Origin of the sequence: Aequitasia blattaphilus (genome assembly GCF_024721305.1) — a bacterium.
GTDB classification, from domain to species: domain Bacteria; phylum Bacillota; class Clostridia; order Lachnospirales; family Lachnospiraceae; genus Aequitasia; species Aequitasia blattaphila.
Genome location: NZ_JAMXOD010000020.1, coordinates 1 through 47159 on the forward strand (window position 1 = coordinate 1; position 47159 = coordinate 47159).

At 40.8% G+C, this 47159-nt stretch carries 45 protein-coding genes and 4 pseudogenes; 37 read left to right on the forward strand and 12 right to left on the reverse strand.

Translation table 11 applies throughout. From position 1 onward, the window contains the following. Window positions 1–441 precede the first annotated feature (441 nt). The 9 genes and pseudogenes from NHH15_RS12330 to NHH15_RS12370 all read left to right on the forward strand — a co-directional run bounded on the left by NHH15_RS12330 (window position 442) and on the right by NHH15_RS12370 (window position 5539). On the forward strand, window positions 442–828 hold the full coding sequence (locus NHH15_RS12330; protein WP_262066972.1) for a VOC family protein: 387 nt from the start codon (window positions 442–444) through the stop codon (window positions 826–828). A gap of 24 nt (window positions 829–852) precedes the next feature. Beyond that, window positions 853–1304, forward strand: a pseudogene (locus tag NHH15_RS15790) (YdeI/OmpD-associated family protein); the annotation flags it as partial. 77 nt (window positions 1305–1381) lie between these two features. Next, a complete protein-coding gene (locus tag NHH15_RS12340) occupies window positions 1382–1618 on the forward strand; it encodes a pyridoxamine 5'-phosphate oxidase family protein (RefSeq protein WP_262066973.1) in 237 nt (78 codons plus the stop codon). Further along, entirely contained in the window at window positions 1602–2204 is a 603-nt protein-coding gene (locus NHH15_RS12345; protein WP_262066974.1) for a hypothetical protein, read from the forward strand. Before NHH15_RS12340 ends, NHH15_RS12345 begins: the two co-directional genes overlap by 17 nt. A gap of 27 nt (window positions 2205–2231) precedes the next feature. After that, window positions 2232–2645 (forward strand): DUF3788 domain-containing protein, encoded by a 414-nt coding sequence (locus NHH15_RS12350; RefSeq protein WP_262066975.1) that lies wholly within the window; start codon window positions 2232–2234, stop codon window positions 2643–2645. Window positions 2646–2802: 157 nt separating this feature from the next. Beyond that, window positions 2803–3648: a PhzF family phenazine biosynthesis protein gene (locus NHH15_RS12355; protein WP_262066976.1), complete on the forward strand. Its 846-nt coding sequence runs from the start codon at window positions 2803–2805 to the stop codon at window positions 3646–3648. An 85-nt stretch (window positions 3649–3733) separates the two neighbouring features. After that, a complete protein-coding gene (locus NHH15_RS12360) occupies window positions 3734–3958 on the forward strand; it encodes a hypothetical protein (protein WP_262066977.1) in 225 nt (74 codons plus the stop codon). Window positions 3959–4073: 115 nt separating this feature from the next. Beyond that, window positions 4074–4757: a DUF2461 domain-containing protein gene (locus NHH15_RS12365; protein WP_262066978.1), complete on the forward strand. Its 684-nt coding sequence runs from the start codon at window positions 4074–4076 to the stop codon at window positions 4755–4757. Between the two features lie 299 nt (window positions 4758–5056). Beyond that, window positions 5057–5539, forward strand: a complete 483-nt coding sequence (locus NHH15_RS12370; RefSeq protein WP_262066979.1) for an HD domain-containing protein — start codon at window positions 5057–5059, stop codon at window positions 5537–5539. Window positions 5540–5835: 296 nt separating this feature from the next. Here NHH15_RS12370 and NHH15_RS12380 read toward each other — a convergent pair whose 3' ends face one another. The 8 genes from NHH15_RS12380 to NHH15_RS12415 all read right to left on the reverse strand — a co-directional run bounded on the left by NHH15_RS12380 (window position 5836) and on the right by NHH15_RS12415 (window position 12523). Beyond that, window positions 5836–6540 (reverse strand): ABC transporter permease, encoded by a 705-nt coding sequence (locus NHH15_RS12380; protein WP_262066980.1) that lies wholly within the window; start codon window positions 6538–6540, stop codon window positions 5836–5838. Next, a complete protein-coding gene (locus NHH15_RS12385) occupies window positions 6533–7267 on the reverse strand; it encodes an ABC transporter ATP-binding protein (RefSeq protein WP_262066981.1) in 735 nt (244 codons plus the stop codon). The genes NHH15_RS12380 and NHH15_RS12385 overlap by 8 nt, the downstream gene beginning before the upstream one ends. Window positions 7268–7270: 3 nt before the next feature. After that, window positions 7271–8257, reverse strand: coding sequence for an ABC transporter permease (locus NHH15_RS12390; protein ID WP_262066982.1), 987 nt, complete (start codon window positions 8255–8257; stop codon window positions 7271–7273). Beyond that, the gene (locus NHH15_RS12395) at window positions 8254–9000 is read right to left on the reverse strand and encodes an ABC transporter permease (RefSeq protein WP_262066983.1); all 747 of its coding nucleotides are present in this window, start codon (window positions 8998–9000) and stop codon (window positions 8254–8256) included. Before NHH15_RS12395 ends, NHH15_RS12390 begins: the two co-directional genes overlap by 4 nt. A 10-nt stretch (window positions 9001–9010) precedes the next feature. Continuing rightward, a complete protein-coding gene (locus NHH15_RS12400) occupies window positions 9011–9949 on the reverse strand; it encodes an ABC transporter ATP-binding protein (RefSeq protein ID WP_262066984.1) in 939 nt (312 codons plus the stop codon). Between the two features lie 124 nt (window positions 9950–10073). Continuing rightward, window positions 10074–10631 carry a MarR family winged helix-turn-helix transcriptional regulator gene (locus NHH15_RS12405; protein ID WP_262066985.1) on the reverse strand — a complete coding sequence of 186 codons (558 nt, stop codon included), beginning with the start codon at window positions 10629–10631 and terminating at the stop codon, window positions 10074–10076. A gap of 136 nt (window positions 10632–10767) precedes the next feature. After that, complete coding sequence (locus tag NHH15_RS12410; RefSeq protein ID WP_262066986.1) at window positions 10768–12135, reverse strand: M56 family metallopeptidase; 1368 nt, start codon at window positions 12133–12135, stop codon at window positions 10768–10770. Continuing rightward, a complete protein-coding gene (locus NHH15_RS12415) occupies window positions 12128–12523 on the reverse strand; it encodes a BlaI/MecI/CopY family transcriptional regulator (protein WP_262066987.1) in 396 nt (131 codons plus the stop codon). Before NHH15_RS12415 ends, NHH15_RS12410 begins: the two co-directional genes overlap by 8 nt. A 158-nt stretch (window positions 12524–12681) precedes the next feature. Between NHH15_RS12415 and NHH15_RS12420 the strand changes: the two genes are divergently transcribed. The 5 genes from NHH15_RS12420 (at window position 12682) to NHH15_RS15535 (ending at window position 16257) form a co-directional block, all read left to right on the forward strand. Further along, window positions 12682–13296 carry a TetR/AcrR family transcriptional regulator gene (locus tag NHH15_RS12420; RefSeq protein ID WP_262066988.1) on the forward strand — a complete coding sequence of 205 codons (615 nt, stop codon included), beginning with the start codon at window positions 12682–12684 and terminating at the stop codon, window positions 13294–13296. Between the two features lie 61 nt (window positions 13297–13357). Beyond that, on the forward strand, window positions 13358–13585 hold the full coding sequence (locus NHH15_RS12425) for a FeoA family protein (RefSeq protein WP_262066989.1): 228 nt from the start codon (window positions 13358–13360) through the stop codon (window positions 13583–13585). Further along, window positions 13582–15621 (forward strand): ferrous iron transport protein B, encoded by a 2040-nt coding sequence (feoB, locus tag NHH15_RS12430; RefSeq protein WP_262066990.1) that lies wholly within the window; start codon window positions 13582–13584, stop codon window positions 15619–15621. The genes NHH15_RS12425 and feoB overlap by 4 nt, the downstream gene beginning before the upstream one ends. Before the next feature lie 19 nt (window positions 15622–15640). Continuing rightward, on the forward strand, window positions 15641–15892 hold the full coding sequence (locus NHH15_RS12435) for an Lrp/AsnC family transcriptional regulator (RefSeq protein ID WP_262066991.1): 252 nt from the start codon (window positions 15641–15643) through the stop codon (window positions 15890–15892). Continuing rightward, window positions 15889–16257: a heavy-metal-associated domain-containing protein gene (locus tag NHH15_RS15535; RefSeq protein WP_276009009.1), complete on the forward strand. Its 369-nt coding sequence runs from the start codon at window positions 15889–15891 to the stop codon at window positions 16255–16257. The genes NHH15_RS12435 and NHH15_RS15535 overlap by 4 nt, the downstream gene beginning before the upstream one ends. A gap of 73 nt (window positions 16258–16330) precedes the next feature. On the opposite strand, the gene NHH15_RS12445 is transcribed toward NHH15_RS15535, so the two are convergent. Beyond that, window positions 16331–16537, reverse strand: a complete 207-nt coding sequence (locus tag NHH15_RS12445; protein ID WP_316044076.1) for a response regulator — start codon at window positions 16535–16537, stop codon at window positions 16331–16333. 72 nt (window positions 16538–16609) lie between these two features. On the opposite strand from NHH15_RS12445, the gene NHH15_RS12450 reads away from it, so the two are divergent. The 12 genes and pseudogenes from NHH15_RS12450 to NHH15_RS12505 all read left to right on the forward strand — a co-directional run bounded on the left by NHH15_RS12450 (window position 16610) and on the right by NHH15_RS12505 (window position 27556). After that, window positions 16610–16984 carry a TnpV protein gene (locus tag NHH15_RS12450; RefSeq protein WP_001129922.1) on the forward strand — a complete coding sequence of 125 codons (375 nt, stop codon included), beginning with the start codon at window positions 16610–16612 and terminating at the stop codon, window positions 16982–16984. Window positions 16985–17350: 366 nt separating this feature from the next. Next, window positions 17351–19270 carry a tetracycline resistance ribosomal protection protein Tet(O) gene (tet(O), locus tag NHH15_RS12455; RefSeq protein ID WP_000691758.1) on the forward strand — a complete coding sequence of 640 codons (1920 nt, stop codon included), beginning with the start codon at window positions 17351–17353 and terminating at the stop codon, window positions 19268–19270. 54 nt (window positions 19271–19324) lie between these two features. Continuing rightward, window positions 19325–19495: a cysteine-rich KTR domain-containing protein gene (locus NHH15_RS12460; RefSeq protein ID WP_004614788.1), complete on the forward strand. Its 171-nt coding sequence runs from the start codon at window positions 19325–19327 to the stop codon at window positions 19493–19495. Window positions 19496–19985: 490 nt separating this feature from the next. Continuing rightward, complete coding sequence (locus tag NHH15_RS12465) at window positions 19986–20495, forward strand: sigma-70 family RNA polymerase sigma factor (protein WP_105116765.1); 510 nt, start codon at window positions 19986–19988, stop codon at window positions 20493–20495. 94 nt (window positions 20496–20589) lie between these two features. Continuing rightward, a complete protein-coding gene (locus NHH15_RS12470; RefSeq protein ID WP_000323895.1) occupies window positions 20590–21015 on the forward strand; it encodes an RNA polymerase sigma factor in 426 nt (141 codons plus the stop codon). Between the two features lie 83 nt (window positions 21016–21098). Further along, window positions 21099–21573: pseudogene (locus NHH15_RS12475) on the forward strand (RNA polymerase sigma factor). Window positions 21574–21727: 154 nt separating this feature from the next. Beyond that, window positions 21728–22760: pseudogene (locus tag NHH15_RS12480) on the forward strand (AAA family ATPase). 517 nt (window positions 22761–23277) lie between these two features. Continuing rightward, window positions 23278–24243 carry a MobV family relaxase gene (gene mobV / locus NHH15_RS12485; protein WP_001820668.1) on the forward strand — a complete coding sequence of 322 codons (966 nt, stop codon included), beginning with the start codon at window positions 23278–23280 and terminating at the stop codon, window positions 24241–24243. Between the two features lie 8 nt (window positions 24244–24251). Beyond that, on the forward strand, window positions 24252–25106 hold the full coding sequence (locus NHH15_RS12490) for a ParB/RepB/Spo0J family partition protein (protein ID WP_000743700.1): 855 nt from the start codon (window positions 24252–24254) through the stop codon (window positions 25104–25106). A 45-nt stretch (window positions 25107–25151) separates the two neighbouring features. Then, complete coding sequence (locus NHH15_RS12495) at window positions 25152–25382, forward strand: YdbC family protein (protein ID WP_001206986.1); 231 nt, start codon at window positions 25152–25154, stop codon at window positions 25380–25382. A gap of 71 nt (window positions 25383–25453) precedes the next feature. Further along, a complete protein-coding gene (locus tag NHH15_RS12500; protein ID WP_001820669.1) occupies window positions 25454–25645 on the forward strand; it encodes a hypothetical protein in 192 nt (63 codons plus the stop codon). Between the two features lie 54 nt (window positions 25646–25699). Continuing rightward, window positions 25700–27556, forward strand: a complete 1857-nt coding sequence (locus NHH15_RS12505) for a recombinase family protein (protein WP_001820670.1) — start codon at window positions 25700–25702, stop codon at window positions 27554–27556. 236 nt (window positions 27557–27792) lie between these two features. Here the strand turns inward: NHH15_RS12505 and NHH15_RS12510 are convergent. Beyond that, a pseudogene (locus tag NHH15_RS12510) lies at window positions 27793–30216 on the reverse strand (hybrid sensor histidine kinase/response regulator); the annotation flags it as partial. 261 nt (window positions 30217–30477) lie between these two features. On the opposite strand from NHH15_RS12510, the gene NHH15_RS12515 reads away from it, so the two are divergent. From NHH15_RS12515 to NHH15_RS12545, 7 genes are all read left to right on the forward strand, one after another. Continuing rightward, window positions 30478–32817, forward strand: a complete 2340-nt coding sequence (locus NHH15_RS12515; RefSeq protein WP_262066992.1) for a glycoside hydrolase family 2 TIM barrel-domain containing protein — start codon at window positions 30478–30480, stop codon at window positions 32815–32817. Window positions 32818–32854: 37 nt separating this feature from the next. Next, on the forward strand, window positions 32855–35437 hold the full coding sequence (locus tag NHH15_RS12520; protein WP_262066993.1) for an alpha-L-rhamnosidase: 2583 nt from the start codon (window positions 32855–32857) through the stop codon (window positions 35435–35437). Continuing rightward, window positions 35421–36980: an MFS transporter gene (locus NHH15_RS12525; RefSeq protein WP_262066994.1), complete on the forward strand. Its 1560-nt coding sequence runs from the start codon at window positions 35421–35423 to the stop codon at window positions 36978–36980. The genes NHH15_RS12520 and NHH15_RS12525 overlap by 17 nt, the downstream gene beginning before the upstream one ends. A gap of 38 nt (window positions 36981–37018) precedes the next feature. Continuing rightward, complete coding sequence (locus NHH15_RS12530; protein ID WP_262066995.1) at window positions 37019–40099, forward strand: glycoside hydrolase family 3 C-terminal domain-containing protein; 3081 nt, start codon at window positions 37019–37021, stop codon at window positions 40097–40099. Window positions 40100–40101: 2 nt separating this feature from the next. Continuing rightward, on the forward strand, window positions 40102–40536 hold the full coding sequence (locus NHH15_RS12535; RefSeq protein WP_262066996.1) for a hypothetical protein: 435 nt from the start codon (window positions 40102–40104) through the stop codon (window positions 40534–40536). Window positions 40537–40647: 111 nt separating this feature from the next. Continuing rightward, a complete protein-coding gene (locus NHH15_RS12540) occupies window positions 40648–41361 on the forward strand; it encodes a LytR/AlgR family response regulator transcription factor (protein WP_330639233.1) in 714 nt (237 codons plus the stop codon). After that, on the forward strand, window positions 41358–42683 hold the full coding sequence (locus NHH15_RS12545; protein ID WP_262066997.1) for an ATP-binding protein: 1326 nt from the start codon (window positions 41358–41360) through the stop codon (window positions 42681–42683). The genes NHH15_RS12540 and NHH15_RS12545 overlap by 4 nt, the downstream gene beginning before the upstream one ends. A gap of 79 nt (window positions 42684–42762) precedes the next feature. Here the strand turns inward: NHH15_RS12545 and NHH15_RS12550 are convergent, their stop codons facing one another. Next, complete coding sequence (locus NHH15_RS12550; RefSeq protein ID WP_262066998.1) at window positions 42763–43272, reverse strand: hypothetical protein; 510 nt, start codon at window positions 43270–43272, stop codon at window positions 42763–42765. Continuing rightward, complete coding sequence (locus NHH15_RS12555) at window positions 43260–43865, reverse strand: TetR/AcrR family transcriptional regulator (protein ID WP_262066999.1); 606 nt, start codon at window positions 43863–43865, stop codon at window positions 43260–43262. Before NHH15_RS12555 ends, NHH15_RS12550 begins: the two co-directional genes overlap by 13 nt. Window positions 43866–43948: 83 nt before the next feature. Between NHH15_RS12555 and NHH15_RS12560 the strand changes: the two genes are divergently transcribed. The 4 genes from NHH15_RS12560 (at window position 43949) to NHH15_RS15950 (ending at window position 46855) form a co-directional block, all read left to right on the forward strand. Continuing rightward, entirely contained in the window at window positions 43949–44191 is a 243-nt protein-coding gene (locus NHH15_RS12560; RefSeq protein WP_416386584.1) for an ATP-binding domain-containing protein, read from the forward strand. A 132-nt stretch (window positions 44192–44323) separates the two neighbouring features. Next, entirely contained in the window at window positions 44324–45523 is a 1200-nt protein-coding gene (locus NHH15_RS12565) for an ATP-binding protein (RefSeq protein ID WP_262067000.1), read from the forward strand. Between the two features lies 1 nt (window position 45524). Beyond that, a complete protein-coding gene (locus NHH15_RS12570) occupies window positions 45525–45977 on the forward strand; it encodes a YaiI/YqxD family protein (protein WP_262067001.1) in 453 nt (150 codons plus the stop codon). 257 nt (window positions 45978–46234) lie between these two features. After that, a complete protein-coding gene (locus NHH15_RS15950; protein ID WP_330639235.1) occupies window positions 46235–46855 on the forward strand; it encodes a DUF1905 domain-containing protein in 621 nt (206 codons plus the stop codon). The last annotated feature ends 304 nt before the right edge of the window (window positions 46856–47159 follow it).

A 47159-nucleotide genomic window follows, 5' to 3' on the forward strand; every position in this document is an offset into this window, starting at 1 on the left:
TCCCCTCATGAATGAGGGGTCAGGGGAGTTGAAGTGTCGCAGACACTATTTTTATAGTATTTCACGTCTATTATAAATCTTGATGATTATATTCAATATAACTGTATGATAAGGAAAAATGTATATTATTTCTTATTGACTTACTGCTCGAATGGTCTGATCCCGCTTCTGAAAATAAGTACGGTAATGGTGACATTATCATAAGTTAATAATACAAGAAAAACAATTGTAGTTGATGGTGCGGCAAAATTGTGTTAAAATAACAAAAAACATGCGTAGTCATTGCGAGTGGCGACTCTCCTCAAAAAAACGGTTTGCCTCTCTTGCCTTTAATGGTGTTTATCTGACAGACCTTCTTTTACAGATAGCGATCTCTCATTATCTGGCACAGATAGCAAGAAATGACTTAAATCAATACACAATATTTATGGAGGATCAAAAATGGATGACTTAACTATCGACCTGCGTACTGTCGTGCTGGACTGCACCGATGTAAATGCGCTGGCTGACTTCTACATCAATATGCTTGGCTGGGTAAAGGAGTATGAGATACCCAATCAATGGCTCTGCATTCAAGCCCCGTCGGGCGGCGTGAGATTGGCCTTTCAAAGCAATCCCGACTATGTTCCCCCTACTTGGCCGGAGAAGCCTGAAAAACAGCAGCAAATGCTACACATTGATTTCTGTGTGTCCAGCAATGACCAAATGAAAAAAGCCATAGAATACGCCATTACTTGTGGGGCAACTAAGGCGAATAAGCAGTATTCAGAAGAATGGACTGTAATGCTCGACCCGGCAGGGCATCCCTTCTGCTTTGTGGTTCATTGATAACGATATAATAAGGATAGGTGGTGGATATTATTCGGAAAAAAGGACGGGCCGAAAACACTCTCTGCCAATGACGCACTGGAAGAAGCTTTGTGCTACGGCTGGATTGACGGTCAAATGCAGAGTCTCGATGATCGGTCATATATCAAGTATTTCGCACAGCGCCGGGAAAACAGCAAATGGTCTGATAAAAGCAAGGGTTTATGACTGATTATGGCAGAGCTAAAATCGAAGAAGCCAAAAAGAATGGGCAATGGGATAAGCCCAAAGCAGCACCCATTACGGAAGAACAGATTTTGAAGTTGGACGATTTATTAAAGGAATACGAGCCTGCTTATACAAATTTTCAGGCGATGCCGCCATCCGTAAAAAAGACTTATACCAAAGCATATCTGGATGCAAAAACGGACGCAGGCAGGGCAAGCCGCATTGCATGGATGGTTGAGCGGTTGAATAAAAACCTCAAGCCCATGTAATCGGCAATAGAGGTCTAAAACAGATCGGTTTGGCGCAGGAACTAAATATATTATCTTGCAGGAAGGATGTAATGAATATGGAAGCGATGAAACGGGCACTTGAAATTGCAAATAGTAACAAAGTCGGAATGCTTGGCACTGTTGACGAAAATGGGAATCCTTATATTAAAGCGATGCTGTACATAAAACATGATGGGCTTCGAGAATTTTGGTTTTGCTCAAACACCTCGTCCAAACGAGCGAAGCATATTACCAAGAATCCAAATACATGCCTGTACTTTTATGAGGGAGATTGCAATGAAAGATATTATTGATTTTCTTGAAACAAACGTGAATGGGAAAACTTTGCACACAAAAGAGTTGCTCTATGAACTTGAAGGTGGTGCTTTGGAAGGTGTCTATTCAGACCAAATCTCTTTTTCCAACCTAAAGTATTCGGGGAGCGCCTTCCAGTTGGATATGTTTATTGTGTCTAACGAAAAAATATGGATTGTGAAAAATAAGCAGCGCGAAGCGCTTCGAAAAGATTTTAGCAGCGTTTCTTTATTTCGCTTTGAACTTGCCAAACGCAAAAGTGTCAATGCCATAACAGGCTTCTTTCGCTTCATTTCTGCTTCCGTGAAGGATGTGCCAGCAGAAGCTATCGTAAGCAGCATCTATGATGTGCGGCTTGATAACGGTGTGTTGACACTGAAAGAAGAACAGGCATTATATCGTGACCAGCCTGTTCAAGATGGTTGCTTCAAGCCGGTTGCATTTCAATCAAACCAACGCTTTTTTATTGAAGATGGCAAGCTGCATTATGAATATGACGGCAACAGTTTTGATGTAGAGCCAGCGACAATGCAGCGTAAAGCATCTTTGGACAACATTCCCCCATTTGTTTCGGTTGAAAAATAGGCTCACTTGATAGAAAGGGTGTACAAGATGAAGAAAGAAATTCCCTCACAAAGCGAATTGCAAAGATTGTTCGGTAAAGAGAGATTGGAAGCATGGAACGCGGTATGCAATGCCGTTGATTCCGCCTACGAAATGGAGAAGCTCTGGAACGATGGTGGGAAGAAATGGGACTACGAATACAAATATCGCCGGGGCGGGAAAACACTGTGCGCCCTGTATGCCCGCGAAAATTGTTTTGGTGTGCTCATCATTTTCGGCAAGGATGAAAGAGCCAAGTTTGAAGCGTACCGCAGCCAGTATTCCGATGCAATTCAGCGCATTTATGATGATGCAGAAACCTACCACGATGGCAAATGGATGATGGCCTACATGGACGACAGTTCATTGCTTGATGAAGTGATGCATCTATTGGCAATCAAGAGAAAACCTAACAGGAAGTAAGCATAGGCGTGGTCGGCTTTTGAGTGGGAAAACGAACCACTTGGAACCTATATTGTGCAGACAATATGCCAATACGCAATCACGCAAGCAAGCCCCTCGAAGAATTTAAAGTTGAGCTGTCTAATGAGCATTAGTCAAATTAGTTTGGAGGATATCTATGAAGTATTATCATGTTGATGTGTTTAGCAAAACACCCATGAGCGGGAATGGCCTAACCGTTGTGCTCCTTGACGAGCCGCTGCCCGATCAGGACTTGTTAAGCATCACTAAGGAGTTTAACCAGTTTGAGAGTATTTTTCTTTATCCGATGGAAAATGGGATGTTCCAAGCAAGGATATTTACCGTACAAGAGGAATTGCCGTTCGCAGGCCATCCAATTTTAGGAGCTGGCGCGGTTATCCATAAGTTGTTTTACGCTGATAACAGCACCATTGACATTCCGTTTTCTTTGGCTGAACGCAATATTTTGATTCATTCCGAAAAGGCGGAGCAACATTTTAAAGTCAAAATGAATCAGGGCGCAGCTGCATTTGTATCCACTATTGGTAGCGCAGAGCACTGCAGGATAGCTGGGGCTCTTAGCTTGTCTCTTGATGATATTGACAAGGACTACCCGATTGAAACTGTTTCTACGGGATTACCTTACCTGCTTGTCCCAGTAAATAAAAACATTGAAAAATGCAGAATCAGCTGCTCGGACTTTGAGCTGTTTCTGTCCGGTTATGGTGCGAAATTCGTTTATGTGTTCGACACATCCACGCTACAATGCCGCACTTGGGATAATGGCGGAGCGGTAGAGGATATTGCTACCGGGAGCGCAGCAGACCCCTTATGTGCTTATCTGGTGAAGAATGGTCGGGCTGCTCAAGGCGATATAATCACGCTCCATCAAGGTAGTTATGTTGGACGGCCGAGCGTGATTAAGGGTTGTGTAGACAGCCGGAATGAAGTTATCATCATGGGTGATGTGGCTTTCTTTGCGACGGGTACAATATCCATTTAGCATTAAGTATCTAAGGATAAACAGGTTGTTTTTTGCGAAGGAAGTAAATAATGGAAAGTAGTCTAAACGAGGAGGTCTTACAAATATGAAGGTGCGTATACTCTATACGGTTATGGTTACGATATTCACGGTCACTTTTGCTGTAGGGGTATTTATGAACCCCAACTTTAACATATATGATTTCTGCATGAATCTTGCGTCAGAGATTCTTGGTCTTGCTATTGCGTTAGTTATTGTGGAAACCTATATAAAGGAAAAAGCGAAAAGGGACGATTCCCAAAAGGATTTGAACTGTGATGAAAAACTATAAGCTCGGTTAAGATGGGTGCATCGGTAGCTGATTTAGAAAAACTGCTCAATGGCTGAGATAGTGAGTGTTTTCCTTCATATCGTTTTCAGCAAATAATAACCGTTAGGAGAAGAATATGGACACAAATATAATATTAAAGTATCTTTCAGAATTGGATAAGAACAATAATCGTGACTGGTTTCACGAGCACAAAGACCAAAGACTGGTGGCACAAAAGGAGTTCGAGGAGCTGATTCAAGCACTCATTTTTGAGATTGGAAAGTTTGATGCCTCAATACTTCTCCACAACCCGAAAGACCTCACCTTCAAGATGGTGAGAGATACACGCTTCAGCCATGACAAAACGCCATATAACCCTGCTTTCCGTTGCCATATTTCGTCCAAAGGGAAGCTTCCTGTACCTGTGGGATATTTCTTAATGATAAAGCCCGGCAACCAATCCTTTTTAGGCGGTGGTCTTTTTGCGGATATGTTTAAAGATGCTACTGCTTTAATTCGAGACTATATCTACGAAAATTCGGCTGAGTTTTTGAGCATCATAGAACATCCTCTATTTGCAGAAAATTTCAAAGTCTCAGGAACTTCTTTGAAAAACGTCCCAAAAGAATTTTCTACCGAATGTCCAGCTGCTGAATATTTAAAATATAAAAGCTGGTACATTGAATACCCAATTGACGATACAGCGCTCTGTGACGCTTCATCCTTTGTTGATTTTGCCAGTGAAAAGTTTTTGCAAATGCGCCCATTCAATGATTTCCTGAATAAAGCATTAGAAGGGTTTGTTATGCCTACAAGATAAACACGGTATATTTTTCTTCGAATCTTTTACATAGTTTTGAATCGCCTTATTTTTTGCTATTATTCGCCCGTCTGTATATAATATTAGTTAAGATTTTGAGGAATAGGGAGGGAATATAAGAATGAAAAAGATTTTCTACACAAAAACAGCTTAAGATGCCGGAATATGCAGCAATCGAAAATGCGCTCATCTGGTATCTGGAAAAAAATCAAACGACTCTAAGCAATCAGCTTGAAGGACGCATTATAATAGAATAAGAGAAGAATGATTTGAAATTGATACTATGAAAGGAAAAACATATGGAACGAGTATTTTTTGAAATGGTGAAATATTATTCTGGTGACCCACATCAGATACAGCATTTCACAAAGGTGCATGATTATGCACGTATGATAGGAGTTGGGGAAAAGGTTGATTGTAATACAATGGAAATACTGGAAATTGCTGCTATTATGCACGATATTGGCATTAAGCCGGCAATGGAAAAGTATGGAATAGGAAACGGGAAACTTCAGGAATCAGAAGGACCACCAGTTGCAAGAAGGATGCTAGAAAACCTTGAGTTCTCTCAGGAAATCATAGAAAGAGTATGCTATTTGATTGGACACCATCATACCTATAAAAATATAGACGAGATAGATTACCAAATATTGGTAGAGGCAGATTTTTTAGTAAATATACATGAGGATAAAATGAATGAAACATCAATTAAGTCGGTGTTGGAGAAAGTATTTCGAACCAATACAGGTAAGGAATATTGTCGCGCGATGTTCGGTGTTTAGAAAAGGAATTAAGAAGATGCAGGAACATCGCCAACGACAGTGCAACTTTTTACGTCTTTGGTAACAACTGCATCAGCTTCAATAATGGTATTATCCCCAATTGTGACACCAGCAAGAATTGTTGCTGTTTATTTCTTACTTACATATGGTATTCATTAGTATAATCATAATTGCGCTATCAATTACTACTGCCACCAAAAAAAAGACCGTAATAACTAACATTCCAATGCCTGCCACTCTCGATAGTTTTTCCCTTTAGAAATTCTAATTTTATGATCCCGTCTCAACTAATTCGTCTATATCTCCATTTTGTTTACTGCATTTGATAAATCGAACAATGCCAAAACGCCTGCAACTGCGCTGATTACAGCCAATCCGACACTTGCAATCGGATAAGAGGTTCCCAATACTATAAAATTTGCGGGAGCAATGCTGATAATAACCGCAGCTATAATTGTTGTTTGCACGGATTTTTTTCGAAAGCCTATCCATACAGATACAAGACCGATGCCCACAGAAATAACCGCCATACAAAGAGCATCACGAATTACATTAGCAACTAATAGAATGCTAATGCTATCATCAACCAATGGGAAAATACTTTCAGTCAGTCCCCAAACCGAGCAAATCGCAAAGGTTGTAGCCAGTAGGGATATAGTGGTAAAAGTCGTCACAAGTATCACCTTTGCAAACAAGGTTGATTTCCGTTTCACTGGATAGGAAAACAGCATAATTGCATTTTTGCCAGAGTAATCTTTGATCACAAAGGCAGTGAACATCACTGCAGCAAGGATACTAAATGCGAACATAATCAAAGCATTTGTCAAAACCATTATGTTGTAATAGCTCGAAAATTCGGCGGCATCAGCTTCACTGCCCATATATGACACAGCGGAAAAGGTATACAACATGCCTAGCATACATAGAGCAATAATGGCACTCGCCCATACGTATGGGCGTATGCGGGTTTTACGAAGTTCTAATTTTATTAAATTATACATATTGTTCACCTGCTTTCATCAAGTTGAAAAAATAATCCTCTAAACCAGTCGGGGTTTTTGCCTTTACTTCTGAAATAGTAACTTCTTTTTTAATTCGTCCATTTGTGATTACACCGATGGTATCGGCCATTTGCTCTATTTCACTTAAAATGTGGCTTGAAATAATGATGGTCATATTTTTTTCTTTTACCAGGGTTAAGAATAGCTCTCTCATCTGTCGTATTCCCATAGGGTCAAGTCCGTTAATTGGTTCGTCTAGCAGTAATAATGTAGGACAATGGACGATAGATCGTGCGATTCCAAGTCGTTGCTTCATGCCAAGAGAAAATTCTGAAACAGGCTGCTGCCCTGCCTGATGCAGTCCCACAAGCTGTAAGGATTCTTCGATGTTGCGTTTAGGCAGTTGCATGTAAGACAGATGAAGAGCCAAATTCTCAGTTGCGGTAAGGTGTTCATAGAATATGGGGGTCTCAATTATGCTGCCTATTTTTTTTAATATAGAAGGGTAGCTTTCCCTTAGGTCACCTCCTCCAATCTCTATTTTTCCAGAGGTAGGAGTGAGAAGACCCATCAGCATTTTTAAGACCGTGGTTTTGCCGGCTCCATTTTCTCCAAGAAACCCGTAAATGGTTCCTTTCTTAACACACATATCACAGTGGCTGATAACCTCTCGCCCATGAAATGTTTTTACTAAATCTTTTGCTTGAACTAGAATGTTAGAATTCATTTTTTAGTATGCTCCTTTCGATGTTTTTGTTGCTACGACGGATATTGTAATTGTGTAGAATAACATGGAGAGAGCAAAGAGATAAAATAACTCTCCACCATAGTCAGAAAAATGTCCACCAAATTCCACACCATGAACAATATCCATGTATACTTTTTGTGGCAATGCATTACAAATAGTCATTAAGATTACGTTGTCTGATGATATGGATAAAAAGCACCCAGACAAAACGCAAGTAATGATGGTAACCCCACTGGTTACTAAATTGATATTCCTATCTAGTACAGTAGAAATGAAAATTGCAAAAGCGGTTGCAAATAGTGTAATAATCAGCAAAAGTACTGCCAACAAGTCAATGGAATACCCCAGTTCTGCACCGAAACAACGCTTTGCAAGTATAATTGCAACGTATGTTGGGAGATACAGGCTTATAAATGTAAATATAATTTGTGCGAACAAGTAGGAATATATATTTGCCGAAGAAGACATAATCCGTCGCAATGTCCTCAAGTTTCGGTCTTCTGGATACATTGTTGTGAGTGCTACACCTTGGATGATAATAAGCATTGTGATAAAACCAAGTATATTTGTACCAGTGCCTCGCTCCTTGCGTTTGGCATCATCGCCTTTATAATTGCTGGGAAGTTGACCAGTGGTGAATAAAGTTTCAATTGCTGCGCTATCGGTATCGCTTTTAAGTGTTGTTACAGTATATTTGTTATGATTGTCTTTCGATACCACGGCAGCATACATACCCTCAGCCATTTGAGAAAGTTTTGGCATTTCGGAAATGGGGACAACGGTGTATTGATCACATTTTGGCAAATTGGTTATGTCAGTTCCTAAATAGCCAATTTGTTCCTTTATTGATGAATGCCCCGAAAAAAATATTGCCAATACAATCATAAGTGGCATAATAATGAGAGCGAGAACCAGGATTGCTTTTTTTTGTAGAATACGCTCGAATTTGTTTTGCAAAAGATTTCTCATATATATTCCTCCGGCTTGAATCGCAACCCACATATCAGTAAGCAAATAAGAGAAAGAATCGCTAAACTGATGATGATAGATAGTAGTAAATGCAAATCATTATCGTAAATAATTTGATAGCTGCACCTTACAATCCATTTTACTGGCGAGATATAGGAAATCTCGTTTACGATCTTACCCAAACGGTGAATGGAAACGAGAACACCACCTAAGAAGATAAAGATAAAAAGCGGAATCTGCATAATGGAGTTTGCTTGCTCTTCACTTCGAAAAATGCAGCAGAACATAGCTCCAAAGCAGCACTCGAAAAATGAGAATGCATTTAAAAGCAGTGCAAACCATAGGCACCTGTTTCCACCCATATTAACCCCCAATATATATTGACAGAATGGAATCAACATCCCGTAGCAAATCGATACAAATATATAGGAGGAAACTATTTTCGATAAAACCATCTCCATTTTAGAAACAGGTGCATAGGCGATGCGCATATTACCACGAATCACTTTTTCCTCCATAAAAGAATTGCTGGTAGTGATTGCAACAATCAAAGATACAGAAAAAATCAACATATTTACACTCTGATAATCATAAGCGGATAATGGTTCTTTTCCAAAATTGTTTTGTGTTACAAATCCCAAAACAGCAATCAAGACAACGGGAAGAATTGTGTTGGATATAATTAGTGCAGGGTTATGCAATATATTGATAAAGTCGTACTTTACTATTTTTAGAAAATTCATACTCCTCCTCCTAGTCTCTAAGTTTTTTTCCGGTCAAAGTTAAGAATACCGTTTCCAATGATGCTTTTTCACTATTCATGCTTTGAAGGTTGCAGCCATTTGAAATAAGGATTGAAATAATTTCATTCAAGTTGTTTTTCTTGCTATCCGTCACAACTTGAATTGTATTCTCCTTTATTGCAATTTCTTTTACCCCGATGATTTGCGATAAAATACTTTCTTTCATAAATTTCGTCGTGTCCACCTGGAACGAATAAGTGATTTGGTTTTCAAAGCCTTTGCAGAGTTCTTGTGTTGTACCTGATGCAATTACAGCGCCATCATTCAAAATGAGAACACGGTCGGCAATTGCCTCTACCTCCTCCATGTAATGGGTAGAATAAATAATAGTAGCACCTTTTTCTTGCAAAGCCACAATCGTCTCTAGAATGTGATTTCTAGATTGCGGATCGATACCAACCGTAGGTTCATCCATGATGATAATATCTGGTTGGTGTGCAATTGCGCACGCAATATTAAGACGACGTTTCATACCTCCAGAGAATGTCTTTGGCTTAGCCTTGCGTCGGTCGTATAAGCCCACTGATTTTAGAGCTGTTTGAACTTGAGCGCTCAAATGTGCTTCAGAAACACCATAGAGACTTGCAAAAAAGCGCACATTCTTTTCTGCACTAATTTCCTCATAGATGGCAAGGTCTTGCGGAACAATCCCAATCACTCGCTTGATTTGCATCTTTTCTTTTTGTAGGTCATGACCTGCGATAATAACCTTACCGCTGTCAGGCTTTAGTACCGTAGCAAGAATATTGATGGTTGTACTTTTCCCTGCACCATTTGGTCCAAGTATCCCAACAATTTCTCCCTTTGATACGGTAAAACTTAAGTTATTTACAGCCTGCACGTTGTGGTAGCATTTTTTTAGATTATGAACACTAATTGTTACCGGCATTAAACAACACCCTCCTTTCGACAATATGATGTCTTAAGAAGAATACCACCACACTCTTGGTTTGTCAACATGTTGTCTAAAAAGACAAAAAAACATCCGCCCTTAGAAATGACGGATGTTGTATTTATTTACTATTTCTTTTTTGAGAAAACGTTTCTAACGCAGATTTGAAGTGCTGCATTTCGGAAGGAGAGTTAATAATTTCCCGCCCTGTGTCTTCAAAGCCGTCTTGCTTATTACCATCAAAGCAATAGAGTTTTTTTACCATTTTCCAGAAGCTCTCTAATTCAGAAGTGTTAAACTCATGAAAAATATCTGCCATAAAATGAATTGCTTTTTCCGAACATTCAATCGTTTTTTGCTTGCCGCTTTCTGTAAGTGTTACGTTTGTAGCACGCTTGTCTTTTTTGCTGGGAAATGAAGAAAGATATCCTAATTTTTCAATGCTTGCTACCATACGATTTGCATTTTGTTTGCTGGTTCCAAGTTTACGTGCGATATTATTAATTGTCGTTTCTTCTTCAGGTAAATGTAAAATGGCTATAATGGTCATATATTGTCTAAATGTTAAACCCTCAAGATAATTATCACCAGTAATTTGCAATTTGTTTATGAGAGAGAACATAGTGGCATAAGCCTGTTGCATTAAAAATAGGTCATGAAGTTCTTTTTCAAAACTCATAAAGTACCTCCTAGCTCAGTGTATATGAATGCTTTTAGAATATCAGTTGCATTGCGATTTGTCAACATGATGTCCAATGAGGTTATTTATGCCAGCGGCAGATGTAACTTTAGTATCATTTATAACAAAAGCAACTTCAAAGCCAGCGGGCAATCAGAGAGTAGATAAAGACAGAACCTTTCTGATTCTGTACCTGGGGAAAATAACGGTAATCCTCGCCGTATTGCTCCAACTCACTGCAGGGCAAAGTGTATTCTACATAGGTTTGTGCCATATCCACAGGATTGAATGAATCTTCATCTAAATCCATGGAGTAAACAACCGACTGAAACCATATTTCCTCAATGGCTAAGCCCTCATCCTGATATGGTTTTATTGCCCTGGAAAGAGCGGGAACGTTAACCTGTAGAGCTTCTTCTGAAACCGTGTAGACTTGGTCTGCTACATCCGTCGGTAAAGGTAACATGGTGTATTCAAGCTCACCTAAATCATTTGTTTCGGCAAGCATCATATTCACATCAAACTTTTTGTAGCTGGAATCATTTGGAATAAACCAACTGGCAGGATGGTGGTATAACCACAAAAGGGACAGAGCCAAGGCGGCAAAAGAAATAATAGAAACAACAGCATAGCCAGGCTTTTCGGGCTTGAAATGATAGAGAGCCTCTAAACGACTGGCAATAGTACGGTAGGAATCAGAAAAGCTGAGTCCTTTCACAACAGTTTGCGTAGAACACTCTTTTATCAGTAATTCACCGTAGGTATTTCGACCGTTATTCTGAAAACCTATGACCTGATTATCACAAAGTATTTCAATATCCCTCTTGAAGGGCCTATCAAACAGACGTAATACCCAAATAAAACATGAAATCAAGCTAAAAAGACACAACTTCATTGTGTCACGATTTTTAATATGTACCATTTCGTGAAGAAGGAGTAACTCCAATTCGAGGGAGGTATATTTTTTTTCATATTCAGCAGGCAGCAGAATTGTTTTTTTGAACATGCCATAGGATACGGGAGATCCAACCCACTCTACGGCAGCAATATGGATGTACTTTTCTTGTAAGCCAACGGTGTTTGCCACACGAAGCTTGAGATTGCCACGATCTCTATAAGGTGCAGCGGCAGCAATCAGTTGTTTGATTCGCCAAGTATGAACGATGAACTTTGCCAAACGAAGCATAGAAATAGAGAGCCAAAATGCAACTGCTATAAATAGCACAGCACGCCACTCTTGATGAATTGCACGATAAATCGGCAGCTTTATAGAATCATTCCACTTACAGCAAGATAAGGGAAAACTAAGGAGGAGCCCATACCATACATAATAATTTGTACGTGCTCCCATATGATTGTGAAATTTTTTCTGAACAAACCGAATTCCTTGATAGATTAAAAGGCAGTAAATCGATAGAAGCAGACATTTCACAACAAGGGCAACCAGAAGAAAAAAAACTGGCATAGTACAGATTGTATTGATTTGGCCTAATATGCTATTCATTTGATTCCGCTTTCTTTTGTTCTAGTAAAGCTCTTAAATGGTCAATTTCTTCACCGGATAAATCAGTGCTATTCACAAAGGTAGCAAAGAGATTTTCCACGTTATCCTGATGATATTGCTTCAAGAACTGCTTATTGACTTTTTTTACACACTCTTCTTCCGTTACAAGTGGAAAATAATAATAAAGCTTTGAGTTTTTTTCATCTATGGTAAAGCCAACAGCATCTTTCGCAATCAATCGCCGCAACAAGGTTTTTACAGTGGTGGAAACCAGCTTCTGTTCTGCTTGAACATTTTTCACAAGCTCCATAATAGTAAGAGGTGACTTTTTCCACAGCACCTTCATAACATTCCATTCACTTTGTGTGATATGCGGTAAATCACTCATGAGTGTATCCTCCTAAGAAACAATTTGATGGATATACTATAACATGTTGGTAAGGAAAAAACAATTGTAGTTGCTAGTATCTTTTGGGGATATTTCTTGACAAAACTTTAAGTTTTTTATAAAATAACAATGTTATATTAAGAAAGGCAAAGGACCAAATGCGAACATTTAATGCGAAGCTGCGAGCCGCTATTCTAGAGGCAGGACAGAAGGAATTTTTAAAATATGGATTTGAGAAAGCAACGTTACGAAGAATTGCAGCAGCAGCCCAGGTGACTACAGGGGCAATCTATACATATTTTCCAGATAAAGCAGCTCTGTTTGAAGCACTTGTGTCGGGAACAACAGAAAAGCTTAAGGAACAAATTATGGCTTCTGTTAATGAGATGGATGAAACACTTCGTAAAGATATAACTCCTTGGCGCAAGTGGCTAGATATTAATCCGGATATCTTAGTTGATTATTTATATGAACATTTTGATGCCTTTCGCTTACTTTGCTGTAGCGCCAGCGGAACGAGCTATGAAAACTATATTGACTCACTTATAGAAATTGAGACCGAGTCCACAATCCGCTTTACCCATTACTTGAGACAGCAAAAGATATTAAAACGTGATATTGACGAAGAAGCGATTCACATTATAACCAGTACATATTATGCCGGAATCTTTGAACCAATTATTCATGAGATGCCAAAAGAACAAGCATTGGGATGTGTACGAGTTTTAGAGGAATTTTATACAGCTGGATGGCAGAAAATACTGGGGTTTTAACCCCGTTATTTTTTAACCAATAGTTAGCAAGAACTAACCAATTTTATGAGGAGGAATTGTTATGCAAAAATTAAACGAGCTAAAAACAGGACAGCAAGGTACCATAGCCAGCGTACAAGGTGACACCCGTTTTTTGACCAGGATAATATCCATTGGTCTAACGGTAGGAAGCCGGGTTGAGGTGCTGCGGAATGAAAAGAAAATGCCGCTGCTGCTTTATGGACGGGACAGCATGGTTGCACTTAACCGGGATGAAAGTGACAATATTTTGGTGGAGGTGACAGTATGAGTACCATGACAGCAGTGAAAACACCGGTAATAGCACTTCTTGGACAACCAAATTCCGGTAAGTCCACGTTATTTAATGCTCTTACAGGGTCCCATCAGCATGTTGGTAATTGGCCAGGTAAGACGGTAGAAAAAAAAGAGGGATACTTTACCAAGAATGGTGAGCGTTACGGTGTGACGGATTTGCCGGGAAGCTATAGCCTCTCAGCAAATTCGGATGAGGAGGTTATCACCCGGGACTATATTGCCAGTGGAAAGGCAGATGTAGTATGTATTTTAGCAGATGCGGCTCAGCTGGAGAGGAGTATGTTTATGCTGGCAGACTATGCAGGCATGGATTGCCCGGCAGTATTGCTTTTGAATTTGATGGATATTGCAAAAGAACAAGGGAAGAAAGTGGATGCTAAGAAGATTGAACAACGCTTGGGAATTCCAGTAGTTCCTTTTATTGCGGCAAATCGTAAGGAATATGACGGATTTTATCAAGCAATTGATCGAGCTTTGGAGAAAAAGGAGTGTCTGGATGTAAAAAAACTGGATCAGCGTTACCGTGAGATGGAAGGCGGCTATTATAAAGCTCTTTATGATTTAATGCCAAAGGATGGAATCGATGGATATTCACCTGTTTGGCTTGCGGCAAAAGCTTTAGAGGGAGATCAGGTAGTGATTGCAAAGGTAAGAGAGAGCCTGTCTATCGAGAAGAAAAAAGCTTTTGAAGAAACCATTTCACAGATAAAAAATGGAGCGCTTTTAACGGGTGATTGTAAGTTCAAATGGATTGATGAAACCCTGCAGGGAGCTGTTTCAGGGAAAAAGCAGAGAGGGACACTTTCAAAATTTGATAAGAAGGCAACCAGTAAGCGATGGGGTAAACTAATAGCAATTTGTATTATGCTGGCAGGATTAATTGCATCCTTTATTCCAGCTGCCCCTATTATGATGATTGGTCAAGGTCTTATTGGATTAGGCGGAGGGATTACCGCAGGTCTTACCGCAATGGGAGCGCCACCTATTATTATCAGCTTGTTGGTAGATGTTGCCCTTAATACAGTAGGATTTGCAATATCAATGATTGGTTTTGTTTTTAGCGTCAATCTGGTGTTTGGCCTAATTGAAGAAGTGGGCTATATGGCGCGGGTTTCTTATGTGTTCGATGGAACAATGACCAAACTAGGTTTACAGGGAAAGGCAGTCATGCCGTTTCTCGTTAGTTTTGGCTGTACCATCGGTGGAGCTGCTGGTACCCGTGTAATTGATAGCTGGGGGCAACGGGTTCTTACAATTGCTTTAGCATGGGTTGTACCTTGTGCAGCAACCTGGTCGATTGTACCATTTTTATCAAGTCTTTATTTTGGAATGGGAGCACCATTGGTAATTATTGCTATTTTTGCTGTTGCATTACTACATATGATGATTACAGCAAAAATATTTGGGAAACGCCTGGTAAAAGAAGAAGACCGAACAGGGCTTATCATGGAGCTTCCACCGTACCATAAGCCGAAATGGGGAGCACTAATTCGCTCGATTCTAGTGCAAACCAGAGATATTTTGTGGAAAGCCATTAAGGTTATTTTCATTGTATCCTTAGTATTTTGGTTGCTCACTTATACAGGAAATGGAAATCCAGAAACAACCATTTTGTATCGCTTCGGTCGTTTTATCGAACCAGTGACTCAAATTTTTGGCTTCACATGGCAGACATTTTTAGCTTTTGTCTCCTCTGCGATTAGTAAAGAAGCTGCACTAGGTGTCTTATCCACTCTTTATGTAGGTGGTGGAAGTCTTTTCTCGGCAACCTTTGGCGGAAGTGGAACAGCGGCGAATTTAAGTGAAGTATTGGCCACTTCCATTACGCAGGCTCAAGCGTTATCCTTTATTTTTGCGGTTACCTTTAATGTGCCTTGCCTTATGGCAATTAGTTCTACTTATCAGGAGACACGCTCACTTAAATGGACACTTAAAATTGCTCTTTACTATTTCTGTGCCGCATTAATATTGGCCTTTTTGGTTTATCATATTGGGTTGCTTATTTTCTAAGTGAAGGAGGCGAAGAGGGATGTTAATTAAACTTCTAGCATTATTGGATGAGGGCCGTGCATATTCCCAGTTGGAATTAGCCGAGCTTTGTGGAACCAGAGAAGAGAGCGTAAAGGCTCAGATGGAATATTTAGAGAGAGCAGGATTCTTACGCCGGGTAACGAGTGGCAGTAGTTGTGAAAGCTGTGGCGGGAAATGCAGTGGTTCGACAGGTGGATGCGGGAAAGACACATCCCGAGGTGTGGCTATGTGGGAGAAGACTCTATTATGATGACATATATTATTGCTGGTGGAATATTTGTTTTTTGTGGATTTGTTCTCTATCACTATGTAAGTAAGCTGCGTCGTGGTGAGAGCTGTTGCAGCGAAGGAGAAGAGCCGATTAAGAAGGTACATGTAGCGGATAGAAATAAAAAACACTACCCATATGAGATTATATTTTTTATTGATGGTATGACTTGTGCAAACTGTGCACTTCGAGTTGAAAACGTGCTCAATAGCCAGCCAGGTATTTATGCAAAAGTAGATTTGGGACAGAGAAAAGCAAGTGTGCTTAGTAAAGAGCCAGCAGATGTTTCTGCCCTAAGGCAAAGGGTTCGGGATGCGGGATATACTGTCCTTAATGTAAAAGAATAAAACAAACCCCAATAAGTTAGAGTTAAAATCTGATTTATTGGGGTTTTGCTAATGAAATTAATTTTGGGAAAACTTATAACAAGTGGTTGTCTATTTTTTTCATTAATTCATTTACGTTTATCGGTTTTGAAATATGATCATTCATACCAGCCTCTAAGCATCTCTCAACATCTTCTGAAAATGCATTGGCTGTCATGGCAAGAATTGGAATATTCGATGCATTTTCGCATTCGCTTTCCCGGATTCTTCGGGTAGCTTCGTAGCCATCCATTTCGGGCATCTGTACATCCATAAGATGTAGGACGGATTTTGCGGACATTCAAAATAAAAAAGAATGTGGAGGTAACAGACAATGGCAAAATCATTATTTGAGGAACTGGGCGGCAAATACGAAAGGCAAGGGGATTATTTGATACCGTGCTTAACTGTACCCGCCGAAGAAGAACAGGCAATAGGCATCTGGGGGCAACGGCATTTAGATTATCTAAAACAGTACCGTAAAGTTACATACACCAATCTTCTTACAAGCGGCAGGCTAAACGCCTACCTTGCCGACATCAACAGACAGGCACAGGAACGCTTTGAAAGGCTCATAGAGGGTATGAAACAGGCACAGGGCATAACGGAACAGCTAAAGGCAGAAAACGCCTTAGAATGGACAGGATGCCTCAATAACATAAGGGCTTGTGCGAGGGAGATTGTGGAAAAGGAAATTATTTTTGCATAAACAGATGATTAGTGGCAGGGGGAAATCCTGCCGCTTTTTCTGCTTTAGTTTGTCAGCTTGACAAATAAAGGGTTAAGGAATATAATTAGATTCAGTATTATACAAGGAGTTAATAAATATGCGGCAAGGTATTCTTAAATAAACTGTCAATTTGATAGTGGGAACAAAAAGTAGCAGTCCCGTTTCACTTTTAATATGGGGCTTAGTTTTTTGTACCCAGTTTAAGAATACTTTTATCATGTAATTTTATATGCCCGAAAACATATAAGTGTTTTGGGGCTATTGGAGTTATTTACCCAGTGATAGGAGTATTTATCACTGGGTATTTTTATGCCCTTTTTTGGGTGTTGATAGGAGGAAAATCACATGAAAATAATTAACTTAGGCATTCTGGCTCACGTTGACGCAGGAAAGACAACATTAACGGAAAGTTTATTGTATACCAGTGGTGCAATTGCAGAACTAGGGAGCGTAGATGAAGGCACAACAAGGACAGATACAATGAATTTGGAGCGTCAAAGGGGAATCACTATCCAGACAGCAGTGACATCTTTTCAGTGGGAGGATGTAAAAGTCAACATTATAGATACGCCAGGCCATATGGATTTTTTGGCGGAAGTATACCGTTCTTTATCCGTATTAGACGGAGCAGTATTATTAGTTTCTGCAAAGGATGGCATACAGGCACAGACCCGTATACTGTTTCATGCACTACAGATAATGAAGATTCCGACAATTTTTTTCATCAATAAAATTGACCAAGAGGGGATTGATTTGCCAATGGTATATCGGGAAATGAAAGCAAAGCTTTCTTCGGAAATTATAGTGAAGCAAAAGGTTGGGCAGCATCCCCATATAAATGTAACGGACAATGACGATATGGAACAGTGGGATGCGGTAATTATGGGAAACGATGAACTATTAGAGAAATATATGTCAGGGAAACCGTTTAAAATGTCAGAACTGGAACAGGAAGAAAACAGGAGATTCCAAAACGGAACGTTATTTCCCGTTTATCACGGAAGCGCTAAAAACAATCTGGGGATTCGGCAGCTTATAGAAGTAATTGCCAGTAAATTTTATTCATCAACGCCTGAAGGTCAATCTGAACTATGCGGGCAGGTTTTTAAGATTGAATATTCAGAGAAAAGGCGGCGTTTTGTTTATGTGCGTATATATAGCGGAACATTGCATTTGAGGGATGTTATTAGAATATCTGAAAAAGAGAAAATAAAAATCACAGAGATGTGTGTTCCGACAAACGGTGAATTATATTCATCCGATACAGCCTGCTCTGGTGATATTGTAATTTTACCAAATGATGTTTTGCAGCTAAACAGTATTTTGGGGAACGAAATACTGTTGCCGCAGAGAAAATTTATTGAAAATCCTCTCCCTATGCTCCAAACAACGATTGCAGTAAAGAAATCTGAACAGCGGGAAATATTGCTTGGGGCACTTACAGAAATTTCAGATGGCGACCCTCTTTTAAAATATTATGTGGATACTACAACGCATGAGATTATACTTTCTTTTTTGGGGAATGTGCAGATGGAAGTCATTTGTGCCATCCTTGAGGAAAAATATCATGTGGAGGCAGAAATAAAAGAGCCTACTGTTATATATATGGAAAGACCGCTTAGAAAAGCAGAATATACCATCCACATAGAAGTCCCGCCAAATCCTTTCTGGGCTTCTGTCGGGTTGTCCATAGAGCCGCTCCCTATTGGAAGCGGAGTGCAGTATGAAAGCAGAGTTTCACTTGGATATTTAAATCAATCGTTCCAAAATGCGGTTATGGAGGGGGTTCTTTATGGCTGCGAGCAGGGGCTGTATGGATGGAAAGTGACAGACTGTAAAATCTGTTTTGAATATGGATTGTATTATAGTCCTGTAAGTACCCCCGCAGACTTTCGGCTGCTTTCCCCTATCGTATTGGAGCAGGCTTTAAAAAAAGCAGGGACAGAACTATTAGAGCCATATCTCCACTTTGAAATTTATGCACCGCAGGAATATCTCTCACGGGCGTATCATGATGCTCCAAGGTATTGTGCAGATATTGTAAGTACTCAGATAAAGAATGACGAGGTCATTCTGAAAGGAGAAATCCCTGCTAGATGTATTCAAGAATACAGGAACGATTTAACTTATTTCACAAATGGGCAGGGAGTCTGCTTGACAGAGTTAAAAGGATACCAGCCAGCTATTGGTAAATTTATTTGCCAACCCCGCCGCCCGAATAGCCGTATAGATAAGGTTCGGCATATGTTCCACAAGTTAGCTTAACAGCTTGCAAAAGTCATATAAAATGAGATTTGAAAGGATTAGAGACTAATTATGATGAAATGCGAATGGATATTGTGTCCTGTTTGTGGGAGCAAAACCCGTAATAAAATTAGGAAGGACACTGTTTTGGAGAATTATCCCCTTTATTGTCCAAAATGCAGACAAGAAAGATTGATTAAAGTTGACAACTTGAAGATAACTGTCATCAAAGAGCCAGACGCTTAAGACGCAGAGCCGATGAAATTGTGGAACAATTCACGAATCATCGGCTCTTTTTGTTTCGTATTTGAAAGAACAAACTCACCAAATAAAAAAAACGATATTCGGGTGGGTTATTTTGTTATACCCTAAATTACCCTCTGAATTTGTTTTTAAATTTGGAGGGATTTTTTTATGTCCTTTTTTCGGGCAGTTATCTATCTGCTCATACGAAGCAAAATTTATCAATACATAGCATATCAGAGAACGGCAGGAAACCAGTTAAAAAAATTTCTGCCAGTGCAACGGTACTTCTCACCTTGAAAGTAGAAGTACAATCTCCATACAATAGAATTACTATTTCCTATAACCGTAAAGGTCACAGAGCCTTTGCGGTTTTTCTTTTGTCGATTTTTGTTGGAAAGTGCCGTAGGGCTGTTTCTGATATGCGGTGTCGTTCTCCGCCTCTCCATCTGGATTTTTTACATTTCAAAAATTCAGATGGGAGGTATTTATGGTGAAATATGCACCAAGAAAGGTATATATCAGAGAAAGTGGCGGCTATGTGGAATTATCCTACACGGAGTTCTGCCGTTGCAGGGAATCCGACCAGACCTATATGGACAAGCTGTTTATCCCCATTCAAGGCTGTCTGCTTGAAGTCGTGAGGGAGCAATACACAGACTTCTACCGTGACAAGGAACGGTGGCGTTATCTGCAAAAATTAGATACAAAGAATAGACTGCTATCTCTCGACGGATTTACGGACAGCGAGGGGAATCCTCTGGACTTTATCACTGATGAAGCGGTGGACATTGCAGAAACCGTTGTCAATGCGGTCATGGTGGACAGGCTGAAAGCCGCCCTGCCTTTGCTGTCGGATAGTGAACAGGAGCTGATACAGGCAATCTTTTTTGACGGACTTTCCGAGCGTGAAGTCGGGGCGAGGTTGGGCATAACCCAGAGCGTTGTAAACAAACGCAAAGCCAGAATCCTAATAAAACTAAGAAAGATAATAGAAAATTAAAATTTAAGGCGTTCAGCCCCCTTGTTTTTTCCTTTGGGAAGATGAGGGGGCTTTTCTCTGCCCTCTCAATCAATTCTGATTGGAGGAAGTAAGAATGGCATACAACCACGGACGGGAGGACAGGAAATGGCGTATCTGGAAAGAAGCGGAGGAAAAGCTGCTGCGTGAGTGCGGCGTTGATGAAGCGACCATTGAGCAGATACGCATGGCGGACAGGGCAGACTTCAATTCCAACAGGCGGTTTTACCGATGGACGAATGACGTTGCGGAATATCTTGAGGACATGGCAGGCAGGGAGCGGCAGGCGGAAGTGGGTACGGTTGCGGAGTTACTGGAAGAGATTGAGAGCGAAAATCTCTATCAAGTATTAGTCACGGTGGACGGGCGTACCTTGAAAATCGTCCTGCTGAAAATGCAGGGGTATTCCACAAAGGAGATTGCCCCGCTTGTGCATTTGACGACTGGTGCCATCTATGCGAGGTTAGACCATCTGCGGAAGAAGCTGCGGAAAATTTTATAGCTTCTAAAACAGCCTGCCATCCTGCGGGCTACTGGGTGAGGGATGGAAATCCCCTCACTCATTTTTTGCAGGAGGACAACAGGATGGCATACAGGGTTAAGGCATACACGCTTCGGGAGGAATCCACGGAAAGCGGCACAAGGTATTTTATCAGCTTTAAGGACGGGCAGGGCAAATCCCACGAGTTGGAAGTGTCGGAACAGTTCTTTATGGAGTTTCGGCAGATGGAGCGCAGGAACAGGAATCTTTTCTAATGGGACGAGCGGCACAGGGAGTTTAACGAGGTATGGGACGAAACCCTTTACAGACGGGCGTTGCGTGTGCCTAAGAGCCTTGATGAACGCATGGTTGAGGAAGAACGGAATGAAACGCTCTATAAGGCGGTTGGGAGCCTTCCAGAGATACAAAGGCGGCGTTTCCTGCTCTACTACGAGTATGAGTTCAATTTTTACCAAATCGCCGCTATGGAGCATTGCACCGCTTCGGCAATACAGAAATCTGTTGCGATTGCAAAGGAGAAAGTAAAGGCGGAAATTGAAGAAATATCTCCAACCGTGACCGACACCGCCCGAAAAAGAAATCTGTTTTTTATTTGTGTGGGATTGGCGGCATTACATACTCTCACTTTTTTCCGTGGGAGTAAATCTATTTTTAAGGAGGTCAACGCCTATGTGCAACGAAAACAAAGACACCGCCCGAAAGGAGGAAAGCCATGCAGAAGTTACAGACAGTCAACGCCGAAACGCTCCTTTATGAACCGCTTGAGAAACCATCCTTTGTGGTGGACAGCCTTATCCCGACAGGCTTATCGCTGTTCTGCGGCTCACAGAAGATAGGCAAAAGCTGGCTCATGCTGAAGCTATGCTTATGCGTGTCGCAGGGAATCCCTTTATGGGATATGCCGACAATGGAGGGCGATGTGCTTTACCTCTGCCTTGAGGACACGTTCTGCCGCATACAGGACAGGTTATTTCGTTTGACGGACGAAGCAAGCGGGCGGCTCCACTTTGCCGTGGCAAGCTGCAAGCTGTCAGACGGTCTTATCGTGCAGCTTGAAGATTATCTGAAAGATTACCCAGACAGCAGGCTCATTGTCATTGATACCTTGCAGAAAGTCCGTACAGCTTCAAAAGACAATGCCTATGCAAGCGACTATGGGGACATCTCCCTCATCAAAGACTTTGCCGACAGGCACTCTCTGGCGGTCATTGTCGTACACCACATCCGAAAGCAGAATGACAGCGACGTGTTCAACAAGGTGTCTGGGACGACAGGATTAACGGGGAGTGCGGACGCTACCTTTGTTCTGGAAAAGGAGAAACGTGCGTCTGACACCGCCAAGCTGTATGTGACGGGCAGGGACACGCCTTATCAGGAATACACGCTGCGTTTCCGTGATTGCCGTTGGGAGCTTGTGGAGCGGAAAACGCAGGAGCAGCTTGCGAAAGAAACGATACCAGATGTCCTTTTTCGGTTGGTGGATTTTATGAGGGATAAGGAAGAATGGATAGGCACGGCAACGGAACTGTTAGCCGCTATGGGGGAAACGGAAACCATACCCACGGTGATTACGAAATGGCTGAATGAATACCGCACCACATTTTTAAGCGAGAACCGTATCTGCTACCAGTACAGCCGCAGGAAAGACGGCAGGCGGATTGCCCTTGCAAGGAGGGCGGGTGACAGCGGTGATGGTGGTGACAGCGATATTAGGATACCCCCCTGTTACTGTCATTGACGCTTAAAGCCATGTAAAGCTGGCGGCTCTGCCCTGCGGGTGACAGCAGTGACGGTGGTGACAGTGATTTTAGGATACCCTGCCGCTGTCATCCCTACGGGAGAACACCCCGTAAACGCAAAATGCAGGCGTGAGATTTACTCGCCCTTTTCGGTCGTGTAAAACCACCCCTGCGGTCAGAAAAATCATTCCGATTTTTCCGACTGCGTTTACAGGGTGTAACACACTACACTTTGCCCTGCAAAGTCGTGTGCCAGACGTTCCCTCTGGACTCCCTTAAGGCAGGGCTGTGCCCTGCTATCCTACGCCTTACGGCTTCGGATAAAAGAATGGCGGCATGACGGTGACGGCTCTTGCGAGGGGGGTATCCCAAAAACACCGTCATCATCGACATGACCGTCATGCAGGGGGTGAGGGTGACAGTTGCGGCAGTCGGCAGGGGGTATCCCAAAACTGCTGTCACCACCGTCACCGCTGTCACCCCAAAGGACGGTCACCCGCCGAAAGAAAGGAGGAATCCGCCTATGCCTTATGCAATCCTGCGTTTCCAGAAACGAAAAGCGGGCGGCGTTGCGGCTTGTGAACGCCACAACGAGCGGAAGAAAGAAGCCTACAAAAGCAACCCAGATATAGATATGGAACGCTCTAAAAACAATTACCATCTCATAGCACCACCAAAGTACACCTACAAGAAAGAGATTAACCGCATGGTAGCCGAAGCGGGGTGCAGGACAAGGAAAGACAGCGTGATGATGGTGGAAACGCTCATCACAGCTTCACCAGAATTTATGAACCAGTTACCGCCCGAAGAACAAAAAGCGTATTTCCAGACGGCTCTTGACTTCATTTCGGAGCGTGTTGGAAAGCAGAATATCCTCTCCGCTGTCGTCCATATGGACGAGAGAACGCCCCATATGCACCTCTGCTTTGTGCCGATTACGCCAGACAATAAGCTGTCAGCGAAAGCTATCTTAGGCAACCAGAAATCATTATCCGAGTGGCAGACCGCCTACCATGAGCGGATGTCCTCACGGTGGAATCAGCTTGAACGGGGGCAGTCCTCAATGGAAACCAAGCGGAAACACGTCCCCACATGGCTCTATAAATTAGGCGGCAGGCTTGATAAACAGTATGAAGAAATCGTGTCTGCCCTATCCGACATCAACGCCTTTAACGCAGGGAAGAAAAGGGATAAAGCGTTAGATTTACTCTCTGCATGGCTGCCAGACGTGGAGAAATTCTCTAAGGAAATCGGGAAACAGCAGGCGTATATCGACAGTTTGAAAGAGAGAATTGGGCAGGAATCAGACTATGCGGGGCGTATGCGTGATGAAAAGTACGAGCAGGAACTAAAGGTGCAGAAAGCGAATCAGAAGATATTTGAATTGCAGAGAACCAACGAGCAGATGGGGCGGCTGCTGTCAAAAATACCGCCCGAAGTGTTGGAAGAATTGCAGAAAAATCATAGAAGCAGAGCGAAAGAAAGGTAGATATGTGAATGAAGAAACAGGATTTTAAGGTGTTAAAGACCAAAGACTTGTACCCGTTCCCCGACAATCCGTTTCATGTGGCAGAAGATGAAACACTGTCAGAGTTAGCGGAAAGCATCAAGGAATTTGGCATTGTCACGCCGATAATCACACGCCCGAAAGAGGACGGGGACGGTTATGAAGTGATTGCAGGACAGCGGCGTGTCCGTGCTTCTGAACTTGCAGGGATAAATACCGTGCCTGCGTTTGTCCTGCCCTTAGACCGTGACCGAGCCATCATCACCCTTGTAGACAGCAATTTGCAGCGTGAGAATATCCTGCCATCGGAGCGGGCGTTTGCTTACAAGATGAAATCCGAAGCCATGAAGCGGCAGGGTTTCCGCACAGACTTAACCTCGTCACAAGTTGTGACGAAGTTGCGGACGGACGACAAGGTGGCACAGGGCTTCGGCGTGGGCAGGATGACCGTGCAGCGTTTTATCCGCCTGACGGAACTGATACCGCCGATTTTGCAGATGGTGGACGAGGGGAAAATCGCCCTCACGCCTGCGGTGGAACTGTCCTTCTTGAAGAAAGACGAGCAGGAAAACCTCTTTGCCACGATGGAGAGCGAAGAAGCAACGCCCTCACTCTCACAGGCACAGCGGATGAAACAGTTAAGCCAGAGCGGGCGGCTTGACATGGATACGATATTTGCGATTATGACGGAGGAAAAGGGCAACCAGAAAGAAACCTTGAAAATCAACACAAGCAAGCTGAAAAAATACTTTCCGAAGAACACAACGCCGAAGCAGATGGAGGAAACCATCATCAAACTTTTGGAGCGTGAGTTGCAGAGGAAACGCAACCGTGACAGCCGCTAATCTTCTTTTTTCGGGAAGTAAATACAGAGAGTTGAGGTATGGAGAATGAGAGAAATCCAGTATGAAATCGTAAAGGAAATCGCAGTATTGTCTACGGGCGACAGTGGCTACACAAAGGAAATCAATCTCATTTCATGGAATGGGAAAGAGCCGAAGTATGACATCCGCAGCTTTTCCCCGAACCGTGAAAAGTGCGGCAAGGGAATCACGCTGAACGCTGATGAAGCGGCGGCACTCCTTAAAGCATTACAGAAAGAATTAAACAGCGAGGATTAATGGTATCTGATTGGCAGGGCGGGGACATTTCCAAACTCTTCCCTGCCCTGTCTGGAAAGGAAGATTTAAGTATGGGCGAGGATAAGAAAGCAGATAAAAAGAGAAAGCGTATCGTGCCAAAAGCACCAGTGCAGATGATAATCAGCCGTGAATATGTCGGCACACAGACCGTTACAGAAGCGTTTGTCCCGATTATCTCCGAGGATATTCGGAAGAAGATTGCCGAGGGCGACACCTTCGACAATGAGGGGCTGTCCGCTTAGAATGTACGCAATGGGACATGAAAACAGATAGGACAGATACGGAGGTTTTACAGTATGGCAGGAATCAAAGAAGAAAAGAAAATCTATTTAGTCGGCATTTATTGCCGCTTATCTAAAGACGATGGTACGGATAACGAGAGTGCGAGCATTGCGACACAGAAATCCATCCTCACGGATTATGTGAAAAAGCAGGGATGGCACATAGCAAAAACGTATGTGGACGATGGTTATTCTGGTACAAATTTCCAAAGACCAAGTTTCCAGAATATGATAAAAGACATTGAAAGCGGTCTGATAAACTGCGTGATTACGAAAGATTTATCCCGTCTGGGGAGAAACTATCTTGATTGTGGGTTATATCTGGAAGTTTTCTTCCCAGAGCATAACGTGAGGTATATAGCGGTCAATGACGGCGTAGATACCTTGAATAAATCTGCTATGGACATCACGCCTTTCCGCAACATTTTAAACGAAATGTATGCCGCTGACATATCTGTTAAGATAAAATCGGCATATCGGGCGAGGTTTCAACAGGGGAAATTCATGGGAACTACCGCCCCTTATGGCTATATCAAAGACCCTGCCGACCACAACCATCTGCTGATAGATGATAAAGTGGCACATGTTGTAAAAGAGATATTCGACCTTGCATTAAAAGGGAATGGAGTTGCCAAAATTTGCAGACATCTTAATAAACAGCATATCCTACGCCCTGCCGCTTATGCGGCGGAGCGTGGCGAAACAGGCTTTGAACGTCATTTTGAGGGGAACGAGGACAAACGCTATATTTGGAGTGGGAACAGCGTGAGGAGCATTTTAAGAAGCCCGATATATGCGGGAAATCTTGTAGGCTACAAACGGATTGCCGCCAATATGAAAAGCAAGAAACGCCCCTCTAAGCTGCCCGAAGAATGGGAAGTGATACCCAATACCCATGAGGGAATAGTCACGCAGGAGGAATTTGATATTGTCCAACAGCTTATTACAAGTCGTAGGCTTCCACAGAACAAGGGAGGATTTGTAAATATTTTTGCAGGCGTTATCAAGTGTGTGGACTGCGGATGTGCTCTGCGGGCAATGAACGTACACAGGAGGAAACGCCCAGAGATTATCGACTGTGTACAGTATTCATGTAATAATTATGCAAGAAACGGAAGAAGCGAGTGTAGTGCCCACAATATAGAAGCAAGGGATTTATTCAATGCCGTTCTTGCCGACATCAACTGTTTTGCGGATATGGCAGTGAATGATGAAAAGGCGGTCAGGGCCATAGAAAAGCGGCTCACGGAAACAGACCAGAGCAGGGCGAAAGCATTAGAGAAAGAACGTAAGAAGCTGAACAAACGCCTTGCGGAACTGGACAGGCTGTTTTCCTCTCTCTACGAGGATAAGGTCATGGAGCGTATTACCGAGCGGAATTTTGAGATGATGTCGGGGAAATACCAGAAAGAGCAGCTTGAAATTGAAGCAAGGCTGAAAGAGGTGACGGAAACTCTTAATGAAAGCTACGAGAAATCACGGGGAATCCGTGACTTCCTCGCCCTTATCCGAAATTATCAAGGCTTAAAAGAACTGGATGCAACAGTTATAAACGCACTCATAGACAAGATACTTGTTTCGGAGCGTGAGAAGATGGCAGACGGAACAGTGAAGCAGGAAATCAAGATTTACTATAAATTCATCGGCTTTGTCGATGAATTACATATCATACCTACAAAACGGTGGGCAGCAATGCCCGCTAAAAATTGTACGGTGTGCGGCGTTGAATATGTCCCGGGCTCTGGTGCATCAAGGTATTGTCCTGCTTGTGCCAAGAAGATACGGAGGGAGAAATCAAACGAGAGCAAACGCAGGAGCAGAGAACAGAAAAGGATAGCATGTATGAACTGTCCGCAAAAAATGACCGACTGAATAAGATCATAGTGGGACGAGTCCGCGTGATACTTTTCTACAGCTTGAGCACCATTATTTGCGAATTCAAGTGTAATTCCAGTAGGATGAAGTAAAGCATGTATAATTTCTTGATTGATTTCAATATCTTCCGCCATCAATATGGTTTTATTAGGCCAACTATAGTTGGATTTTGTGTCAACAGAAGAAATTTTTTCCTTTGCACCACGTGTTAACTCCACAATTGTATTAAAAAGTGAAGAAGGTAATAAGGGTTTTGCAAGAAAACGTGTGATACCGATTTCAGTTGCTTGGGGTTTCAAATCACACCAGTCTGCCACAGAAATCATGATAACAATGGTCTCAGGAGGAACTATTTTTTGAATCGCTTCAGCGGTTTCGAGACCGTCCATGCCTGGCATCTTCCAGTCAAGGAAAATAATGTCATACGGTGATTGGCCTTGTACAAGTTGAATTGCCTGAGGACCACTATTGGCGGTATGACATTGCATGTGAAAACCTGAAATAATCTGCTGGCAATATTCCAAAACGTCTGTGCTGTCATCTACGACCAAGATACGTGTGTTTCTCAAATCTGGTAAATCCTTTGGAGGAATGATGCTGGGTCCACCAAGCTCTACCGGTGTTTCAAATATAAAGCGGGAGCCAGTACCTTCTTCGCTTTCTACCCATATCCTGCCACCCATTAAATCAATGATTTTACGGCAGATGGAAAGTCCAAGGCCTGTACCGCCAAACCGTCTGGTAATGCTGCCATCAGCTTGCTCAAAGGGCTGAAACAACTTATCCTGTTCCTCTAAGCTAATGCCAATTCCGGTATCCTGCACTTCAATTCGCAGGACAGCATTATCCTCATTCTGTTTTACAAAAGAAGAATGTAAGGTGATCGCACCATTTTCCGGAGTGAATTTAACTGCATTGGAAAGCAGATTTGTGACCACTTGTGTCAGACGCAGTTCGTCACTGATTAAGCATCGGTCAAAATTCGTATCCAGATTAAAGGAAAAATCAAGTCTCTTTTCATCTACACGAGGTTGTATTACGTTATATACATTCTGTAGCATCTTTTCGAAGTTGAACTCAGCATTTACAATTTCCATCTTGCCGGATTCAATTTTAGACAAGTCTAAAATGTCATTAATGAGACCTAGCAGCTGATGAGATGCTTGCTCTATTTTAGCAAGACAATAACGTATGCGCTGAGGGTCTTTTGCCGTCTTTGCAATCTCGTTCATACCAATAATAGCATTCATTGGAGTTCGTATCTCATGGCTCATACGGGATAGAAAATCGGTTTTTGCCTGACTTGCTTGTTCTGCCTGTTCAATTGCTTCTTCTAATTTAAGCTGCATTTGCTGCATATCAGTCACATCTAAAGCAACACCAACGATGCCGTTTACAGTGCCGTCCAGTGTACGAAGAGGTGTTGTTTCACAAGCAAAATGGAGATTTTCGATATCCGCATAATAGCTTTGGCTTCCAGAGGTAAATGTTGCATTATGCTTTTCCAGCAGACTTATTCCAGGTATCCCCTCTTCTGTTAATAGCGTATTAATATTGGCACCCATCAGGCTATCCTTATGCACGCCAAGATCACTTAAAGCCTGCCCTTCAAATAAAGTGATATGATTGGATTTATCTACGGACCAGATAATACCAGGATAGCTGTTGACAATTTCACGAAGCTTTCCATAGGCATCATGAAGTTCATTTTCCATCTTGTTTTTTTCCAAGGTTGAGGACATAATACTGCCAATGGTCTGGAGCATATTAAACTCACTCTCTGTCCAATAATGAGGGCCGCTGCCATAATCGGCACCTAGAAAGCCCCAAAACTGGCCATTGCACAATATGGGTAAGTCAGCAAAGGAATGGATTCCACTTTCTCGCTGGACACGATAAGCCTCACCAGTAAACTGAAAGGTGTCATCCACCGCAATATAAGGTCTTGTGGTAAGCTGAATAAACCCTTCATCGTCATCGTTGTAAGGAATATTCTGTAAGAGAGCTTTCGTTGAAGGAACGTCAGGTGCACACCATTCATAGATTACACTGTAGGTCTTGTGCTCCAAGTCGTGTCGGAAAATAGAACAGCGGTCTACGTTCATAAAAGTTCCCAGCTCCTGTAAGACGTGATTAAATAGTTTGTCCAGAGAAGCATCGGAGTTTTTTGCAAAAGCAGAAGACAAATCGGTAATAAGCTTTTGCTGTTCTAATTGTATGGAGGCATGTTGGTCAATTGTACGGAAGGATTCACCATATAATTCTTTTCGAAGTTTTCCCAAAGTCTCTGAAGTAATGCGTCGCACCGCAATGCTATATCCATGGAAATCTTCCATAGAAAACGGAAGACTTTTTATTTGATACATTCCTGTTAATGGATCAGTATATACAGTTTCTACTCCCCCTTTTTTCTGGTTATGCTCATCTTTTAAAAGCTGCATTACTTCGGTGCGAGAGTCATAAGGCAAAAAATTTTCAAAGGAAAGACTAATTAGGTTAACGGGTAAGATTTCTCCCGTAGCGCTTTGACATTTGTGGGCATAACAGATTGTAAATAGTTCATCAGTAATGAATGCCCAATCACAAGCGGATTCTATTAGATCCAGCTGGTAATCTGGCATTATTTTAAAATCGTTAATGGCAGCAGTTCTGTGCATATCAATTCTCCTCTATAGATGAAAATAAAATTATTGACACCATTATAGCATAAATAACTTTGGTTTCATATTTAAACATGGGTGGCGTCTTGCAATGGGACTTGGAAAAGAATTTAAAATTTATTAAGAATGTTTTGGTTATATTGCACAAAAGAAATGTCTTTCACGTAAAAAAATGAGCAGTTTACGTGAAAGACATTTTTTCTTTTTTTTAAGTGATAGAATGATGACGATAACTTAGATAAAGGAAAGGGATGTGCAATGAAACGGATTGATTTTAATAGAGGATGGGAAGTTCTGCATAAAGATGAAGAAAATGCTTTTAGAAAGCAAGTGACACTTCCACATGATGCGATGTTAGGTGAAAAACGTACAAAAAATAGTCTGGGAGGCATTCATACAGGATGGTTTGAGGGATACGATTACCTCTACGAGAAGTATTTTGAGGTGCCTTTGGAAATGGAAGATCAAAGAGTCATCTTTGAGTTTGAAGGAGTTTACCATAATGCAGAGGTGTATTTGAATGGTAAGAAAGCTGCATTTCGTCCGTATGGTTATTCGAATTTTTATGTATCTGCTGATTCCTATTTAAAATATGGTAAAACCAATCAGATGCAAGTAATTGCACGAAACAAAGATCAGCCCAATAGCAGATGGTACTCAGGTGCAGGAATATATAGACCGGTATGGATGTATGTGGCAGAAAAACATCACATTTTATTAAATGGTATAAAGGTGCGTACCTTGAGTATAGAACCTGCAATTATCGAAATTAAAGTGGATACGACTACACAGGGATCTGTTCAAATAGAGATACCGGAAGCAGGGATTCAAACTGAGATTCCTTCTGGGGAAATGACAGCGATACAAATTGATAATGCGAAACTATGGAGTGTTGATTCACCATATTTGTACACTTGTAAAGCATTTTTTGAAGAAGATACCGTGACGGAAACATTTGGTATTCGTCAATTGGAATGGGATAGTAAACAAGGTTTTAAGATGAATGGAAGAAGAGAAATTTTACGAGGAGCGTGCATTCATCATGATAATGGGATTTTGGGTGCTTGCTGTTTCCCGGAAGCGGTGGAAAGAAAGATTCGAATCTTAAAAGAAAATGGTTATAACGCAATTCGATCCGCTCATAATCCATGTTCGAAGGCATTATTAGATGCCTGTGACAGACAGGGGATGCTAGTAGTAGATGAGTTCGTAGACGTTTGGTATATTCACAAAACAGAATATGATTATGTGGATTACTTTATGAAATGGTGGAAACAAGATTTAAAGGATATGGTGGATAAAGACTACAATCATCCCTGTGTAATTATGTATTCTACAGGAAATGAGGTTTCAGAAACTGCACAGAAAAAGGGAATTGACTTGGCTGGACAGATGACAAAGTATTTACATATTTTGGATAGCAGCCGACCGGTTACCTGTGGTGTCAATATCTTTTTCAACTTTTTGAGTTCGATTGGATTAGGGGTATACAGTGATAAAAAGGCAAAAAAGAAAGCGGTTGGAAGCGAGTTCTTTAATAATTTGGCGGGTCTGCTTGGAAGAGATGTGATGAAGATAGGGGCATCATTTTATGGATGTGATGTAAAGACACATAAAGCATTCGCAAATTTAGATATCGCAGGATATAACTATGGAATAAAACGTTATCGAAAGGATTTGAATAAATATTCAAACCGATTAATTCTTGGAAGTGAGACATTTTGTTCGGACGCATATGATTTTTGGGAAATGGCAAAGAAAAACAACCGATTAATAGGTGATTTTGTGTGGGCAGGTATGGATTACTTAGGTGAAGTAGGTGTTGGTGCATGGGAATACAGAGATTATGCACCTGATTTCTCCCATGGAGTGGGGTGGATTACAGCTGGAAGTGGACGCATTGACTTGACGGGAAAGCCATTGGCAGAAGCAGGTTATACGAAAGTGGCTTTTGAGCAAACGGATAAACCTGTCATTGCAGTGGTGCCAGTGAATCATACAGGAGATAAGCATTCTCCTTCAGCATGGAAGATGACAAATGGGATTGAATCATGGTCTTTCCGTGGATACAGTGGGAAGAAAGCAATTGTGGAGGTTTACGCAAGAGCAGCGGAAATAGAGCTTTTAATCAATGGAAAAAGAGCTGGCCGGAAGCGATTAAAAAATAAATGTGATACAGTATTTCATACCGTTTATCAGAACGGAACCATTGAAGCAGTTGCTTATAACTCCAAGGGACAAGAAATAGCGAGAACAAGACTTAAAACAGCAAAAACGGATACAGAAATACAGATTGTTCCGGAGGAAAATGTAGCGAAGAAAGGAAAGCTATCATTTATCCGGTTGAAATACACAGATAAAGAGGGAACGCTAAAACCTTTGATGGGAGGGACGCTAAAAATGAAAGTTGAGAATGCGGAATTGATAGCATTTGGAAATGCCTGTCCCTTTAATAAAAGAGGGTATTTAACCAATCAGACCGATGCGTATTACGGAGAAGCATTGGCAGTCATTCGGGCAAATGGGAGTGGAAATGTAAGGATGAAAGTAACAGATGGACGTTTGTCATCAGAATATATATTACCCCTTTCTGTCTAGAGAATATGGATATGATAGAGAATAAAAGGAGAAAGAGATGCTGAAAATATCAAGGTTTACAGTGGAAAGTTTATCTTCTGGATGTGTTACAGATAATGAGAAGCCACGGTTTTCTTACTTTGTAGAAAGTGACAAACAAGAGGTGGTCATAAAAAATGCAACTTTATCAATGAGCAATGGATGGCAGAAGAACACAGTGGAACAAATTGGGGTTACTTACGATGGAGAAGGACTGGATGCATTTCATCAATACACTGTGAAGCTGGAGGTATCCAATAATTACAATGAAACGGCAGTGGCGGAACTAACCTTCGAGACGGGGCGTATGTTGAGTGAGTGGAAATCAAAGTGGATTACGGATGGAGCCTATCATTTTAAGGAAGCAAAGGTTTCTCCTAAAACAATGACTTTTCGAAAGAATATCAATTGCTCAAAGGAAATAAGATGTGCAAAGATTTACGTGACGGCATTCGGAATTTATGAGCTGATGCTAAATGGAGAAAAGGTAGGTGAAGATTACTTTGCTCCCGGCTTTACTTCGTACCGTAACCAATTGCAATACCAGACCTATGATGTTACAGGGCAGCTCCAAGAGAAAAATTGTCTTGTGGTAGTTGTAGGAGGCGGCTGGGCGGTTGGCTCGTTTACCTATAAAAGAAGAAATCGGGTATATGCAAAACGTCAAGCATTGTTGGCAGAGCTACGGATTGAATACTGTGATGGGACAAAAGAGATAGTCGGCACAGATGAGACATGGAGCGTTACGGAAGAGGGGAATTTCCGAGAAACAGAGTTTTATAATGGGGAAGTCTATGATGCCACAGTAGATTTGGATCAAATCCAGTGGCGAAAGGCAGAGCAGGAACAAATTAAAATCAGTCCTAAAATCATGGCTCAATATGGAGTACCAGTAAGAGCAAAGGAACAGTTTGAACCGATTTGCTGTACCCATACAAAGGGTGGAATGTTACTTTATGATTTTGGACAAAACTTTGCGGGTGTCATTTCAGCAGAGATAAGAGGAAAAAAGGGACAAAAAATAACCTTTCGCCACGCTGAGATTTTGATGGATGGAAAACTATATACAGAGCCACTTCGAACGGCAAAACAAGAAGCTGTTTATATCTGTGAAGAGGGAATGCAGCAGTATTCACCCAGAATGACATATATGGGTTTTCGTTATGTAGAGGTAACAGGAATTGAAGAGCAAGATCTTCGTATCACAGCCATTGCCCTTTATTCTGATATGGAAGAGAATGGAAAATTTTCGTGCTCAAATAAATTACTCAATCAATTACAAAGCAATATCTGTTGGGGAGCAAAATCCAATTTTGTAGATATTCCAACGGATTGTCCTCAGCGAGATGAACGTATGGGATGGACAGGAGATATTGCACTATTTTCTTCTACTGCAACATACAACTTCAATATGGGACGATTTCTGGAAAAGTGGCTTCTCGATGTAAAAGCGGAGCAGACAAGAGGCGGTGGAATTCCAGTAACGGTTCCACTGGTTCGTGTTCCACTTCAATGGGAAATCATGATTCCGATGGCAGTGGATCACTGGGGAGATGCATGTATTTTAGTTCCATGGGCGGAGTATAGAGCCAGAGGGGATAAAAATCTTCTTAAAAAAATGTATCCTACGATGAAGCGCTATATGAAAGCCTGTAAATTTTGGGCACAGTTGTTTTCATTTGGTAAGCATCGCAGAATTTGGCGTTTATTGCATCACTATGGTGATTGGTGTGCACCAGAAGTCAGTATGTGGGGATGGATGGGCAGAGGAAAGTGGACCGCCACCGCCTGCTTGGCATATTCAAGCGGAATTGTTGCACAGATTGCCGAGATATTGGGAGAAGAAAAAGATGCCAAAGAATATGCGGCGCTGAGTAAGGAAACAGGAGATGCATACCGTTCTATTTTGATGAAGGAGGATTGCTCCGTGAAGAAAGAATTCCAGACAGCATATGTTCTTCCACTCTATTATGAAATGCTTTCTACAAGTGATAAAAAGCAAACGGCAAAGCATCTTTCCAGGATGATTCGGGAGAACAACTACCACATAGGAACCGGTTTTCCAGGAACCCCTTACGTGCTTTTTGCTTTGGCAGACAACGGGTTTGCCGAGGACGCATTTCGAATGTTATTAACAGATACTTGTCCATCATGGCTCTATGAAGCGAAAGTGGGAGGTACGACGATTTGGGAACGCTGGGATGCACTTCGTGAAGATGGTACTTGCAATACCGGGGAAGGTGATGGAACTGGCGGCATGGTTTCCTTTAATCATTATGCCAGTGGTGCAGTCGGAGATTTCTTGTACCGAAGAATTGCTGGAATCGAACCTCTGGAAGGTGGCTATAAACGCTTTCAAATCAAACCACTTATGGGCGGAAAAATAAGTTGGGCAAAGGGAGAAGTGTTAACTGCTTATGGAAAGGTATCAAGTAGTTGGAAGATAGAGAATCATATTTTTTGCATTGACATAGAAGTGCCGGTAGGAGCAACGTGTCAACTGGTTATGCCATCCGGTGAGCAGCAACTACTGGCAAGTGGATCCTATCATTTTGAGGAAGAAGAGAGGAACAGAGAGAATGAACATGAATCAAATATTTGACAAGCCATTGTTGAAGACAAAGATTACCTCGGCAAATGTTAAGCCAAAAGAGATGCTGATTGGATATTTTATAGGACCATTTTGTGCGTTTATTTCAAATGCAATTTTTGGTGCATACTTGAATCGCTACTATTCAGATATTCTAGGATGGACCGATACGAAAAGATTTGGTGCTTTTTCAGCGTTACTTCCTATTATTTCGGTCATCTTTGTAATTATTGGAAACTTGTTGGTCGGACGCTTGATTGATAATACGAGGACATCACAGGGCAAGGCAAGACCCTATATGCTGTTATCGGCGCCATTAGTGATGATTTCTATTTTGCTTTTATTTATGACACCACAAAATACCAGTCCCTTTACTCAGGTTATTTGGATTGCACTATCCTACAATTTATATTATGCGGTTGCCTATCCATTTTTTTATACCGCACACAGCTCAATGGTTGGACTTTCTACCAGAAACTCGAATCACAGAGGAATGCTGGCAACATTTTCAAATGCATCGGGCGTGGCAGCAGTAGGAATAGGCGCCAGTATATTGATTCCGGTGCTTTTGCAAAGCTTTTTATTTGTTGAAAAAGAAGGGGTAATTGACAAAGCTGCGAGTTACAATCATTGGAGAATCATTATGGGTGTACTTAGCATAATCACATTTTTTGCAATCTTATTGGAGTATTTCTTTACAAGGGAACGTATTACGGAAGAAAATATTAAACTTGATATTAAAGAAGAAAAATTGCCGATGAAGAAGCAGATAAAAGCTTGTATTAGTAATAAGTATTGGTGGTTTATTATACTATATTTTTTGTTATTTCAATTAGGTGGATTGATTAAAAATGGATCAATGAGCTATTACTGCAGATGGATGTTTGAGGGAATAAATAGTGAAGCATCGGCTGGTACAGCAATGGGTATATTAGGACTGATTGGTGGAATACCAACGGCAGTTGGAATGGTGTTGGCATGGCCAATCGCAAATAAAATCGGAAAACAACGTGCCGTAACTTTCGGTTTGGCAATCTCTGTGGTTGGTGGATTAGTGAGTTTTACCAATATTCATAGTTTCGTAATTGTATGTATCGGTGTGATTTTAAAAGGAATTGGGTCTATTCCAGCGATGTATGTCACATTAGCCCTTTTATCAGATGTACTGGATCACTTAGAGGCGAAGAATGGGTTTAGAAGTGATGGTTTTACCATGTCTGTTTATGGTGCAATTATGGTAGGAATGACGGGACTGGGAAATGGAATTATTAATGCTCTTCTGACGGCGTCAGGATATGATGCTACGATGACGGTACAAACTGAAAATGTTAAATGGGTGCTGGCTTTATGCTTCCTAGGAATTGAGCTGATTTGTTACGCAGTTCTCGTAGTCATTACGAGCTTCCTGAAAGTGGAAAGACATGTAAAAGAGGATCAGGCAACGATTTTAAAAGTACAAAAAGAAGCTGTTTTAGAATCTGGTGGAACATGGATAGAACCAGAAGAACGTCTTCGTATGGAACAAGAAGAGGCTGAAAATAACAATATGCTTTAGCAAAAGCAAATGTTATATAATGAATGAGGAGGAAGAAAATGGAGAAGAAAAGAAATTCAAAGAAGCGTCAGGTGTGGCGGGGAATCACGACGGTAACAGCATCTCTTCTTGCACTTACGTTGACAGCAGGTGCGGTTGTGGATGGTTTCCGAACGGACATTGACAAGAATTTAGGGACTCAGAGCACGAAAATACTAACGGAGGCAGAGGACGGGGAGGAATTATATAATTACACATCGGACTATGCAAATACGACGGAGCTATTGGATGCAATTGAGGATTTGGGAGAGCGAATGAATGAGGAAGGCTCTGTTCTCTTAAAGAACAATGGAGCCCTGCCTTTATCAGAGGAAGAAACGAAAAAAGTTTCGTTCATGGGATTTAGTAGTTACTATCCTGTACAAGGTGGCGATTTTGGAAGCTCGTTATCTGAAAATGTTGGTACAGATGCAGATACGGTAGATATGGTAACGGCATTTAAGTCTAGGGGATATGAAATCAATCCAACGCTTCAATCTCTATACGAAGGAATGAAAGAAAGTTTTAAATCGGAAGCAGTACTTCCTTGGGGAGTGACCACCTATTATCGAACGACAGCACCTGGGATAGGAGGTACCTTTACAAGTATAGAAGCCAGTCAGGAGGATATGGATAAAGGAGAATCCGGCTGGAAAGAAAGCTTGAATGATTACAATGTTATGATTGTCACACTTGCACGTGGGGGAAGTGAAAACGCGAATTATACCCCGGGGAAAGAGGGCGTCAATCCAGAACAGAAGCTGAACCAGACAGATCCCTTAGGTTTGTCCGATACGGAGCGCGATATAATTAATGCAGCCGTGGAGGCAAAGGCAGGGAATAATGGAAAAGTAGTTGTGTTGTTAAATAATGCAAGTGCAATGGAAATCGATGAAATCAAGAAGAATGACGGCGTAGATGCAATATTAGAAATAGGACTGCCTGGGGGCTACGGATTTTATGGTGTTGCAGATGTGTTGAGTGGCGAGGTAAATCCATCAGGGCATTTAACCGATACATATGCAGTTACGAATGCGAACTCTCCGGCTGCCCAAAATTATGGAAACTATATGTACACAAATGCAGATGATTCCCATGCAATTAATTCCGCATTGGTTGAAGCAGAAAATATTTATATGGGATATAAGTATTATGAAACCAGATATGCAGATTGCGTTCTAAAGCAAGGAAATGCGGATAATGGTCAATGGAATTATAACGATGAAGTATCCTATCCATTTGGTTACGGGTTATCTTACACGACATTTGAACAGACATTAGAGCAAGTAGAAGTTAATCTGGAGGAGCGAACAGTAACGGCTCAGGTCACTGTGAAAAACACAGGTGATGCTGCGGGAAAAGATGTTGTAGAGCTCTATGTATCTTTGCCTTATACTGAATATGATAAAGAGCATAAGGTTGAAAAATCAGCAATTCAGTTATTAGATTATGGAAAAACAGATACACTGGAGCCGGGGGAAACAGTAAATCTAATTATTACTGCAGATGCCCAGGATATGACGAGCTGGGATAGTACCTATAAGAACGAAGCAGGAACTACTGGAAATTATATTCTGGATGAAGGAACCTATTATTTCGCATTAGGAAATGGATCTCATGAGGCAGTTAATAATGTACTTGCAATGCAAGGAAAATCAGAAGCAGATGGAATGACGAAAAATGGAAATACGGATAAAGTAAAGACATGGGAACTCTCGGATTTTAATTCTACAGCATTTGCTTACTCTGTAACTGGAGTGGCAGTAGAAAATCAACTTGAAGATATGGATTTGAATTATTATATGCCGAACACGGTAACTTATTTGTCGAGAAATGATTGGAGTGGTACATGGCCAACCACCTATCAAGATATTACTGCGACAGAAGAGATGTTGGAGGTTCTTGATAATGATACGTATGAAATTACGGAAAATGGAGATGCCTCGGCCATTGTTTTTGGAGCAGACAATGGATTGTCACTAGCTGATTTAAAAGGGGTAACGGATATTGAAGACGAAAGATGGTCTTCTTTAGTCGATGAAATTACTTTAGAAGAGAGTATGATACGAACAGGGTTTGGCGGGACGAGTACAAAGACAATAGAGTCTATTATATCACCGGAAGTAATTCAAAATGATGGACCAAATGGATTTAATTCATATCCTCTGGGTCAATACGCAAATACAGATACCGCATCTAATGATCCATATGTAATTTCACCCGATGATAAAAACATGAATTACAAAGCAGGTGTCATGAGCAATGCGACTGTAATCGCCCAAACATTCAGTAAGGAATTGGCAACGGAGTTCGGCGAGGTGATGGGGAATTATTCATTATGGTCGAACCTTACAATTTTCTGGGGAGCAGGAACGAATCTCCATCGAACACCTTATAATGCGAGAAATCATGAGTATTATTCTGAGGATGCAGTTCTAACGGCATATCAGGCGGCATCCTTCGTATCTGGTGGAAAGAAATATGGATGTATTATTGCTCCAAAACATTTCGCTTTTAATGATACTGAAATCAATCGAACGGGTCTGAGTGTATTTATGACAGAGCAGCAAGCACGTGAAAATGAGCTAAGAGGTGTACAGTCAGCAGTTGAAGATGCGGGGGCATTGGGAATAATGACGGCATATAATCGTGTGGGATGTACGACGGATAATTCACATTATGGATTACTTCAAAATATTCTTCGTAAAGAGTGGGGATTCCAAGGTTTGATGTCAGAGGATTTTATTCAGGATGCAGAATATGCAACACTGAAAGAAGCGGTACATTGTGGAGTAACAATGACCTGTAATACGGGAGCAAATAACATTGACGCAGTATCTGCAATCTGGCCATATTGGACGGTTGAGAATGTGAGCAAAGATGCCACACTCTTACAGGATCTAAAGAACGCAATGCTATGGCAGAATTATGCAATTGCAAATTCCAATGCTATGGATGGAATCTCTGCAAATTCAAAAATTGTAAATGTAAGAACGTGGTATGATAATGCATTATTAGCAGCACAAATTGCATTTGCACTCCTTACGATTCTTGCAGTGATTATGTATTTTAGAAGTATGAAACGAAAAGAGGAGGTATAGGAATGAAGCCGACAAGAAAACAGGCCATGGGATTTTATCTTTCAATATTAACAATTATTATAGCGCTTGCAGCACTTATATTCTATTTGATTAATTGTAATTCATCTTATTTTAAAAATCAGGGGGTACATCCACTTGTTGCAGGAGGTATTACAGCGGCAATTATTGTGGAAATAGTATATGTTATTCTCGTGGAGAAACTAGGTTCCGAAAAGATATTTGATATTTTACCGGTAATCGTAGGGATATGCTTAATGGTTGCTTTTGGAATGTTTATCAGTGTCCGTGTGGCGGGAATAGCAAGTATCATGACATTTGAGAAAAATGCGCAGACAACAGCGGATATGAATGGTGCAATTATAGGCATGGTTCTATGTGTCAGCGCCGGGATATTAAATATGATAACATCTTTCTTCCGGATTATTAAAGAGGATTAGTATAAAGAGAGAGCAGACAGGTATTCGGAAAGAATGCCTGTCTGTTGTTTAATTTATATGGAAAGGTTATACTATTAAGTAATAAAACGTGTAATAGATTGGAGGCTTGGGATGATGATACGGATTGCATTAGTTGAAGACGATTTGGTGTATGTAAAAGAACTAGTTGAGTACCTAAAACGTTATGAAGAAGAGAGCAAAACGAAAATACGAGTATCTGTTTTTCCTGATGGTGAAGATATTATAGAGAATTATCAAGCGAACTTTGATGTGATTTTAATGGATGTTGAGATGCAATTCATGGATGGGATGACGGCAGCAGCAAGGATAAGGGAGACGGACTCAGAAGTTGTTATCATTTTCATCACAAATATGCCACAATATGCACTGAAAGGTTATCAGGTAGAGGCCTTGGACTATGTATTGAAGCCAGTTTCGTATTTTGCATTTTCTCAGAGAATCGATCGGGCGCTAACAAGAATGAAAAAACGCACAGGACAATATTTGACCGTTCCAATAAAGGGTGGAAAAAAGAAGTTTGATATTTCTAAGATCTATTATGTGGAGGTTCAAGATCACGATTTGATATTTCACACGATATCCGGAGAGTATTTGGCAAAAGGTTCTATGAAAGATATTGAGGAGACATTGATACAGCAAGGATTTTTTCGCTGCCACCGTTGTTATCTTGTAAATTTAGAGTATGTAGAGCATTTTCAAAGTGTGGATGTGATTGTTGCAGGTGATACAATTCAAGTCAGTAGAAGCCGCAAAAAAATGATGCTGGATGCATTGAATAATTACATGAATGAGGTAGGGAAATGAGTATGGGACAGGGTGTAAATCCACCTGGATTTTATTATTCTATTGCTTATTGGCTAATTTGTTTTATTTACATTAGCTCCTATAAGAGGCGGTTAGAAGGAGTGAAGTTATTCTTGGCTCATATTTGTTTTTTTGCTGCTATTTTTGTATTTATGACAATCACAGATGGAATTAATGCTCTTCTTTTTATTCCCTGCATGATTGTTACTTTCTGTATTTTATTGGGATACATTTATATCTGTTGTGAGTTTTCTTTCTTAGAGGTGGTTTATTACTGTTCAAGAGCTTTTATAACGGGTGAATTTGCAGGTTCACTTGCGTGGCAGCTATGCTATTATGCGTGGCCGCGATTACAAATAAGTTCAAAAGAGATTTTTGGTGTTGCGATTCTTATAATTATTTACCCTATTTTATTTGGAGTTTTCCTGATTATGGAGAGAAGTTTTGTTAAAAAAAATGAAATGCGGGTTTCAAAAAGAGAAACTATTGTGGTTCTTTGTATTATGGCAGCAGCGTTTGCAATAAGTAATATTAGCTATATTAGTCCCAACACACCATTTTCTACAAATTATGCGGAGGAGCTGTTTATTATTCATACATTCGCCGATTTGTGTGGCCTGGCGATTCTGTACGCTTATCATTTTCAAAATCAAGAACTGCAGAGAATATTTGATGTTAATACACTTCAGAATATTGTAGATGCCCAATACCGAAATTATCAAATGGCGCAAGAAAGTATCGATATTATTAATCAAAAGTACCATGATTTGAAGCATCAGATTGGAATACTGAAAATGGAAGCAAAAAATGGGAAATCCATTCAGTATTTGGAACAGATGGAGAAGGAAATCAAAAGCTATGAGGCTCAAAATAAGACCGGTAATCACGTTGTAGACACGGTACTGACGAGTAAAAGTTTATATTGCCAGACAAGAGGAATTACCTTGACCTGTGTGGCAGAAGGCAGTGTACTGAATTTTATGGATGATATGGATGTGAGTGCTTTATTTGGAAATCTATTGGATAATGCCATAGAAAGCGTTGAGAAAGAGCAGGATAGAGAAAAGAGATTAATTCATCTATCGGTTCTGCAACAAAAAGACTTTTTGAGGATACGTGCAGAAAACTACTGCAAGGAAGAAATTAGATTTAAGAACGGAATTCCAGTCACGACAAAAAGTGATCGAACCACGCATGGATTTGGGATGAAAAGCATGCAAAGCACAGTACAGAAATATGGAGGATCACTACAAGCAACATGGAAGGATTCATGGTTTGAAGTGAGAATTTTGATACCAATCAGTAAAAATGAAATATTGTAACGATAAAGCAAAAAGTGACGAAGGAAAAACTAGCGGAAATTGTAACGAAGCTTTCAGCTAGTTTTTTTGCACATAAATATTACCAGAGGAAGAAATACAAGATTCCATAGTCAATCACAGTAAAGACCAATGCAATCAGGGACATATAAAAGCAGCCCTGTAGAAAACCATTAAAATGAAACTTATAATCTTTCCATCCCTTGCAATGTTCTGTTCCAGGTATCATGAGCCAATCAGGTGTAATGGCACAAACAATCAACCAGTCTAATATCAGTAAATCAACAATATTCCAAAAAAAGCAAATAATCCAAAGATGCAGGAGTAATGACCAGAAGGATATGGGGGTACTGTGATAATGCCATAGTCCGGCACCCATTAAAGTTCCAATTATAATGAAATATCCTAATATAGAAAAAATCAGTCCATTTCGTTTTTGAGGGGCAGACGGTCTTGGGATATTGGCGGCTTCGCGGATATCCTTTGGGTAATCATGCTCAATGAGCCAAGGAAATCGTAGGATTAAGGTGAAGACCACAATGGACCAGAGAACGGACCAAACAACGGCCTCTAAAAGAACTATAAATTGCATTGCATCCCTTCTTTCTTAAAAATATTTGAAAACAGCAGATCATACAGCTGATCCAGTGTTCTATTTAAAGCATCGGTATGAAGCTCTGCTTTATTAATTTGCGTTAAGGCCATTATTTTCAGCAGGTTGCCAATCAGATGTTCATCGAGATCCGGCCGTACATTTTCCATATGACGAAAAAGATAATTCATTACATTGGCTTCTCCATCTATATCCAAAAAGCATTCCGGAGGTAATTCAGCACGGAGCTTTTCTTTGTCTTCTGGTGTCAAATATTGGTAGATACTATCCTCATTAAAAATAATCTCTTTGAAAAAATCCTGTGCTTGAGCAATCGGCAGTTTGTCTCTGCCGTCCAGAAGTTCCTCAAAATGTGCCATAAGCTTCATACGCATGGACACAGCAATTTCATAAACAAAATATTCTTTACTGGGAAAAAAATTATAAAAGGTGGTTCGTCCTAATCCGGCGGCTTTCGTTACCTTCTCCACACTAGCATGTGTCATTCCATGCTCGCGAATCAGTTCAAATCCTATTTTCAACATTTCTTCCCGCACTCTTTTTCGATCTTCCTCTGAAAATAAATAAGGCATCTTTTTCTCCTCACATCACATTGCGACAGTTTTTAAAATAATGTCGCAAGACAAGAATAGCATTCCATTGTTGCTTTGTCAACATTCAGGATGACATTTTACAGCAGGAATTAAGTCAGACCTCGGATGAAAAGATGAAATCCATTATTACCTCCATCCCCATGTCAAAAGGTCTGGAATTTGACGAGGTTATAATCCCAAATGGAGATCGTGCAACTTACTCATCAGAATATGACAGAGGTTTACTCTATATCGCCTGTACACGGGCAATGCATCGCTTAATGGTTCTATACGTAGGAGAATTGACGGAATTAGTGACAGAATAAGAGGAGGCGACTTTGTTTCGGTACATCGAAATAAATCAAGAAAATTAGAAGTTATTTCGATATACCGAAATAAAACTGGATTCTCGAAAGATATTCTGCTAGAATAGGGGTATCTAGAAGGGAAGTGTATTTATGATTAAAAGAGAAGGTTATCTTAAAAAAATCAGGCCGTTTTATGATAATGAGTTAGTCAAAGTCATTTTTGGAATCAGGAGATGCGGAAAGTCAATTCTATTACAGCAAATCATAGATGAGTTAGTGGAAAGAGGCGTAGAGAATGAACAAATCATCTTTATCAATTTCGAGGATTTGAAGTACGCTGGGATAAAAAACGCACTTGCATTGAATGATTATGTGCTGGAGAAGATTATAAAGGGGAAGAAGACCTACCTATTTTTTGATGAAATCCAAGAAGTGGAGGAGTGGGAAAAAGCCATTAATTCTTTTCGGGCTACCCTTGATTGTGATATTTACATCACCGGTTCAAACAGTAAACTTCTCTCAGGAGAGTTAGCAACCCATCTCTCTGGACGTTATATAAGTATCAAAATAATGCCGTTTACTTTTGCAGAAGCTTGTGAATACATGGGGAAAAGCAAGAACCAGGTAAATGATGATGATATTATGAATTACATAAATTGGGGTGGAATGCCACAACAATTACAGTTTGAAAATGAAAGGGATAAACGAGTTTTTCTTCAGGATTTATACAATTCAATTATCTTAAGAGATATTGTTGAACGAAATAAAATAAAGGATGTGGGAGTGTTCAAGAGAGTGTTGGAATATTTAATTCAAACACCGGCACAGATATTTTCTGCCACTTCGGTTTCTAAATATTTTGAAAGCATTAACCTTAAAATATCAACGGAGACACTGTATAATTATATTGAATTTGCAGTCTCTTCTATGATTATAGATAAGGTTAAGCGTTATGATGTCAGAGGGAAAAGAGTATTGACGAGGAGCGACAAAATCTATTTAACAGATCTTGGATTTGATAAGATAGTAAGTTCTGGGATGAAAGTAGAGATTGGTCCACTCTTAGAAAATACCGTCTATAATGAACTTATTGTACGTGGCTATCAAGTGTATGTTGGCAAGACCACAAAGGGAGAAATTGATTTTGTGGCATCAAAAGATGGAAAGAATGAATATTATCAGGTGGCGTATTTATTAGCTACCGAGGATGTTATTGAAAGGGAATTTGGAGCATTTAAAGATATTACCGATAATTATCCGAAGTATGTTCTTTCCCTTGATAAATTTGATTTTTCAAGAGATGGTATTATTCACAAAAATATGATCGATTTTCTGTTAGAAGGGAAATAAAATGAAAATATTAGTAGATGCGGATGCATGTCCAGTAGTATCCATAGTGGAGAATATAGCAAAGAAGTATCAGATACCCGTGACGCTTTTATGTGATACGAATCACGTGCTGCACTCAGATTACAGTGAGGTTATAACCGTAGGAGCAGGAGCGGATGCAGTGGATTTCAAACTGGTAAGTATTTGCCAAAAAGGGGATATTGTTGTAACCCAGGATTATGGGGTAGCGGCGATGATTCTGGGAAAAGGAGCCTATGGGATACATCAGAATGGAAAATGGTATACCGATGAAAATATCGATCAAATGCTGATGGAAAGACATCTGACCAAGAAAGCCAGAAGCGCAAAGAAGAAAAATCATCTGAAAGGGCTGTCAAAGAGGACGGCAGAGGATGATAAACGGTTTGAGGAATCAATGGACAAACTAGTTCAAAAGGCGAACATCACTCCGTAGTAAGTGCTTTTTCTACCCATAAATTAAGAGAATCTATTACGAGAGACATTTTCTCAAGATCCTTTTTTATTCTTGGTTAGGTCATTTAAGATCGCAAGCATCTCAAAAAATACAAACGGTTTTAGGTGATTTAGAGAACTGGGAACGAAGAATTCAATAATAATGTGATTTGATCCACATAAAAACGTATAATAATGTGATAGAATACACATAATTATGTATAATGGTGTGAAAAGAGACGTTTTGGAGGTGACAATATGGGTAAAATTTATGAATTTGATGCTGTGATTATAGAAGAGGTAGAGCACAATGGTGCTTATGTTGAAATTCCATTTGATGTGAAAGAGACATTTGGGAAAGGACGGGTTCCTGTTCATGCTACTTTTGATGGAGAACCTTATGATGGACAGGCTGTGAAGATGGGAACACCGTGTCATATCATCGGAATCCGAAAAGATATCCGTAAAAAAATCCAAAAACAGCCAGGAGATACAATTCACGTATCAATTACAGAACGTACCCCTGAATCACCAACCATTAAGACGGTTTCGGATTACATCGCCCAATATGATGGTGAGACAAAGGAACGTCTTGAGAAACTAAGAGCACTTGTTCTTGCCAGTAACCCAGATATAACAGAGAAAATCTCCTGGGGGATGATGACCTTTGTTCTGCGTGGAAATCTGGTGCATTTTGCAGCGGCAAAGCATCACATAGGATTCCACCCTGCCCCCAGCGCAATTGAAACATTTGCAGATCGGTTGACCGAGTATAAGTGCTCCAAGGGAACGGTACAGCTTCCCTATACAAAGCCAGTTCCTTATACTCTAATTCAGGAGATGGTGAACTTTCGTATACAGGAAAATTTAGCGAAATAAAAACTCAAACAAGCTCCCAACGCAGTACGGCTGTTTTTTACCAAAAGCTAACGTATAAGTGTTGAAAAATGTAATATTTCCAAAAAAGTTCATGCAATATAATGTGAATTTAATGAAAAAACCCATTGAAATCAACACGAACATGAATTATACATATGAGTATGCACATAAAGGAGACCGTTGTATGTATAGAAAAATAGCGAGCTTTTTAACAAAAACATCAAGAATTCTCCTTCCTCTATAGGGAGTGAGATGAATTGATTTACTTGCCTGTCGGCAATGAAAAGGTTTTTGACTGAAATCT

Excerpts from the sequence above, each read along its gene's own strand:
- NHH15_RS12330 (WP_262066972.1), top strand. The coding sequence starts at position 442 with ATGGATGACTTAACTATCGACCTGCGTACTGTCGTGCTGGACTGCACC.
- NHH15_RS12340 (WP_262066973.1), top strand. The coding sequence starts at position 1,382 with ATGGAAGCGATGAAACGGGCACTTGAAATTGCAAATAGTAACAAAGTC.
- NHH15_RS12345 (WP_262066974.1), top strand. The coding sequence starts at position 1,602 with ATGAAAGATATTATTGATTTTCTTGAAACAAACGTGAATGGGAAAACT.
- NHH15_RS12350 (WP_262066975.1), top strand. The coding sequence starts at position 2,232 with ATGAAGAAAGAAATTCCCTCACAAAGCGAATTGCAAAGATTGTTCGGT.
- NHH15_RS12355 (WP_262066976.1), top strand. The coding sequence starts at position 2,803 with ATGAAGTATTATCATGTTGATGTGTTTAGCAAAACACCCATGAGCGGG.
- NHH15_RS12360 (WP_262066977.1), top strand. The coding sequence starts at position 3,734 with ATGAAGGTGCGTATACTCTATACGGTTATGGTTACGATATTCACGGTC.
- NHH15_RS12365 (WP_262066978.1), top strand. The coding sequence starts at position 4,074 with ATGGACACAAATATAATATTAAAGTATCTTTCAGAATTGGATAAGAAC.
- NHH15_RS12370 (WP_262066979.1), top strand. The coding sequence starts at position 5,057 with ATGGAACGAGTATTTTTTGAAATGGTGAAATATTATTCTGGTGACCCA.
- NHH15_RS12380 (WP_262066980.1), bottom strand. The coding sequence starts at position 6,540 with ATGTATAATTTAATAAAATTAGAACTTCGTAAAACCCGCATACGCCCA.
- NHH15_RS12385 (WP_262066981.1), bottom strand. The coding sequence starts at position 7,267 with ATGAATTCTAACATTCTAGTTCAAGCAAAAGATTTAGTAAAAACATTT.
- NHH15_RS12390 (WP_262066982.1), bottom strand. The coding sequence starts at position 8,257 with ATGAGAAATCTTTTGCAAAACAAATTCGAGCGTATTCTACAAAAAAAA.
- NHH15_RS12395 (WP_262066983.1), bottom strand. The coding sequence starts at position 9,000 with ATGAATTTTCTAAAAATAGTAAAGTACGACTTTATCAATATATTGCAT.
- NHH15_RS12400 (WP_262066984.1), bottom strand. The coding sequence starts at position 9,949 with ATGCCGGTAACAATTAGTGTTCATAATCTAAAAAAATGCTACCACAAC.
- NHH15_RS12405 (WP_262066985.1), bottom strand. The coding sequence starts at position 10,631 with ATGAGTTTTGAAAAAGAACTTCATGACCTATTTTTAATGCAACAGGCT.
- NHH15_RS12410 (WP_262066986.1), bottom strand. The coding sequence starts at position 12,135 with ATGAATAGCATATTAGGCCAAATCAATACAATCTGTACTATGCCAGTT.
- NHH15_RS12415 (WP_262066987.1), bottom strand. The coding sequence starts at position 12,523 with ATGAGTGATTTACCGCATATCACACAAAGTGAATGGAATGTTATGAAG.
- NHH15_RS12420 (WP_262066988.1), top strand. The coding sequence starts at position 12,682 with ATGCGAACATTTAATGCGAAGCTGCGAGCCGCTATTCTAGAGGCAGGA.
- NHH15_RS12425 (WP_262066989.1), top strand. The coding sequence starts at position 13,358 with ATGCAAAAATTAAACGAGCTAAAAACAGGACAGCAAGGTACCATAGCC.
- feoB (WP_262066990.1), top strand. The coding sequence starts at position 13,582 with ATGAGTACCATGACAGCAGTGAAAACACCGGTAATAGCACTTCTTGGA.
- NHH15_RS12435 (WP_262066991.1), top strand. The coding sequence starts at position 15,641 with ATGTTAATTAAACTTCTAGCATTATTGGATGAGGGCCGTGCATATTCC.
- NHH15_RS15535 (WP_276009009.1), top strand. The coding sequence starts at position 15,889 with ATGATGACATATATTATTGCTGGTGGAATATTTGTTTTTTGTGGATTT.
- NHH15_RS12445 (WP_316044076.1), bottom strand. The coding sequence starts at position 16,537 with ATGCCCGAAATGGATGGCTACGAAGCTACCCGAAGAATCCGGGAAAGC.
- NHH15_RS12450 (WP_001129922.1), top strand. The coding sequence starts at position 16,610 with ATGGCAAAATCATTATTTGAGGAACTGGGCGGCAAATACGAAAGGCAA.
- NHH15_RS12460 (WP_004614788.1), top strand. The coding sequence starts at position 19,325 with ATGAAATGCGAATGGATATTGTGTCCTGTTTGTGGGAGCAAAACCCGT.
- NHH15_RS12470 (WP_000323895.1), top strand. The coding sequence starts at position 20,590 with ATGGCATACAACCACGGACGGGAGGACAGGAAATGGCGTATCTGGAAA.
- mobV (WP_001820668.1), top strand. The coding sequence starts at position 23,278 with ATGCCTTATGCAATCCTGCGTTTCCAGAAACGAAAAGCGGGCGGCGTT.
- NHH15_RS12490 (WP_000743700.1), top strand. The coding sequence starts at position 24,252 with ATGAAGAAACAGGATTTTAAGGTGTTAAAGACCAAAGACTTGTACCCG.
- NHH15_RS12495 (WP_001206986.1), top strand. The coding sequence starts at position 25,152 with ATGAGAGAAATCCAGTATGAAATCGTAAAGGAAATCGCAGTATTGTCT.
- NHH15_RS12500 (WP_001820669.1), top strand. The coding sequence starts at position 25,454 with ATGGGCGAGGATAAGAAAGCAGATAAAAAGAGAAAGCGTATCGTGCCA.
- NHH15_RS12505 (WP_001820670.1), top strand. The coding sequence starts at position 25,700 with ATGGCAGGAATCAAAGAAGAAAAGAAAATCTATTTAGTCGGCATTTAT.
- NHH15_RS12515 (WP_262066992.1), top strand. The coding sequence starts at position 30,478 with ATGAAACGGATTGATTTTAATAGAGGATGGGAAGTTCTGCATAAAGAT.
- NHH15_RS12520 (WP_262066993.1), top strand. The coding sequence starts at position 32,855 with ATGCTGAAAATATCAAGGTTTACAGTGGAAAGTTTATCTTCTGGATGT.
- NHH15_RS12525 (WP_262066994.1), top strand. The coding sequence starts at position 35,421 with ATGAATCAAATATTTGACAAGCCATTGTTGAAGACAAAGATTACCTCG.
- NHH15_RS12530 (WP_262066995.1), top strand. The coding sequence starts at position 37,019 with ATGGAGAAGAAAAGAAATTCAAAGAAGCGTCAGGTGTGGCGGGGAATC.
- NHH15_RS12535 (WP_262066996.1), top strand. The coding sequence starts at position 40,102 with ATGAAGCCGACAAGAAAACAGGCCATGGGATTTTATCTTTCAATATTA.
- NHH15_RS12540 (WP_330639233.1), top strand. The coding sequence starts at position 40,648 with ATGATGATACGGATTGCATTAGTTGAAGACGATTTGGTGTATGTAAAA.
- NHH15_RS12545 (WP_262066997.1), top strand. The coding sequence starts at position 41,358 with ATGAGTATGGGACAGGGTGTAAATCCACCTGGATTTTATTATTCTATT.
- NHH15_RS12550 (WP_262066998.1), bottom strand. The coding sequence starts at position 43,272 with ATGCAATTTATAGTTCTTTTAGAGGCCGTTGTTTGGTCCGTTCTCTGG.
- NHH15_RS12555 (WP_262066999.1), bottom strand. The coding sequence starts at position 43,865 with ATGCCTTATTTATTTTCAGAGGAAGATCGAAAAAGAGTGCGGGAAGAA.
- NHH15_RS12565 (WP_262067000.1), top strand. The coding sequence starts at position 44,324 with ATGATTAAAAGAGAAGGTTATCTTAAAAAAATCAGGCCGTTTTATGAT.
- NHH15_RS12570 (WP_262067001.1), top strand. The coding sequence starts at position 45,525 with ATGAAAATATTAGTAGATGCGGATGCATGTCCAGTAGTATCCATAGTG.
- NHH15_RS15950 (WP_330639235.1), top strand. The coding sequence starts at position 46,235 with ATGGGTAAAATTTATGAATTTGATGCTGTGATTATAGAAGAGGTAGAG.